Source organism: Cohnella xylanilytica (assembly GCF_014212175.1).
GTDB classification, from domain to species: domain Bacteria; phylum Bacillota; class Bacilli; order Paenibacillales; family Paenibacillaceae; genus Cohnella; species Cohnella xylanilytica.
In genome coordinates, this window is sequence record NZ_JACJVR010000086.1 from 1 (window position 1) to 57,671 (window position 57,671).

At 63.2% G+C, this 57,671-nt stretch carries 48 protein-coding genes (1 of these 48 running past the window's edge); 33 read left to right on the plus strand and 15 right to left on the minus strand.

All coding sequences use genetic code 11. The features are described from left to right. Positions 1–272: 272 nt before the first annotated feature. The 6 genes from H7B90_RS22240 to H7B90_RS22265 form a co-directional block, all read right to left on the minus strand. On the minus strand, positions 273–1,661 hold the full coding sequence (locus H7B90_RS22240; RefSeq protein WP_281421272.1) for a sugar porter family MFS transporter: 1,389 nt from the start codon (positions 1,659–1,661) through the stop codon (positions 273–275). Positions 1,662–2,080: 419 nt separating this feature from the next. Next, complete coding sequence (locus H7B90_RS22245) at positions 2,081–3,415, minus strand: response regulator transcription factor (RefSeq protein ID WP_185138102.1); 1,335 nt, start codon at positions 3,413–3,415, stop codon at positions 2,081–2,083. Next, entirely contained in the window at positions 3,390–4,856 is a 1,467-nt protein-coding gene (locus H7B90_RS22250; protein ID WP_185138103.1) for a sensor histidine kinase, read from the minus strand. Before H7B90_RS22250 ends, H7B90_RS22245 begins: the two co-directional genes overlap by 26 nt. Continuing rightward, the gene (locus H7B90_RS22255) at positions 4,853–5,971 is read right to left on the minus strand and encodes a substrate-binding domain-containing protein (protein ID WP_185138104.1); all 1,119 of its coding nucleotides are present in this window, start codon (positions 5,969–5,971) and stop codon (positions 4,853–4,855) included. The genes H7B90_RS22250 and H7B90_RS22255 overlap by 4 nt, the downstream gene beginning before the upstream one ends. 203 nt (positions 5,972–6,174) lie before the next feature. Then, entirely contained in the window at positions 6,175–7,497 is a 1,323-nt protein-coding gene (locus H7B90_RS22260; protein WP_185138105.1) for an aminotransferase class I/II-fold pyridoxal phosphate-dependent enzyme, read from the minus strand. A gap of 127 nt (positions 7,498–7,624) precedes the next feature. Beyond that, a complete protein-coding gene (locus H7B90_RS22265; RefSeq protein ID WP_185138106.1) occupies positions 7,625–8,260 on the minus strand; it encodes a pyridoxamine 5'-phosphate oxidase family protein in 636 nt (211 codons plus the stop codon). 113 nt (positions 8,261–8,373) lie between these two features. Here H7B90_RS22265 and H7B90_RS22270 point away from each other — a divergent pair, with 113 nt between their 5' ends. Together H7B90_RS22270 and H7B90_RS22275 are read left to right on the plus strand one after the other, a co-directional pair. Then, on the plus strand, positions 8,374–10,011 hold the full coding sequence (locus tag H7B90_RS22270; protein WP_185138107.1) for an aminotransferase-like domain-containing protein: 1,638 nt from the start codon (positions 8,374–8,376) through the stop codon (positions 10,009–10,011). Next, positions 10,004–10,789: a helix-turn-helix domain-containing protein gene (locus H7B90_RS22275; RefSeq protein ID WP_185138108.1), complete on the plus strand. Its 786-nt coding sequence runs from the start codon at positions 10,004–10,006 to the stop codon at positions 10,787–10,789. The genes H7B90_RS22270 and H7B90_RS22275 overlap by 8 nt, the downstream gene beginning before the upstream one ends. A gap of 618 nt (positions 10,790–11,407) precedes the next feature. On the opposite strand, the gene asd is transcribed toward H7B90_RS22275, so the two are convergent. Then, positions 11,408–12,208 (minus strand): archaetidylserine decarboxylase, encoded by an 801-nt coding sequence (asd, locus tag H7B90_RS22280; RefSeq protein WP_185138109.1) that lies wholly within the window; start codon positions 12,206–12,208, stop codon positions 11,408–11,410. A 192-nt stretch (positions 12,209–12,400) separates the two neighbouring features. Between asd and H7B90_RS22285 the strand changes: the two genes are divergently transcribed. Beyond that, the gene (locus H7B90_RS22285; protein ID WP_185138110.1) at positions 12,401–13,570 is read left to right on the plus strand and encodes a glycosyltransferase family 4 protein; all 1,170 of its coding nucleotides are present in this window, start codon (positions 12,401–12,403) and stop codon (positions 13,568–13,570) included. A gap of 156 nt (positions 13,571–13,726) precedes the next feature. Here H7B90_RS22285 and H7B90_RS22290 read toward each other — a convergent pair whose 3' ends face one another. Then, on the minus strand, positions 13,727–15,079 hold the full coding sequence (locus H7B90_RS22290; RefSeq protein ID WP_185138111.1) for an Nramp family divalent metal transporter: 1,353 nt from the start codon (positions 15,077–15,079) through the stop codon (positions 13,727–13,729). Positions 15,080–15,369: 290 nt separating this feature from the next. Here H7B90_RS22290 and H7B90_RS22295 point away from each other — a divergent pair, with 290 nt between their 5' ends. The 20 genes from H7B90_RS22295 to H7B90_RS22390 all read left to right on the plus strand — a co-directional run bounded on the left by H7B90_RS22295 (position 15,370) and on the right by H7B90_RS22390 (position 39,142). Continuing rightward, positions 15,370–22,320 carry a WIAG-tail domain gene (locus tag H7B90_RS22295; RefSeq protein ID WP_185138112.1) on the plus strand — a complete coding sequence of 2,317 codons (6,951 nt, stop codon included), beginning with the start codon at positions 15,370–15,372 and terminating at the stop codon, positions 22,318–22,320. Between the two features lie 161 nt (positions 22,321–22,481). After that, on the plus strand, positions 22,482–23,354 hold the full coding sequence (locus H7B90_RS22300; protein ID WP_260411159.1) for a glycosyltransferase family 2 protein: 873 nt from the start codon (positions 22,482–22,484) through the stop codon (positions 23,352–23,354). Positions 23,355–23,358: 4 nt separating this feature from the next. After that, complete coding sequence (locus tag H7B90_RS22305) at positions 23,359–24,576, plus strand: glycosyltransferase family protein (protein WP_185138114.1); 1,218 nt, start codon at positions 23,359–23,361, stop codon at positions 24,574–24,576. Further along, a complete protein-coding gene (locus tag H7B90_RS22310) occupies positions 24,545–25,279 on the plus strand; it encodes a glycosyltransferase family 2 protein (protein WP_185138115.1) in 735 nt (244 codons plus the stop codon). Before H7B90_RS22305 ends, H7B90_RS22310 begins: the two co-directional genes overlap by 32 nt. 38 nt (positions 25,280–25,317) lie before the next feature. Further along, positions 25,318–26,043 (plus strand): sugar phosphate nucleotidyltransferase, encoded by a 726-nt coding sequence (locus H7B90_RS22315; protein WP_185138116.1) that lies wholly within the window; start codon positions 25,318–25,320, stop codon positions 26,041–26,043. Further along, complete coding sequence (locus H7B90_RS22320; RefSeq protein WP_221482133.1) at positions 26,040–27,068, plus strand: GT-D fold domain-containing protein; 1,029 nt, start codon at positions 26,040–26,042, stop codon at positions 27,066–27,068. Before H7B90_RS22315 ends, H7B90_RS22320 begins: the two co-directional genes overlap by 4 nt. Before the next feature lie 29 nt (positions 27,069–27,097). Then, a complete protein-coding gene (locus tag H7B90_RS22325; protein ID WP_221482134.1) occupies positions 27,098–28,486 on the plus strand; it encodes a glycosyltransferase family 2 protein in 1,389 nt (462 codons plus the stop codon). 350 nt (positions 28,487–28,836) lie between these two features. Continuing rightward, positions 28,837–29,124 (plus strand): nucleoside-diphosphate sugar epimerase, encoded by a 288-nt coding sequence (locus tag H7B90_RS22330; protein WP_185138117.1) that lies wholly within the window; start codon positions 28,837–28,839, stop codon positions 29,122–29,124. A 65-nt stretch (positions 29,125–29,189) separates the two neighbouring features. Next, on the plus strand, positions 29,190–29,522 hold the full coding sequence (locus tag H7B90_RS22335) for an alpha-helical endospore appendage domain-containing protein (protein ID WP_185138118.1): 333 nt from the start codon (positions 29,190–29,192) through the stop codon (positions 29,520–29,522). Then, on the plus strand, positions 29,519–29,836 hold the full coding sequence (locus H7B90_RS22340) for a hypothetical protein (RefSeq protein WP_185138119.1): 318 nt from the start codon (positions 29,519–29,521) through the stop codon (positions 29,834–29,836). Before H7B90_RS22335 ends, H7B90_RS22340 begins: the two co-directional genes overlap by 4 nt. Then, positions 29,826–30,119 (plus strand): hypothetical protein, encoded by a 294-nt coding sequence (locus H7B90_RS22345; RefSeq protein WP_185138120.1) that lies wholly within the window; start codon positions 29,826–29,828, stop codon positions 30,117–30,119. The genes H7B90_RS22340 and H7B90_RS22345 overlap by 11 nt, the downstream gene beginning before the upstream one ends. Before the next feature lie 40 nt (positions 30,120–30,159). Further along, positions 30,160–30,471: a FliH/SctL family protein gene (locus H7B90_RS22350; RefSeq protein WP_185138121.1), complete on the plus strand. Its 312-nt coding sequence runs from the start codon at positions 30,160–30,162 to the stop codon at positions 30,469–30,471. 178 nt (positions 30,472–30,649) lie between these two features. Beyond that, positions 30,650–31,753 (plus strand): CgeB family protein, encoded by a 1,104-nt coding sequence (locus tag H7B90_RS22355; RefSeq protein WP_185138122.1) that lies wholly within the window; start codon positions 30,650–30,652, stop codon positions 31,751–31,753. 23 nt (positions 31,754–31,776) lie between these two features. After that, positions 31,777–32,955, plus strand: coding sequence for a CgeB family protein (locus H7B90_RS22360; protein WP_185138123.1), 1,179 nt, complete (start codon positions 31,777–31,779; stop codon positions 32,953–32,955). After that, complete coding sequence (locus H7B90_RS22365) at positions 32,952–34,496, plus strand: glycosyltransferase family 4 protein (RefSeq protein ID WP_185138124.1); 1,545 nt, start codon at positions 32,952–32,954, stop codon at positions 34,494–34,496. Before H7B90_RS22360 ends, H7B90_RS22365 begins: the two co-directional genes overlap by 4 nt. 4 nt (positions 34,497–34,500) lie before the next feature. After that, positions 34,501–35,586, plus strand: coding sequence for a non-hydrolyzing UDP-N-acetylglucosamine 2-epimerase (wecB, locus tag H7B90_RS22370; RefSeq protein ID WP_185138125.1), 1,086 nt, complete (start codon positions 34,501–34,503; stop codon positions 35,584–35,586). Next, the gene (locus tag H7B90_RS22375) at positions 35,579–36,562 is read left to right on the plus strand and encodes an SDR family NAD(P)-dependent oxidoreductase (protein WP_185138126.1); all 984 of its coding nucleotides are present in this window, start codon (positions 35,579–35,581) and stop codon (positions 36,560–36,562) included. The genes wecB and H7B90_RS22375 overlap by 8 nt, the downstream gene beginning before the upstream one ends. Next, a complete protein-coding gene (locus tag H7B90_RS22380; protein ID WP_185138127.1) occupies positions 36,559–37,431 on the plus strand; it encodes a dTDP-4-dehydrorhamnose reductase family protein in 873 nt (290 codons plus the stop codon). Before H7B90_RS22375 ends, H7B90_RS22380 begins: the two co-directional genes overlap by 4 nt. Beyond that, a complete protein-coding gene (locus H7B90_RS22385) occupies positions 37,422–38,381 on the plus strand; it encodes an SDR family oxidoreductase (RefSeq protein WP_246578424.1) in 960 nt (319 codons plus the stop codon). The genes H7B90_RS22380 and H7B90_RS22385 overlap by 10 nt, the downstream gene beginning before the upstream one ends. Further along, positions 38,378–39,142, plus strand: coding sequence for a glycosyltransferase (locus H7B90_RS22390; protein ID WP_185138128.1), 765 nt, complete (start codon positions 38,378–38,380; stop codon positions 39,140–39,142). The genes H7B90_RS22385 and H7B90_RS22390 overlap by 4 nt, the downstream gene beginning before the upstream one ends. Before the next feature lie 68 nt (positions 39,143–39,210). On the opposite strand, the gene H7B90_RS22395 is transcribed toward H7B90_RS22390, so the two are convergent. From H7B90_RS22395 to H7B90_RS22410, 4 genes are all read right to left on the minus strand, one after another. Continuing rightward, positions 39,211–40,599, minus strand: coding sequence for a glycosyltransferase family 2 protein (locus H7B90_RS22395; protein WP_185138129.1), 1,389 nt, complete (start codon positions 40,597–40,599; stop codon positions 39,211–39,213). Further along, positions 40,593–41,675 (minus strand): glycosyltransferase family 4 protein, encoded by a 1,083-nt coding sequence (locus H7B90_RS22400; RefSeq protein WP_185138130.1) that lies wholly within the window; start codon positions 41,673–41,675, stop codon positions 40,593–40,595. The genes H7B90_RS22395 and H7B90_RS22400 overlap by 7 nt, the downstream gene beginning before the upstream one ends. Before the next feature lie 18 nt (positions 41,676–41,693). Beyond that, positions 41,694–42,419 carry a glycosyltransferase family 2 protein gene (locus tag H7B90_RS22405; protein WP_185138131.1) on the minus strand — a complete coding sequence of 242 codons (726 nt, stop codon included), beginning with the start codon at positions 42,417–42,419 and terminating at the stop codon, positions 41,694–41,696. A 107-nt stretch (positions 42,420–42,526) separates the two neighbouring features. Beyond that, complete coding sequence (locus H7B90_RS22410) at positions 42,527–43,525, minus strand: ketoacyl-ACP synthase III (RefSeq protein ID WP_185138132.1); 999 nt, start codon at positions 43,523–43,525, stop codon at positions 42,527–42,529. Positions 43,526–43,699: 174 nt separating this feature from the next. On the opposite strand from H7B90_RS22410, the gene H7B90_RS22415 reads away from it, so the two are divergent. The 6 genes from H7B90_RS22415 to H7B90_RS22440 all read left to right on the plus strand — a co-directional run bounded on the left by H7B90_RS22415 (position 43,700) and on the right by H7B90_RS22440 (position 49,941). Further along, positions 43,700–44,860 (plus strand): YhcN/YlaJ family sporulation lipoprotein, encoded by a 1,161-nt coding sequence (locus tag H7B90_RS22415; protein ID WP_185138133.1) that lies wholly within the window; start codon positions 43,700–43,702, stop codon positions 44,858–44,860. Positions 44,861–45,028: 168 nt separating this feature from the next. After that, positions 45,029–46,465 (plus strand): spore germination protein, encoded by a 1,437-nt coding sequence (locus H7B90_RS22420; protein WP_185138134.1) that lies wholly within the window; start codon positions 45,029–45,031, stop codon positions 46,463–46,465. Between the two features lie 12 nt (positions 46,466–46,477). Continuing rightward, positions 46,478–47,569, plus strand: coding sequence for a GerAB/ArcD/ProY family transporter (locus H7B90_RS22425; RefSeq protein ID WP_185138135.1), 1,092 nt, complete (start codon positions 46,478–46,480; stop codon positions 47,567–47,569). Further along, positions 47,566–48,669, plus strand: coding sequence for a Ger(x)C family spore germination protein (locus H7B90_RS22430; RefSeq protein WP_185138136.1), 1,104 nt, complete (start codon positions 47,566–47,568; stop codon positions 48,667–48,669). The genes H7B90_RS22425 and H7B90_RS22430 overlap by 4 nt, the downstream gene beginning before the upstream one ends. Positions 48,670–48,954: 285 nt before the next feature. Then, positions 48,955–49,179, plus strand: a complete 225-nt coding sequence (locus H7B90_RS22435) for a helix-turn-helix domain-containing protein (RefSeq protein ID WP_136373465.1) — start codon at positions 48,955–48,957, stop codon at positions 49,177–49,179. Positions 49,180–49,710: 531 nt separating this feature from the next. Continuing rightward, the gene (locus H7B90_RS22440; RefSeq protein ID WP_185138137.1) at positions 49,711–49,941 is read left to right on the plus strand and encodes a helix-turn-helix transcriptional regulator; all 231 of its coding nucleotides are present in this window, start codon (positions 49,711–49,713) and stop codon (positions 49,939–49,941) included. Between the two features lie 74 nt (positions 49,942–50,015). Here the strand turns inward: H7B90_RS22440 and H7B90_RS22445 are convergent, their stop codons facing one another. After that, positions 50,016–51,368 carry an aminotransferase-like domain-containing protein gene (locus H7B90_RS22445; protein ID WP_185138138.1) on the minus strand — a complete coding sequence of 451 codons (1,353 nt, stop codon included), beginning with the start codon at positions 51,366–51,368 and terminating at the stop codon, positions 50,016–50,018. A gap of 124 nt (positions 51,369–51,492) precedes the next feature. On the opposite strand from H7B90_RS22445, the gene H7B90_RS22450 reads away from it, so the two are divergent. From H7B90_RS22450 to H7B90_RS22465, 4 genes are all read left to right on the plus strand, one after another. Next, complete coding sequence (locus H7B90_RS22450; RefSeq protein WP_260411160.1) at positions 51,493–52,443, plus strand: DMT family transporter; 951 nt, start codon at positions 51,493–51,495, stop codon at positions 52,441–52,443. A gap of 185 nt (positions 52,444–52,628) precedes the next feature. After that, complete coding sequence (locus H7B90_RS22455) at positions 52,629–54,440, plus strand: ABC transporter ATP-binding protein (protein WP_185138139.1); 1,812 nt, start codon at positions 52,629–52,631, stop codon at positions 54,438–54,440. 91 nt (positions 54,441–54,531) lie between these two features. Then, positions 54,532–55,251 (plus strand): SDR family NAD(P)-dependent oxidoreductase, encoded by a 720-nt coding sequence (locus H7B90_RS22460; RefSeq protein WP_185138140.1) that lies wholly within the window; start codon positions 54,532–54,534, stop codon positions 55,249–55,251. 63 nt (positions 55,252–55,314) lie between these two features. Further along, the gene (locus tag H7B90_RS22465; RefSeq protein WP_185138141.1) at positions 55,315–55,953 is read left to right on the plus strand and encodes a ThuA domain-containing protein; all 639 of its coding nucleotides are present in this window, start codon (positions 55,315–55,317) and stop codon (positions 55,951–55,953) included. Positions 55,954–56,009: 56 nt separating this feature from the next. Here H7B90_RS22465 and H7B90_RS22470 read toward each other — a convergent pair whose 3' ends face one another. After that, positions 56,010–56,147, minus strand: a complete 138-nt coding sequence (locus H7B90_RS22470; RefSeq protein WP_185138142.1) for a hypothetical protein — start codon at positions 56,145–56,147, stop codon at positions 56,010–56,012. 412 nt (positions 56,148–56,559) lie between these two features. Continuing rightward, positions 56,560–57,671: the 3' portion of a sensor histidine kinase gene (locus tag H7B90_RS22475; protein ID WP_185138143.1), read on the minus strand. It continues 253 nt past the right edge of the window; only the last 1,112 of its 1,365 coding nucleotides appear in the window; its start codon lies off the right edge, out of view — the gene reads right to left on this strand; the stop codon is at positions 56,560–56,562.

Below are 57,671 nucleotides of genomic sequence, written 5' to 3' on the forward strand. Positions count from 1 at the left end.
AACGAAGCAAAGTCCCCAACGATGCAAAGCGATAACGAAGCAAAGTCCCCAACGATGCAAAGCGATAACGAAGCAGAGTCCAGAACAATGCAGAGTCAAGAACAATGCAGAGTCAAGAACAATGCAGAGTCCAGAACAATGCAGAGTCAAGAACAATGCAGAGTCAAGAACAATGCAGAGTCAAGAACAATGCAGAGTCTGTAACGAAGAAAAGGACTTATTCAAGGCCGCACGGACTGCGCGGTCTTCGAATAAGTCCTTTTGCTATGCGCTTAGGCTTTTTTCCACAGCTTCTCGATCTCTTCCAGCGACTTGCCCTTCGTCTCCGGCACGAACTTCAGCGTGAAGAACACCGTGAACAGGGACAGCGCCCCGAAGATCCAATACGTCGCGGCGGGACCGGCCGACTTGAGCAGCGGCGGGAACGTCTGCGAGACGAGATAATCCGCGGCCCACAGCGCCATGGAGGCGACGGCCGTCGCCCGGCCGCGCACGCGGTTCGGGAAGATCTCGGACAGAAGCACCCAGACGACCGGTCCGAGCGAGATGGCGAACGCGGCGACGTAGACCAGAATGAGGATCAGCACGAGAGATCCCGAGCTGTGGCCCGTCCGGAACGCCAATCCGATCAAGGCGAGGCTGACGGTCATCACCGACGTGCCGATCAGCAGCAGCGCTTTGCGTCCGGCCTTGTCGATGAGCCAGATGGACAGGATCGTGAACGCGAAGTTGATGAAGCCGACGAGAATCGTCTGCACGAGGGCCGCGTTCGTTCCCGCCCCCGTCTCCTTCAGAATCTCGGGCGCATAGTACAGAATCGCGTTAATGCCGGTAATCTGCTGCAGAACGGCGATGCCGATGCCGACGAAGAGAGCGAAGCGCAGGCCCGGCTTGAACAGCTCGCGGAACGGGGCGCGTTCTTCCCGGAAGGACTCTTTGATCTCGAGCACTTCCTTCTTGGCGGCCTCTTCCCCGTGAATGCGCAGCAGGATCGGCAGCGCCTCTTCCGCGCGGCCTTGCTTGATGAGCCAACGAGGGCTCTCCGGCACGAGGAGCAGCAGAAGCATGTAGACGATTCCCGGAATCGCCCCGACTCCGAACATCCAGCGCCAGGCGGTCGAGATATCCCAGGCGTCGTCGCCGTAGCCCGCGATTCCCGAGTTGACGAAGTAAGTCAGGAAGATGCCGCTGACGATGGCGAACTGGTTCAGGGCGACCAGACGGCCGCGATACTTGGCCGGCGCGATCTCGGCGTTGTAGAGAGGGCTCAGCGTCGACGTAATGCCGATGCCGAGGCCGCCGATCATGCGGGCGATGACGTAGCCGGCGAACGTATCCGGGATCGCCGAGCCGATGGAGCCGACGACGAACAGGAGGGCTGCCGCGATCAGCACTTTCTTGCGGCCGAGTCCGTCGCTGAGCGTTCCGGACAGGGCGGCGCCGACGATACAGCCGATGATCAGACTGGAGACGGCCCAGCCGACTTGGAGATCGCTCAGGGCGAATCGGTCCTGCATGAAGCCGACGGCGCCGGAGACGACCGCCGTATCGAATCCGAACAGGAGGCCGCCGAGAGCGGCGGCGATCGACACGAGCGTCACGTATTTCATATTCGGACGCTGCGCCTGTTCGGCGGTAAGTCGTTTCGCATAGGTTGCCACGATGAATGATTCTCCTTTCCGAATCGGTCGTTTCGATTCTTCCGTCCGGGAGGTTCGGCCTCGGCCCGATCGAGGACGATCCGCCGCGTTAGCCGCCGTATTCCTTCCGGACAAGCGAATCCCAGTATAGCACCGGATCCGGGAGATGGCGGGGGCTGCGAGCAGCACTAATTTGCGTTATTCTCGTACATTTATTCCATGGAGGCGATCGGGAGCGGGAAGAGGGGCGGCACCCGCACGATCTTGCGCGCCGAACGCAAAAAAATCCATGCCATGGGGCATGGATCGGTTAGCCGAAATGGGAGAGGCGGAACACCGGAACGTCGGAATGCAGGAACACTGGAACGTCGGAACACCAGAACGCCGGAACGTCGGAACGTCGGAACGTCGGAACGCCGGAAGCCGGACAAGCCGTGCGCTTAGGACGGGGAGCCGGAGGAGCGGTATTCCGACGGAGCGACGCCGGTCACTTTTTTGAACACGCGGCTGAAATAATTGGGGTCCTTGTACCCGACCTCGTAACAGATCTCCTTCAGGCTGAGCCGGCCTTCCTCGATCAGCTCCTTCGCCCGGTCGATGCGAAGTCCGGTCAGGAAGTCGATGAACGTCTCGCCGACGTGCTGCTTGAACACTTTGCTGAAGTAGAACGGGTTCAGATGCACGTGCTCGGCGACGTCCTCGAGCGACAGCTCCTCGGCGAACCGGCGCCGGATATACGCCTTGGCCCGGTCGATGACCGAGAAGGTCTGCTCCTCGCGGATCTCGCGAATGCGCAGCAGGGCGGACATGACGTAGCTTCTCCGGTCGTCCCGTTCGAGATCGTAGCCCGGATAGCCGTCCGGCTTGGCTTGCTTCAGATCCTCGAACAGGCAGACGCCGCCGTCCCGGACGTCGAAGGTGGAGGCGAAGACGGCTTCGAAGTAGGAGCTGCGCAGCCCGTCCGCGCCGCTCCGCAGGGTGCCGATGCCGACCGACAGCCGGGTCCCCGTCTGGTCGAGCACGGCGTCGCGAAGCTTCTCTCCGAACCGGACGGCTTCTTCCTTCCATTCGTCGTCCGACGTCTGCGGCGGCCTTCGCCGGAACACGGCCAGGTGGCGCTCCAGAATCGAGCTGACGATGCAGGGACCGTGGGACTTGGCGATTCGGCGGACGGTCTCGTACAAGGCGGTTCGGTCGACGGCGGAATCGGGCCCGGGGACGGCGGCGACGAGGCAGCGGCAGTCGATGAGGGGGAACCCGAGCCATTCCGACAGCTCGGCCGGACTCGCCCCGCGAACGTGGTCGATCATCAGCATCAGGGCGAGCTCGTTCTCCACCAGCGGCTGAAGCGAAGACACCTTGCTGCGGAGCTCGAGCTCCTCCGAGCGCTTGTCCTTCTCCCGGTCGAGCTCGTCGACGAGCCTGCGGAGCAGGCCGGCCATCTGTTCCCGTCCCGCCGGCTTGACGACGTACTCCTTGACCCCGAGCGGCATCGCTTCCTGCGCGTAGGAAAAATAATCGTAAGCCGTCACCAGCACGAGCTTCGCGTCGGGAAGCAGGCGCCGGATCTCCCTCAGCGCCTCGATTCCTTGAATGCCGGGCATCTGCACGTCCATCAGCACGATGTGGGGACGCCTCTCCTCCGCCAGCTCGATCGCCCGTCTCCCGTTCTCGGCATGGATGACCTCGAAGACGTCGGGGAGCATGCGGCGGGCGATCCATTCGAGGCCTTGTCGTTCCAGTTCTTCGTCATCCGCGATCAACAGGCGGTACATCGGTTCGGTTCTCCTCCTTCCGGAGCGGAATGCGCACGGTGACCGTCGTCCCCCGTCCGGGCTCGCTGCGAATGTCGACGGCGTCGGCGCGCCCGCTGAACAGCTGAATTCGGCGAAATACGTTCCGGGTCCCGAGTCCGGCCGACCGAGGCCCTTCCGCTTCGGCGCCGTCCGTCTCGTAGTCCATGCGAAGCAAGGCTTGGCGGGTCTGCTCGTCCATGCCGGCGCCGTCGTCCCGGATCTCGACGACGGCGTCGGCGCCGTCCCGCCGTACGGTCAACCGGATCTCTCCGCTTCGCTCCAGCCGCTCCATCCCGTGGACGAACGCGTTCTCCACGAGCGGCTGGATCGTCAGCGAGGGGATCGGCGCGGACAGGGCTTCCTCGTCCGCGTCCGTCTCGAACCGGATGCGGCTCCCGAAGCGGGCGCGCTGGATGGCCGCGTAGGCGGCGACATGGCCGAGCTCCTCGCGCAGGGTGACCGGCTCGTCCGGGTTCCGCAGAACGTACCGGATCATCTTCGACAGGGAGACGATCAGGTCGGACGTCTTCTCCGCCCCCTCCAGAAGAGCCAGCTTCGCGAGCACGTTCAGCGAATTGAACAGGAAGTGCGGATGGATCTGGCTCTGCAGCGCCCGCAGCTCCAGCTCCTTCACGAGCCGGCTCTGCTCCAGCCGCTCCCGGTCGCGCTCGGCCGACGCCTTCAGATCGGCCAGCATCTGCAGGAACGCGCCGGAGAGGATGCCGAGCTCGTCCCGGGAATTCGCCGGAAGCGCGGGCAGCGCCTCCTGAGGGCGGCCTTCCGACACCCGCTTCGCGGCCGCCACGAGGCGGTCGACGGGGCCGGTGACGCTGCGCGAGATCCAGACGGCCAGGGCTCCGCCGAGCAGCGTCTGCACGGCGATGACGGCGGCGCCAAGCCGGTTCATCCTCTCGTTCTCCTCCTGGATGCGGCGGAAGATCGGCTGGTCGAATTCGAGCTCGAGATCGACCAGCCGCCCGCCTTCTTCCCGGATGAAGCCGAGCGTCCGCTCCGCCGTCTCGTACCTCGTCAGCGCTTCTCCCGGCGAAGAAGCGGCGGACATCGCGGCGTTCTCTTGTTCCTGCAGCTTGTCCAGCAGGCGGACGAATCCGGCGGTCGCCGAAGAGAGGGAGGAGGGCCGGCCGGTCCGTTCCAGGCTCTCCCGCAGACGAAGCCGCTCTTCGCGTCTCCGTTCGATCTCGCCCCGCGTCTCGGGACCGGGATCGAGCAGGTAGCCGTAGACGGCCTGAAGCGACCGCTCGGCGCTCTGGACCGTCAGCTTGTACGTAAGCAGCCGGTCCATCATCCGGTCGTAGCCGCCCTGCACGACCGTCGTGCTCTGGAACAGGAAGAAGGCGACCGAGTCCGCCAGCAGGACGAGCAGCGGAATGACGAGAAGCAGCTTCGCCCGAATCGTCATCGGCCTGTCCCCCCGGCTTCCGCATCCTCGTGCCCGTCAGTATTCGAATTCTCGCCAGCATCCGAGTTCCCGCCAGTATCCGAATTCCCGCCAGCATCCGAATTCCCGCCGACATCCGAGCTAACGCCGCCTTCAGCGTTCCCGGCCTCGAGGGAGGCCTTGTCCAGCACGGCGGTATCGGTCAGCCGCAGCTCGGGCGGCTTCTCGCCGGCAAGATAGGACCGAACGACGTCGACCGCTTCCCAGCCCATCGAGTAAGGCTTCTGGACGATCGTCGCCTCGATCCGGGATTGCCGGATCGCCTGGCGCGTATTCTCCAGGTCGTCGAACGCGAACACGCTCACGGTCGAAGAGGCTTGCTCCCGCTGCACGGCTTCGGCGATGCCGAGGCCGTCCAGGGAGCTGAAGCCGACGATGGCGCGCAGGCCGGGGTTCTCGCGCAGCATCGCTTCCGCCTGCTGGGCCGCCTGCAGGCGCGAGATGTTGGAGATTCTCACGTCCGCGACCGACAGCTTCGGATAGCGTTCCAGCACGCCGCGGAACCCTTCCAGACGGAGACGCTGGTTGATCGCCTCGCTGCCGAGCAGAACGCCGATGCCGCCGGATTCGCCGACCGTCCGGACGACGAGCCGCCCCATCTCTTCGCCTGCCCGCTTATTGTCGGTTCCGACGTAGGCGATCCGCCGGCTGTCCGGCTCGTCCGCGTCGATCGTGACGACGGGGATCCCCTCGTCCGCGGCCTTGTCGATCAGCGCGGCGTAAGCCGGGTCGTCCACGCCCTGCACGAGCAGGGCGTCGAAGCCTTCCGCGATCGACTTGGCCAGGAGGCGGGTCTGTTCGCCCGCGTCGATCCGGAGCGGACCCGAATATTCGATCTCCATTCCGTATCGGGCGGCCGAAGCGCGCGCGCCTTCTTCCACGGAGCGCCAGAACGGGTTGTCCAGCTCCTGGGAGATGAGCGCGATCCGAAGAGGCGACGGCCCGGCGGCCTTCGGGGCTTCGAGCCGACCCGCCAGCTCGCGCGTGCGCAGCACCGAGGACGCGAAGCCGGCGAGCAGGGCGAGGAACGCGACGGCGAGCAGAAGGAGGCTAACGTTCCAGATGCGATTCGACATTCGGTTCTCCTTCGCTAAGGTGGATGGGTCTATCAGACATTATTCGAATTATTCGCGATCCCATACGAGGGGACGAGGGGCGCCGTTCAGCCGTTCGGCCGGTTCGGTCCGGGCCGGCGGGTCAGACCGGTCCGACCGAAGGCGAATAAAAAGCCCGCAGCAAAGCCGAAGCTTCGATGCGGGCCGTTATGAGAAGGATCCACTTATTTTCCCGCTTGCACGGCTCCCGAAGCCTTCACGTCCAGCACCGCTTGATGGATCCGGTCGAACAGGTCCTCAAGCAGCGGCTCCTCGATGCAGGAGAACGCGACGCGCAGGTCGGTCGGGCCGAGGGCGATCGCCCCGACTCCGTACTTCTCGTCCAGCAGGCGCTGGCGAACCGCCTCGGCGTCCACGGTCTTCAGCTTGAGACACATGAAGTAGCCGGAGTTGAACGGGTAGTACTCCCAATCGTCGCCGTACTTGCCGCTGTCGAGCAGCTGCTTCACCTTGTTGGCGCGTGCCTTCATGACGGCGAACTTCTCCGCCTTCTGGGTCTCGAAGTCCGGAGACTTCAGGGCGTCCAGCACGAACGTCTGCGACGGGTGCGGGCCGCTGGAGATCGTCGCGCGGATGATGCCGAGCGTCTTCTGCTCGAGGGCGGCGAGCGTCGCTTCCGTCCCCCCGCCGTAGGTGATGAAGCCGACGCGGAAGCCCCAGACGTACTCTTCCTTCGTCGCGCCGTCGATCTTGATCGGCAGAATTCTCTCGTGCAGGCCGCACAATTGTCCGAACAGGGATTCATGAAGCGAGTCTTCGAAAAACAGTCCGAAATAAGCGTCGTCCGTCACGACGACGACGTTGATTCCCGCATCGGCCGCATCCTTGATGGCGGCGACGATGGAGCGGCCTTCCTCGGCTCCCGGGGTGTACCCGGTCGGGTTGTTCGGGAAGTTGAGGACGACGATCGCCTTGCCCTTCTCCTTCTGCGCGAGCAGCGCGTCCCGCAGGGCGGCGGCGTTGAACTTGCCCTCCGAATCGTAGAGAGGGTACTCGACCATGACGGCTCCGCGGCGGATGCCGAACGTCAGCTCGTAGTTCTCCCAATTCTTCTCGGGCAGCACGACCGCGTCTCCGGCGTCGGCGAACAGGTCGGCTACGATGGACAGCCCGTGCGTGAGCGCGTTCGTCACGATCGGCAGGCTGATCGGATGCCCCTGGATCGACGGATTCTCCTTCAGCATCTTGTCGCGCCATACGGTGCGAAGCTCCGGCTTGCCCGCTGGAGGGGCATATTCGTACAGGTCCTTCGGATCGTAGGCGCTCAATTTATCCTGAATGACCTTCAGGTGCATCGGTTTGCCGTTCTCCGTGGCGATGCCGATGGTCGCGTTGTACGTCTTCGCCTTCTGCTTCGCTTCGGCGGACTGGCTCAGAATGCCGACCTTGGGGAAGTAAATCGCTCTGCCCAGGCCGGAGAGCATCTCCAGGACGCGCGGGCTCTCCCGCGAGATCGTGTCGTTCAACTGCTGCGCGAGGGGGTTCATTGCCTTCTCTTCCTTCCACGTGATCATGTTACGGCGAGTTCAACGGCTTCGCCGATCGTTCGCAGTTATTATACACTATTGGAATAGGTGCGTCACCGTAACCGAAGTCACAGGAAGGGAAAAAAAGTCAAGCCGAAGGTCCGGAAGACGGCTTCGGACCCGGAGCTCTCGCGCGGATCTCCTCGATCGTCCGCGCGTCGCCGGGACGGTCCCGCCCGGCCAGCGATTCGATGAGCTTCTCCCGCTTCGGCTCGGACAGGTTCTGCCCGAACTTGAACTTGCCCGCCATCTCGGCGATATCGAGCCGCATCACGGCGACTCCCCGCAGCGACGGCCCGTACTTGGGATCCTCGGGGTCGATGGGGGCGTGGCCGCCCTCCGGCTGCATGCTCGCCAGCAGCGCGGCGAGCGCTCTCGCCTTCTCGGCCGGATCCTCGACCTGCTCCACCGTTCCCCGCATCCGGACCGAGCGGAAGTATTGGGTGGCCGGGCACGCCAAGTATGGATCCGAGAAATAGGAAGGAATGAACGCATGGGCTTCGTAGACGACGAATTCCGCCCTGGAGTCGAGGGAGAGCCCTCTCATTTTCTCCCCCTTCTTGCTGCCGTGGAAATACGCCTTGCCGTCCGCGTACACGTAGTTGAGAGGAACGGCCTTGGGCCAGCCGTCTTCCCCCGCGAACGTCAGCACGCCGTCGCTGCGCTCTCGCAGAAATTCCTCGCATTCCGACCGGTCCGTCACTTCGAATTCTTGTCTTCTCATGTCTCTTCGTCTCCTATCCGCATCAAGTATGGGAACAGTCTAGTGCTTGGATTGACAAACGAAAAGATCCAATTATGATTAAAATGAATAGACCAATCGAACGGAGGATCGCGATGACGCTCCAGCTGCCCTACGACAGATATTTGGCCGAATGCGGCAGCAAGCATCTGGCCTTGTACCGGGCGCTTCGCGACGCCATCGCGACGGGCGCGCTGCCGCCGGGGGACCGCCTGCCGTCCTCGAGGCAGCTGGCCGCGGCATACGGCGTGTCGCGGGGGAGCGTGAGCCTCGCGTACGACATGCTGTCGGCGGAAGGCTACGTCCGGGCCGGCGTCGGCAAGGGGACGTTCGTCACCGGCGAGGCGGGCGCGCGCGCGGCAGGGGCGCCGGATTCGGCGGCCGGGACGAGCGGGGCGGCCGGGGAATCGACGGGCGCTCGTGGGGCGGCCGGGGATTGGCCCGGGGCGGCCGGCACCGGCGCGGGGAACGCTTCAGGCGGCGCGGAAGGTCGGGCGTCGGCTCCGGAGCTGTCGGCCTGGGGCCGCCGGGTAGCGGAGATGGAGGTCCGGAGGCGGCTCGGGAACGGACGGCGGGACGAGAGCCGGCCGGACGCCGTCTCCTTCGCGCCGAGGGGCCTGGGAGAGAGATGGTTCCCCTGGATGGAGTGGAAGTCTTCGGTGGCGGCGCAGTGGAGGAAGCTTGCCGACCGGCCGGACGACGCTTCCGAGACGGAAGGCAGCCTGGAGCTGCGCCGGCAGATCGCGGGCCGGCTGCGCCGGGAGCGCGGCATCGTCTGCCGGCCGGAAGAGGTGGTGGTGACCGGCGGCTCGATGCAGGCGATCGCGATTCTGGCGCAATTGCTGCTGGAGGAAGGCCGGTCCGCCGTCGTCGAGAACCCTTGCTATCCCGGCACGCGCGACGCGGTGACGGCGACGGGGGCGACGCTCGTGCCCGCACCGGTCGACGCCGAAGGGATCGTGCCGCGCGACTGGGACGCCGGGATGCTGTTCGTCACGCCGACGCGGCAGTTCCCGACGGGCGCCGTACTGAAGCTGGAGCGGCGGCTGGAGCTGCTGGCCTGGGCTTCGCGGCGGCAGGCCTGGATCGTCGAAGACGACTACGACAGCGACTTCCGCTGGGGAGGCCGGCCGATCGAGCCGCTCAAGTCGCTGGACCGCGAAGGCCGGGTCGCCTACGTCGGCAGCTTCTCCCGCTCGATGCGGGCGGAGGTGCGGATCGGCTACGCGGTGCTGCCCGCTTCGCTGCGGGAGCCGTTCGTCCGGGCGAAGAGCCTGTACGACCCTTACCCCGAAGGAATCGCCGAGCAGCGCGCGCTGGCGGAGTGGATGGCCGAAGGGGGCTACGACCGGCATATGCGGCGGTCGAGAAGGATTTTTCACAAGTTGCAGTCGAAGCTTCGAGAAGGGCTTGAAGTCGGCATGGGAGAGCTGTTCGAGGTCGTTCCGTCGGACGCGGGCCTGCTCCTGTTCGCCTACTGGAGAGGGAAGCCGTCCGACTATAGGCGGTTGACGGACCGGTGCCGGGAATACGGCGTCGGCTGGGGCGACGGGCGGAAGTATTCGGCGACTCCGGACGAGAAGGACGCCGGGAGGCCGTCCGCGCTGTTCGGGTTCGCCCACCTGGACGAGGCGGAGGTCGAAGAGGGCCTCTCCCGGATCCGGCGCGCCGCCGAGTCTCTCGGCTTGCTCGAATCGGCTCAATCTAATCAAGGAGGACGCGCCCATGCTTAATTTGTCGCCCGATTCCTTCGTGCTGCTTCCCTACTTCGCCAAGACCGTGTGCGAGCCCGGCTGGAAGTGGCAGAAGCGGGAGAAGCCCCTGGTCAACTACGACCTGTTCTACGTCTGGAGCGGGGAAGGGGAGGTCGTACTGAACGACGTGGCGTACCCGGTCGGCAAGGGAAGCTGCTTCCTGTTCCGTCCGGGCGACCATACGAGCGCGACCCACAATCCGCAGAAGCCGCTCGTGCTGACCTACATCCACTTCGACGTGAACGGGCCGGTCTCGCACGTACCCGAGCCTTACCGCAAGCTCGAGGACGTGTTCGAATTCGAGAACCTGCTGGCCCGCTACGTGCGGCTGTTCCTCGTGGAGACGTACGCGGCCGAGGAGGAGGCGCGGCTGATCCTGAAGCAGCTCATGATCCAGCTGCTTCGCTTCGACCGGGTCGAGCCCGTGGAGCGGAAGGCGAGCAACCAGCTGACCGAGAGCATTCACGAGGTCGCCAACTACATTCGCCAGCACCCGAGCATCCAGCACCGGGTGGACGACCTCGCCGCCCGGGCGGGCTTGTCGCCGCGCTACTTCTCGATCAAGTTCAAGGAGCTGATCGGCACTTCGGTGCAGACGTACATGATCCGGACCCGCATCGAGCGGGCCCAGCACCTGCTGCTGCACGCCGGCATGAACGTCACGGAGGTGGCGGACACGCTCGGGTACCGGGACATCTTCTTTTTCAGCCGCCAATTCAAACAATACACCGGCAAGAGCCCTTCGGAGATCCGATAGGGCTTCTTGTCCGGTTCGATACGCTTCGGCAACCCGCCGTTGCTCGGCTGCTATCGCGACACGCTGCCCAATTATTCGCAAACCCGAATCGCAAACCTGAACACAAACCTGAATCACAAACCTGAATCGTATACTTGTATCACACAATTACAATATTTACTCGTCCTCCGTACTCGCACGACGCATTTCCCCAGCACACTCCCCAACAACCTCAACATCCTGCACACAGACTACGTAACTTTCCATTTCAGAGAACTAATAATGGTAGCCATAAACAGTGATTACCGGAACAGCTATTTTGGAGGTTACAGAGGGCAGAGTGGCGGAGCGGGCTGCTGTAAGGTCCATTTTGGAGGTTACAGAGGGCGGAGTGGCGGAGGGTGCTGCTGTAAGGTCCATTTTGGAGGTTACAGAGGGCAGAGTGGCGGGGCGGGCTGCTGTAAGGTCCATTTTGGAGATTACAGAGGGCGGAGTGGCGGAGAGTGCTGCTGTAAAGTCCATTTTGGAGGTTACAGGAGGTGAAATGGCCGCATTCCCTAAGACGAGCGGAAGGCCCCATCCCCGTCAATTGGAGAAGGAGCCAGCCTTCCGCCGGAAGCCCGCTACACTCGAATCCTTTCAGCCCGGATCGCGCTTCGGCGCCAGAAGGCCGAGCTTGTCGCCCATCTTCACCTTGTCGCCGATCTTCAGATCGGAGCGCGGCCGGAACGTGCCGTTCTCCGTGAGCAGCACGACCGTCGAGCCGAACTCGAAGTAGGCCAGCTCCTGCCCGCGTTCGAGCTTCTTCGGCATCGGTTCCACGTACTGGATGCTGCTGACGTTCAAGGCGCCGACCTTGACGACGGCAATCTCGCCTTCCTCGTGCACAATGTAGGTGACGAGCCTCTCGTTGCGGGAGAGCACCCGGCGCATGGACGTGAGCCCGAATTCGTTGACGGGATACACGCGGCCCGCGATATGCTCGCTCTCGACCACCGTCCCCGAGCAGGGGGAGTGGATGCGGTGATAATCGGTCGGACTTAAGTACAACACCCAGAAGAAGCCGTCGCGATACTGGGCGATGCGAGGCGAGCCGTTCAGCAGCTCCTCGAGCGTATAGTCCTGGCCCTTGATCTGCAGCAGCAGGCCGTCCTTGATTACCCCGCAGGCGGTGATCAAGGCGTCCACGGGGCTGACGAGAGCGTCCGGCGTCTCGTCCACGGGACGGGAACCGGGCTTCAGCCGACGGGTGAAAAAGTCGTTCAACGAGGCGTACTCGCCGATCGCCTTCTCCGCTTCTTCGACGGGAATCCGGTAGAGAGCCGCGAAGCGGGGAATCCAGCGCCGGCTGATCGGCGATTTGGCCAATCGTCCCGTCAGGCGGGACACGAATTTGCGGGATGTGAGCTCCGTCATGGAGCGCAGCAGCCAACGGTTCATGCGGTCGGCCACTCCTTTGGTCGTATTCGTGATAGGGCCGAATGACGCGCGCGGGCGCCAAAAGCCAATTGCCTTTTAGTGTGACATAACGGCTATGAAAGTTCAATAAGAAGGAGAGGACAACCGCCGTGCTCGTTCGCCCCGAACGCGTGTATGCTATGACCGAAGCCCGTCGGCGAGGAGGGGGTTCATATGGTCAAAGCGGTCTTCGTTACGCCCGGAGCGTATCCGGTGCCGTCTCCGAATGGCGGGTCGGTCGAGCGAGTGGTCGAGAAGTTCGTTCCGCTGCTGACGCCTTACGTCGAAGCGTCGATCTACGGGAGAACCGCGCCGCGCCTTCCGGCCCGGGGGTATCTAAGCGGCGCCGCGTGCGAGCGGATCCCCGCGAAGGACAAGACGGAATACTGGCGTCGAGTGGCCAAGCGCCTGGCCGTCCGGCGTCCCCAACTGATCGAGATCGAGAACCGTCCCCGCATGGTCGGCACGTTCCGCAGGCGGTTCCCCGGCGCGCAAATCTGGCTTCACCTGCACTCCAACACGTTCATCAACAAGCCGTATTTGTCCCCGAAGCGGCTGCCGGCCTGCCTGGCCGCGGCGGACCGGATTATCGTCAACAGCCAGTATCTCAAAAATTACGTAACCGAACGGGCGCCCCAAGCCGCCCATAAGATCGGCGTCGTCTACCCGGGCGTGGACGCCGAGCGATTCGCGGGCTATTCCCCGGAAGCCGAGAGGGCCGCGAGAGGCTGGCAGAACCGCCGCATCGTGCTGTTCGTCGGCCGGCTCATCCCGCTGAAGGGAGTCCATCTGCTGCTCGAAGCGATGCCGGAGCTGATCCGCCAAGTTCCCGACGTTCTTCTCGTCGTCGTCGGGGGAGCGTTCTACGGCTCCGGGAAGTCCACCGCCTACGTCCGCAGGCTTCACCGGATGGCGAGGCCGCTGCGGAAGCACGTGGTTTTCCAGCCGTACGTCTCCCATCACGACATTCCCCGCTGGTTCGCGCTCGCTCACGTCGCCGCGGTTCCGTCCGTGCGCCGCGAAGCGTTCGGACTCGTCAACGCGGAAGCGATGGCCGCCGGCCTGCCGGTCGTGGCGAACCGGGTGGGCGGGATCGCGGAGATCGTGCAGGATGGCGCGACCGGCTTCCTGATCGATCCGGCGAACGCCCGGGCCGAGCTCGTCCAACGGCTCTCCCTGCTGCTGCTGAACGAAGAGCTGCGACTCGAGATGGGACGGCGGGGACGGGAGCGGGTGCAGGCCCACTTCACTTGGCAGCGAACGGCCGAACGATGGCTGAACGAGCTGCGGGCGACGATGCCCCATTCCGGACTGGGGCCGCCGCTCCCGCTGGAAGGACCGTAGCTCGAATCGGCCGAACGAAGGCTCCGTCCCTGTCCCCGTCTCAAGCGACCGGCATGAGATAGGAAATACCAAAATAAAACGGCTCCGATCGGCTTTTATCGAGCGAATCGGAGCCGTTTTTCTTGGCAAGCGGCGTGCCGGGTCCCTTTATTCGCGTTACTTGAAGAACGTCGAGTACAGCAGATACGCGTTCAGCACGACGATGACGGCCGTGATGACCCAAGCGGTGATGTTCAGCCACGGACGGTTGGCGAACTCGCCCATCTTTTTCTTGCTCGACGTGAACTTCACGAGCGGAATGACCGCGAACGACAGCTGCATGGACAGAATGACCTGGCTTAAGATCAGCAGATCCGTCGTGCCCTTCTCGCCGTACAGGGCGGTGACAATGACGGCCGGGATAATCGCGATCAACCGGGTGATAAGCCGGCGAAGCCACCCGGGCATCCGCATGTTCAGGAAGCCTTCCATGACGATCTGTCCGGCCAGCGTTCCGGTCAAGGTGGAATTCTGGCCCGAGGCGAGCAGCGCGACCCCGAAGAAGATCGAAGCCATCGTCGTGCCGAGAAGCGGAGCGAGCAGATGGTACGCCTCGCCAATGTCCGCCACCTCCGAGTGGCCGGTCGTATGGAACGCGGCGCCCGCGATGATCAGAATGGCGGCGTTGATGAACAGGGCGAAGAACAGGGCGATCGTCGAATCCCACGTCGCGTACTTGATCGCTTGGCGCTTGCCGAGCGTCGTCTGCTCGTATTGGCGCGTCTGAACGATGGAGGAGTGCAGGTACAGATTGTGCGGCATAACCGTCGCGCCCAGAATGCCGATCGCGATGTACAGCTGGGCGGAGTCGGTGACGATGCCCGTCGTCGGGATGAAGCCCTTCATCACGTCCCCGAAGGCCGGATGCGACAGGAACAGCTCCGCGGCGAAGCAGAGACCGATAATGGCGATCAGCGCGATGACGAACGCTTCGAGGTAACGGAACCCCTTGTTCTGCAGGAAAAGAATAAGGAGAACGTCCAGCGCCGTCAGTAGGACGCCGTAAACGAGCGGAATGCCGAACAGCAGGTTCAGGGCGATGGCGGCCCCGATCACCTCGGCCAGATCGCAAGCGGCGATCGCCAGCTCGCACAGAATCCACAGCCCGAACGAGACCGGCTTGCTGTAATGGTCCCGGCACGCTTGCGCGAGGTCCCGGCCGGTCACGATGCCGAGCTTGCCCGCGAGCGCCTGCAGGACAATGGCCATCAGGTTGGAGATCAGAATGACGGAGAGCAGCGCGTACCCGAACTGGGAGCCCCCCGCGATATCGGTCGCCCAGTTGCCGGGGTCCATATAGCCGACGGCTACCATATAGCCGGGGCCGACGAAAGCGAGGAACTTGCGGAAGCCGGAGCCGCTCTTGGGGATCTTCAAGGAACGGTGCGCTTCCGGAAGGGAAGGCTGGTTGGCGTTCCTCCTCCATCCGCGGCCGGACTTGGATGTCGTGACGGCGAGTTCATCTTGCATGGCGAATCACCTCTTCGCGTATAGTCAAAGTTGTTCTTGGCAACCTTTGTGGCGCTTAAGACATAATGTTTCCTCAGGGCAAAAAATCTTGTTGGTTCTAATATACGCCCGGGGCCATGAATTGTAAACTGTTATTTTCGAGCCGCCATTCCCGTGTCGCGCCTATGGGTGAATGCATATGATACGTTAGATTGCATGCTGGGAAGGAGATGGACATGAAGAAGAGCGGCAAAGGCAAAAAAAATCAAAACGCGCGCCGGCCTTTATATTATGTAGATAATCCGAACAAGATGGAGCTAGCCTGGCTGGACGACATAAAAAAGCCAAGCTCCAGCTCCAAGCCGGTGAGCGTTCACGGAACGGCAATGGCCGAGCGGGCCGCGGGCCAAGGAACGAGCCAAACGCGCGGCTCGACCTCGGACGAAGCGTACCAAGCCGCGGACCTCGCAGCCCAAGCCGAAGCCGACCGCGTCGAGGAAGCCGTCTCCGCAACGGAGCCTGCCGCGGAGATCGTCCAAGCGGTCGAAGAGATCGTGGCGGTCGTCGAGGCGGCGGACAGGCAAAAGGCGGAGGAAGCCGTTGCGTTAACGGAGAAGCTGCTGCAGGATGAAGCGCCTGCGGAGGAGTCCGCCCAAGCGGAAGCGCCGTCCGCGCCGAACCTCCCGGAGGAAGCGGGGGAGGAGGAAGAGCCGGAGCTCGATCCCCGCGAGCACCGGAACTGGCGCCATCAGAAGCTGGCCGAGAAGCGTATTCCGGACCGTCCGGCTCCGATCGTCTACACCGACGATCTGGCGGACGAATCGGTTACGTCCGACAAGCTGGCCCCGTTCGCCGTCGGCCCCAACAATCTGGCGGCCGAAGCGGTAAAGACGGAGGCGCTGGCGGACTTCTCGGTTACCTCGATCAAGCTCGCGGATGGCTCCATCACTTCCTCCAAATACGCCCCGGAATCGATTACGGGCGAGCATCTGACCAAGAACTCCATCTCCGGCCAGAAGATCCGCGACCGTTCCATTACAAGCGAGAAGCTCAAAGACGGAAGCGTCTCTTCGGAGAAGCTGGCCGACCGCACGATCAGCGCCGACAAAATCGCCGAGGGCTCCATCCAATCGAAGCATTTAAGCTTGTCGATCATTACCTCCGATCTGCTCAAGGACCAATCCGTCACTTCCGAGAAAATTCGCAGCGGCACGATCCGCAGCGAGAATTTATCCAACGAGTGCATCGATACCTCCAAGCTGGCCGACGGCGCGGTGACGTATTCCAAGCTGCGGGACGAAGCCGTCACCGAGAGCAAGATCGCGCCGTCTTCGATCGATTCCCGCCATCTGAAGCCTGGCTTAATCTTGGCGGAACACGTGGCCGCGGGTACTCTGCAGGGAAAGCATCTGGCTCCGCAAGCCGTCAACGCCGACAATCTCGCCGAAGGAGCCGTGGGAACGGAACAATTGGCGGATCAGTCGGTAACGGGAAACAAGCTAGGGAAGGAGTCCGTTCAAAGCGACCATCTGGCGGAAAAGTCCGTCCTAAGCGGCCACCTGGCGGAAGGGGCCGTCGATAGCGCCCACCTCGCCGACGGTTCGGTAACGGCTCCCAAGCTTGCGGAGCGTTCGGTCACGACCGTCAATCTGGTCGAGCACGCGGTCACTTCCACCAAGATCGCCGACCAGAGCATCGTGTCGGGGAAGCTGGCGGACGAAGCCGTTCAGACGCGCCATCTGGCGAAGGGAAGCGTCCAAGCCGACAAGCTGGCCGACCACCTGATTGGCCGTCGCCACCTGACCGAAGGAGCGATCGAAGGACGGCACCTGACGAACAAGTCGATCTCGCGGGACCATCTGCAGGACGGCGCCGTTCATACGAGCCAGCTCGCTCCCGAAGCCGTGACCCGCAAGCAGATCGCGGACGGCGCGGTCGGCACCGGGCAGCTCGCCCCGGGAGCGGTGAAGGCCGCGCAGATTGCGGACGGCTCGGTGGAAGCGCGGCATCTGGCCGCAGGCTCCGTCCGGACGCCGCATCTGGCGGAGAACAGCGTGACCAGCGACAAGCTGGTATCGGGAAGCCTGCGGCCGATCCACTTCGGGGAGGAGTCGGTCAAGGGCGAGGCGATCGCGAAGCAGACGATCGAAGGCAAGCACCTGCGCCCGGGCTTGATCGGGCCGGCCCACCTGGCCGCCGATTCGGTCGGCACTTCCGCGATGCAAGCCGAATCCGTCACGTCGGAGATTCTGGCTCCCGGTTCGGTCGGCGAACGGCAGCTGGGGGTCCGCTCGATTTTCTCGCACCATCTGACCGATCACTTGATCACTTCCTTGAAGCTGTCGCCGGAGAGCGTCTCGACCGATAAGCTGGCGGATATGTCGGTGACGACCTCGAAGCTGGCCGATCAGAGCGTGACCGCCGCGAAGCTGTCCGAAGGCTCGGTCGGCAGGAACGCGATCGCGAAGGGAGCCGTCGGCAAGGAGGCTATCGACCAGGCGGCGGTCGGACCGAAGCAGCTTCAGCGGGGAGCGGTGCATGCCGAACATCTGGCCGAAGGCAGCGTCGGGCATTCCGCGCTCGCCGATAAATCGGTTCATTCGGACGCGATCCAGGACGGCGCGGTCACGCAGCGGCATCTGGACGTGGAAGCCGTCGCCAGCCGGCATTTGGCGGCCCAGTCGGTGCTCGGCTATCACCTGGCCGACGACAGCGTGAGGGAGGTTCATCTGACCGAAGGCTCGGTCAGCTTCTCGAAGCTCGCGGATAACAGCGTCGGGGACCGTCATATACAGAACGGCTCCGTTCAGTCAAGACATCTGGTCTCCGAGTCGGTGGCTTCCCATCATTTGCAGCGGGAGATCGTGGGGGCCGAGCATCTTCGCGAAGCTTCCGTGCAAGCCGATCATCTCTCGGAAGAGAGCGTCGGGGAAGAAGCTCTCGCCGAAGGCGCCGTGACGACCTCGAAGCTGGCGGACGGCAGCGTGACGCTGCAGAAGCTGGCCGCGGGCAGCGTAGGGAGCGAGCATCTGCTGCTCGAATCGGTGGGGGGCAAGCATCTGAAGCCGGATGCGGTTCAAGGCTACCACCTTCGCAAAGGCTCCGTCTCGATCTCCCATCTCGCCCCGGATATGTTCGCCCTGGCGAAGCTGGCGGAGAGAAGAATCGATTCGGAGAGATTGGAGCCTTCCGCCGTCGCTAGCGTCCATCTTCGGGCCGAATCCGTCACGGAGGATAAGCTGGCCGCCGGCAGCGTCACGGAGGATCGCTTGGCGAACGGTGCGGTCGTGACGGAGAAGCTGGCCGATCGCGGAGTTACGGAGGCGAAGCTTCGCGAAGGCAGCGTAAGCGCCGAGAAGCTGGCGAACGGCAGCGTGACGGCGGAGAAGCTGGCCGACGGCGCGGTCGCCGCCAGAGCGATCGCCGATGCCGGCATATCGGGCGACAAGTTGGCGGACGGCGCGGTCTCGGGCGTGAAGCTGGCGGACGGGAGCATCGACGGTTCGAAGCTGGCGTATGGCAGCGTCGGATCGGAGCATCTGGCCTACGGGAGCGTTCGCGAAGAGGCATTGGCGGACGGCAGCGTGACGGCGGAGAAGCTGGCGGACGGCCAAGTGCCCGAGAGGAAGCTGGCGGAGGGGGCGGTGACGGAGAGCCGTCTCGCAGACGACTCGGTGACGGAGCGGAAGCTCGCCGAAGGAAGCGTGACGGAGAGCAAGCTGGCGTTCGGGGCGGTCGCTTCCGGAGCGCTGGCCGACGGGGCGGTGACGGAATGGAAGCTCGCCGCCGGATCGGTCACGGAGACGAAGCTGGCCGACGGGGCGGTGACGGGCGTCAAACTCGCGGACGGCAGTATCTCCGGCGCGAAGCTGGCGTACGGCAGCGTAACGGAGAACGCGCTCGCGTACGGTTCCGTGACCGGGGCCCAGTTGGCCGATGCCGCCGTATCCGAGTCGAAGCTGGAGGACGGCAGCGTGACAGCCGCCAAGCTAGCGGACGAGGCGGTCGTCGCGGCGAAGCTGGCGGACGGCGGAGTGACCGAGTCGAAGCTGGCGGACGGGAACGTCACGACGCCCAAGCTGGCGAACGAGTCGGTCACGACGGAGAAGCTGGCGCTCGGCGCCGTAGGGGAGAACCAGATCGACGACGGCAGCGTCACGGTGCGCAAGCTGGCGGCGAACGTGGTGGAGTTTCTCATGATGTCCGGCAAGCCCGTGACGGAGGATCGACTTACGAACGGGAGCGTGACGGCCGCGAAGCTGGCCGCGGACAGCGTGGGTACCGATAAGCTGGCCAGCCGGGCGGTGACGTCGGAGAAGCTGGCCGAGGCCAGCGTCGAATCGGCTCATCTCGCACCAGGGGCGGTCACGTCGGAGAAGCTGGGCATTCGCAGCGTCGGCTCCTCGCATTTGATCGCCGGAACGGTTCTGTCCCATCATCTCGGCGAGCAGTCGGTGCTGACGGCCCATCTGGCGGCGGGTTCGGTGATGAGGGATCAGCTGGCCGACGGCAGCGTGAATGCGGCGAAGTTGGCGAATGGAAGCGTGGACGCGGCGAAGTTGGTCGACGGAAGCGTGAATACGGGGAAATTGGCCGATGGCAGCGTGAACGGCTCGAAGCTGGCGGAAGGCAGCGTGGGGCCGGCGCATTTGGCCCAGGCTATCGTCGGTTATGATCATCTGACGGATGAATTGAAGGAAGAGCTGAAGCTCTCGTCAGGCAGCGTAGGGACGGAACATCTGGCCGACGGCAGCGTGAATGCGGCGAAGTTGGCGGACGGCAGCGTGGACGCGGCGAAGTTGGCGGACGGCAGCGTGGGCGCGGCGAAGTTAGCCGACGGCAGCGTGGACGGCTCGAAGCTTGCGGAAGGCAGCATAGGCTCGGCGCATTTGACTGAGGGCATTGTCGGCTACGACCATCTGACGGATGAGCTGAAGGAAGGACTGAAGCTCTCGTCAGGCGGCGTAGGGACGGAACATTTGGCCGACGGCAGCGTGAATGCGGCGAAGTTGGCGGACGGCAGCGTGGACGGCTCGAAGCTTGCGGAAGGCAGCGTCGGCTCGGCGCATTTGGCACAAAGTGTCGTTGGCTACGACCATCTGACGGATGAGCTGAAGGAAGGACTGAAGCTCTCGGCAGGCGGCGTAGGGACGGAACATCTGGCCGACGGCAGCGTGAATGCGGCGAAGTTGGCCGACGGCAGCGTGGACGGCTCGAAGCTTGCGGAAGGCAGCGTCGGCTCGGCGCATTTGGCACAAAGTGTCGTTGGCTACGACCATCTGACGGATGAGCTGAAGGAAGGACTGAAGCTCTCGGCAGGCAGCGTAGGGACGGAACATCTGGCCGACGGCAGCGTGAGTGCAGAGAAGTTGGCGAATGGTAGCGTGAACGGCTCGAAGCTTGTGGAAGGCAGCGTCGGCTCGGCGCATTTGGCACGGAGTGTCGTTGGCTACGACCATCTGACGGATGAGCTGAAGGAAGAGCTCAAGCTGTCGTCAGGCAGCGTAGGGACGGAACACCTGGCCGACGGCAGCGTGGACGGTTCGAAGCTTGCGGAAGGCAGCATAGGCTCGGCGCATTTGGCACGGAGTGTCGTTGGCTACGACCATCTGACGGATGAGTTGAAGGAAGAGCTGAAGCTCTCGGCAGGAAGCGTAGGGACGGAACACCTGGCCGACGGCAGCGTGGATGGCTCGAAGCTGGCGGAAGGCAGCATAGGCTCGGCGCATTTGGCACGGAGTGTCGTTGGCTACGACCATCTGACGGATGAGCTGAAGGAAGAGCTCAAGCTGTCGTCAGGCAGCGTAGGGACGGAACACCTGGCCGACGGCAGCGTGAACGGCTCGAAGCTCGCGGAAGGCAGCGTAAGCGCGGAACATGTGGCCCAAGGAGCCATCACTTCAGACAAATTGGCGATCGGGTCCGTAACGGCCGAACAACTTGGCGACGGCAGCGTGACGAAGCAAAAGCTGTCCGCCGAGCTGCTGGAGTGGATATCGACCTCCGTCCAATCCGACGAGCGCAACGTGCAGTCGGATAATGATCCTATTTTGTCGGATAGGTTGGCCCCGAACTCCATTCAAAGTCAGCATATCGAACCGGGCAGCATACAAACTTCGCATTTGGCGGCAGGAAGCGTTCGAACGGATCTGTTGGCCGACGGAACGATTACGGGGGATAAACTGGCTAACGACTCCGTGAGCGCGGAGCACCTGGTTAACGGCAGCGTATCCATTCAAAAGCTGTCGGGCGATCTGGTCGCTTATCTGTCTCTCGCAGGCAAACCCATCACTGGCGATCGTTTATCCAATGGAATCGTTACGACGGAGAAGCTGGCTCTGAAAAGCGTTGGAACCGACCAGTTGGCGAACCGATCGATTACGCCGGAGAAACTGGCCGAATCCAGCGTAAGGGCCGAGCATCTGGACGCAGGGGCCGTGACGGCAGAGAAAGTCGCCGTTCGCAGCATCAGTTCGTCGCACATTATCCCGGGTTCCATCCTGCCTTACCATCTTGGCGAGGGAGCGATCAAGGAGAGTCATCTGACTGACGGCATCGTGAGCGGCTCCAAGCTGGCTCCAGGCAGCGTGGCTTCGGAGCATCTGGCCGAACAGCTGAAGGAAGAGCTGAAGGAAGAGCTTAAGGATGGACTGAAGCTGGCGGCGGGCAGCGTAGGCGCCGAGAATCTGGCGGAAGGCAGCGTCGGAACGGCACACCTGGCGGACCGCAGCGTGAACGGCTCGAAGCTGGCCAACGGAAGCGTTGGGCCGGAGCATCTGGCCGACGGCAGCGTCAACGGAGATAAGCTATCCGGTCAATTGGTCGATTTTCTGTTGGAAATTCAAGGCAACGTCGTTCAACAACAGCACGAGATCGCGCAGTTAAAGCCGGCTCCGGGGGGCATAACGACGGACCTCTTGGCGGACGGCAGCGTGAACGGAACGAAGCTGGCCGCCGGCAGCGTGACGAGCTCGCATTTGGCCTTCCTGCCGCTGGCGGCGTCGCTCCCCAACGTCTCGCTGACGTTCGGCAACGAAGCTTACGAGTTCAGCGGCTCGATGGAGAGCATGGAGCTGACCGTCGCTTTCGCGGAACCGTTCAAGGATAATGCTTACGCAATCATCGCCATGACCGATCATCTCTCCTGCTCGTGCTACCTCAAGAGGAAAACTCCGGGAGCGGCCGTGCTCGAGGTCGTGCGCACGCGGTTGGCTCCCGAGCCCCGCGGATGGATCCAGTGGATCGCCGTAGGAACGAAATAAATAGCCGATTGGCCAGAGGATCCGGCGACATCGCCGGGTCCTCTTGGCGTCTCGGCCTGCCGAAGGCTATCGCCACGCCGTACAGATGCCGTTGCGCATGGACACGTTACACATACAATGTCATGTACGCCGATGCCCGAGCCGGAGGGGGTGGGAGAAGATTGGCAAGCAAAATCGGCAAGGGAAGAAGGCGTTCCCCCGTCGCCGCGACCCGTAAACGAAGGAGCAGACGGCGGCCGGTCCCGGTCAGGGGAGGAGCCGAATCGCCGTTAAGAGGGGAGCCGGCGGCTTACGTTCCGTGGACGGCTCCTTACGTATCCGTCATTGTGCCCGTCATGAACGAGAAGAGGACGCTGGCCCGGGTTCTCCGGGAAGCGAGCGCCGTTCATCCGAGCACGGAAGTGATCGTCGTCGCCAACGGGTCGACGGACGGTTCCCTGAAGATCGCCCGGGACAGCGGCGCCAGGGTTCTCGTCTTCGACCGGCCGCTCGGGCACGACGTGGGGCGCGCGATCGGAGCGAGGGAAGCCCAAGGTCAAATTCTGCTGTTCATCGACGCCGATATGGTGATCCCCGCCTCCGCTCTGAGGGACTTCGTCCAAGCGGTCGCGAACGGCACCGACGTGGCGTTGAACGATTATTCCGGCCCGACGCGGCGCGAGGCCGTTCATAGCGTCGTGCTGGCGAAGCACGCGCTGAACGCGCTGCTGGAGCGGCCGGACCTGGAGGGCGCGTCGATGACCGCCGTTCCTCACGCCGTCAGCCGGAGAGCGCTCGAGACGATCGGCCCCGCGGCGCTCGCGGTTCCGCCTCTCGCCCATACGATGGCGATTCACTCCAAGCTGGCGGTCCGGCGGGTCCGGCACGTCGACGTCGGGCAATTGAACCCCCTCAGGGTGAAGCGGGAACGGCACAATTCGCTCGAACCGCTCATCGTCGGCGATCATCTGGAGGCCATACAATGGCTCGTGCGCCAAACCGACGACCGGGGAGGCCGCGACGACGGAACCCGCAAGAGATGGATGGTGAGGTGAGCCGATGGAACGCTTGAAGCGCCGCGCGAGAGCGAGTCGGAAGGTCGGCGGCGTCTCCCGCGCCGCCGCGGCTTCGAAGCGGCGATACCGGACGCAGCGCGGACGCAGGTCCGCGGCGAAGGGGACCCGTTATCGAAGACGAAGAGCGGGAGCCGCCCCATCCGCTCCCATCGTCCCCTCCGCCCGTCCCGCAGCCTCCGCGGCTTCGCTCGCGGCATGGCGCAGGGAGGGAATGACGCTGGGGGCGGCCTGGAGGTCGGAGCATCCATCCGGCACTCCGGAGGAGCTGAAGTCGTTCGTTCAGGAGCGGTGGACCCGGATGGCGCGGGACGGAAGCGGGAAGCCGGGGACCGCTCCGGGCGCCGGCTGGGCCGAGATCTGGGAGCGAGGCAGGGCGTTCGGGGAAGGAGCGATGGAGGGAGCGGGACTCCCTTCGGGCTTCGTGCCCGTGCCGCTGCAGGGCAGCGCCGCGGCTGTCCTCTACGCCGAACCGATGTCCGCCCGGAGCCTGACGTCCGTCCTGTCCGTGCTGGACCTCTTGCCTCTGACCGAGATCGTCATCGTCTCCGGGAACGCGCCGGAGTCTTGGCTGACGGCCGCGAGGAGCCATCCGAAGGCGACGATCGCCCACGATCCCGATGCCGTCCATGCCGACGTCGGACGGGCTCTGGGCGCCAAGCTGACGGGGGCGGACATCGTCCTGTTCGTGGACGGGGAACAACCGGCCCCGGCGGAAGAGCTGGCCCGCTTCCTGTGGGAATGCGACGGCAGGCTCGACGTCGCCTTGAACGACGTCTCGCCGGAGCATCGGATGTTTAACGAACGCAATGCCGTTCTCCGGCTCCATGAATTTCTCAACGTTACGCTCGGTCGCGCCGACCTGAAGATGAACACGATGGCCTCCTTGCCGTTCGCGTTGTCCCGCAACGCCCTGGATTCGCTCGGCAGCGCCCTGCTGGCGGTTCCGGTCAAAGCCCATGCCGCGGCCGTCCTGAGAGGCCTGCGCATCGGAACGGCCGGAGAGGTCCGCGGGCCTTCCCCGTTCGGGGCGGAGGCTCCTCCGCCTCTCTTGCGGGTAGCGGCGGGCGATCATATCGAAGCGTGGAGGGAAGCGATGACGGCGAGAGGCTCTCGCCTTCACTTCGTCGACCGGGCAAGGAACCGGGGGGCCGTAGGAGGAGTGACAGCCGATGCGGGCATCCATCATAATCCCGACGAATGACAGATTGGACTTGTTGATCCGGTGCGTCGAATCCGTTCGCCGGTACTCTCCGGAGGACATTGAGATAATCGTCGTCGACAACGGATCGGCCGACGGGACGATCTCCTGGTGTCTGCGCGAGCGAATCCGATTCGTCTCGCTGGCTCGCAACGAGGGCTACCCGGCGGCTTGCAACAAAGGCCTGCGGGTCGCGGCGGGAGACGCGCTGGTGCTGCTTAACAACGACACGGTCGTCTCCTCCCGCTGGCTCGACAATCTGCTGGCCGCCTTGTACAGCGCCCCGGATATCGGCATGGTCGGTCCGGTCACGAATTACGCCAGCGGCAGGCAGCAGGTCCGCTACCCGTACGCCGACCTCGAGGAGTTCCAGCGGATCGCGGCCGAGGTCAACGTCTCCGATCCGGCCAAGTGGATCCGGACGGAGCGCATCGTAGGCGTCTGCCTGGCCTTCCGCAGGGAGCTGATGGAACGAATCGGCCTGCTGGACGAACGCTTCTCGCCCGGCCATTACGAAGACGACGATTACTGCCTGCGCGCCCGTCTGCACGGCTTCGGGCTGCTGATCTGCCCGGACGCGCTCATTCACCACGAAGGAAGCGCCAGCTTCGCGCGGGACGGCGCGGAGGCGCAGCAACGGCTCGTCGAACGGAACTACCGTTTGTTCCTGGACAAATGGCAGGTCGATCCGCGGGCCTTCATCTGATATTGCTGTCCGACAGCATGAATCGAGGAGGGTGTTCGTTGAAGGCAGTCATACTGGCTGGGGGGACGGGAACTCGCCTTAAGCCGTTAACCTTCTGGACCAACAAGCATTTGCTTCCCGTCGGCCACTACCCCATGATCTGCTACGGCGTCGCCAAGCTGAGGGAAGCGGGAATCCGGGATATCGTAATCGTAACGACGAGATTGGCGTTGGGAGCCTTCGCGGAGGTGCTCGGCAGCGGAAGGGACTGGGGGGTATCGATCGTCTACCGGGTGCAGGAGGAGGCCGGCGGAATCGCCCAAGCGCTGGAGCTGGCCCGCCCGGTCATGGCAGAGGGAGAGAAGTTCGTCGTCCTGCTGGGCGACAATCTCTTCGAGCAGTCCCTCCGTCCCTTCGTCGAAGACTTCGAACGGCAGACAAGCGGGGCGATGGTTCTTCTCAAGGAAGTGGACGATCCGAGGCGATACGGCGTTCCGAAGCTGGAAGAAGGAAGCGGCCGAATCGCCTTCATCGAAGAGAAGCCGGAGAATCCGTTGTCGCCGTATTGCGTGACGGGCATGTATTTCTATCCTTCCGACGTCTTCGAGATCATCGACAAGGTGCATCCGTCCGATCGGGGAGAGCTGGAGATCACGGACGTCAACAACGTGTACGCTCGCGAAGGGAGACTGGGCTACCAGGTGCTTGACGGCTGGTGGACGGATGCCGGAACGTTCGACTCGCTCGAGGAGGCTGGCCGGAGACTGAAGGGGACGTTGCCATGAACAAATCGACAGCCGCCTCCGTCCCGAACGTTCGGCGAGGCAAACCGAAAGGCCGCAAGGGCGGCTTGAGACGAAGGGCGGGACCGACTCGCCGAACGGCTGCCTCCTACCGGCGCGCCGACGGGCGCCGGAGCCGAAGGAACCGGTTCGCGGAGACCGTTCCCGCCGAGATCGTTCTCCCGGAAGGACCGGCCGCAAGAGGCTACGAGGAAGGGTACCGGGACGGAGTGTACGCCGGGGGCGAAGGGCTGCTGGAAGCCCATCTGCCGCCGGACCTTCTGATCCCGAACCTGACGCTGGACGAGGTGTTGGCCGCCGGCGTCGAAGCGCTCCGTCCGAGAGCCATTCCGCTCCTTAGCACGGCGGCCGTCTACGAGGAAGCGGAGCGGATGCTGAAGGAGAAGCAGCCGTACGCGCTCGTCCGGCTGGGCGACGGGGAGCTGTTGACGATGGCGCAGGACACCGTCCTTCCTCCCGACGAAGTGCGGAGGCAAGGGTATTTTCTGGCCTACGCGGGAGTGGACGCGCCGGATTTGCGCGCGAGAGACGAGCTGGCGGCGTCTATGAGGCTGGCTTCGCTCGTCGGCGTGCCTCAGTCCCGCCAGCCTTTTTTCCAACCGCTGCTGTTCGCCATATGGAACGCTTACGGGATTCGGCCGGAGACGCTGAGGCTGACTTCTTCTACCATTAACTATTCCTTGCATGAGCAAGGCTATCTGCACCGTCTCATGCAGGACCGGCGCGTTCTCGTGATCGGCAACGTCGCGCGGGAGCTGGCTCAGGCGTTGGCCTCCCAAGGCGTCTCGATCGCGGGAGCGGTCAGTCCCGTCCGGGGAATGAACGATCTGCACCGCGTCGTCGAGGAGGCCGCGTCGTACGATTTCGATCTGGCCCTGGTGTCCGCGGGCATCGCGGCCGTGCCGATCTGCGTCCATCTGGTCGGGAGAACCGGCAAGGCGGCGATCGACTTCGGCCATATGGCGAACCGGATCGCGGGCGTCGGTCCGAGCGGACGAAGGGGATAGCGGACATTCGACCAGAAGAGGTGAACGACATGAAGGTCATTAAGGCTTCGAGCCCCCGTACCCGCCGGGCGTCCGCCCGCCCTCCGGCATCCCGGCGAGCCCGCGCGCGCGGCCGCGGGAAGACGCGAACGGCGACCGTCGCGAAGCGGTTCGAGGAAGGCTTCGGAGAGGGCTATCGGGAAGGCGTGCAGGCCGGGCTGCACAGCTTCGCGACGGGCTTCGAAGGAACGAGCATCGTCATCCCGACGTACAATCAGCTCGATATGCTCCGGCAATGCATCGCCAGCATCATGGACAACACCGACCTTCCTTACGAGATCATCGTCGTGGACAACGCCTCCACCGACGGGACGGCTTCGTACCTGCAGATGCTCGGAGGGCAGGTGAGATACCGGACGCTCGAAGCCAACAAGGGCTTCTCCGGCGCGGTCAATGTCGGGCTCATGATGGCGAAGGGCAGCACGATCGTCCTCCTGAACAACGACACGGTCGTCGCCGAGAGGTGGCTCGACAACCTGCTGGCCTGCCTGAACAGCGACCCGCGAATCGGCATGGTCGGACCGGTCACCAACTATATCAGCGGGGAACAGCAGATCGAGGTGCCGTACGCCGACATCCGGGATATGCCCGCCTTCGCGAGGGAGTTCAACCGGTCGAACCCTGCCCTCTGGCGGCGCACCGACCGGTTGGTCGGCTTCTGCGTACTGTTCCGCAGGGAGCTGTTTCGCCAGGTCGGCTACTTCGACGAAGGCTTCGAGCTCGGGAACTTCGAGGACGACGACTTCTGCATCCGCGTCCGGATGCTGGGCAGAAGCCTCGTTATCGCCCGGGACACGTTTATCCATCATTACGGCAGCGTAAGCATGAAGGCGCTCGGAGACCGGTTCATGCTGGTGAACGACCGGAATCAGCATTACTTCCTGGACAAATGGCTGAATCCTTACGAATGGATACACCGGATTTTGCAGTTGACGGACGAATCCGGACGATCGGGCTACGACATGGCCGCGCTCTTCCCGTCCGGAGTCGCCGTCAAAGGTCTCGGGGCGACCGTCTACTGGATCGACGGCGGAGTCCGCCGCCCGGTGGAGGGCGTGCTCTCGATTCCGATCGCGCGGCTCTCGATGGTGGATATTCAGCGTTGGCCCGCGGCCGAACCGATCTCCGCCGTCGAGGCGGAGCGCCGCTGGCTCGCGACGGAGGGGCCGAACCGGGAGCCGCAGGGGCTCGTTCGCCTGCCCGGCGGGGCTATCTTCCTGATCCGGGGAAGAACGGCGCGGCGGGTCATCAGCCCTTCGGCCCTGGAGGGGTGGCATCTGCACGAGAAGCCCTTCCGCGAGATCGAGCCGGAGGAGCTAGCCGAATTCGAGGAAGGATTGCCGGTCATCGCTCCGCCGCAGCTTCGGCAAGCCTTGTAAAAGCCGCCGTGCTCCGTGCGTCCTTCTCCGCGCGACTGTTCGGATCGGCCGTTCCCGCAGAGAAGGTCCGGCCGCTGCTTCGCCCGCCGGACCTTCTTCGTTGCGGCGGCCGGCGGGCGGCCGGGCGCTCGCCTGGCGGCCGAGGTTCCGATGCGAGAATGCGGAACCGTTTACATAATCGATTAGGAGCGAGAACGACGATCCGCCTTCCGGATTCCCCCCTCCAAGCGCCCGGGAGAAGGGTTCCGCCGCCGAGACAGTGGCAAGCGCCGCCGGGCGGCATATGTTGTAGAAGACATGACGGCGCGAGCCCTTGGCGCCGACTTCGCGAAGAATGGGGGGACGGGCGCATGCAGGAATTAATGACGGAGATCGTCGTCCATCTGTCGCACTCTCATCAGCAGATGGCCAGAATCTTGGACGCCAAGCGCCAGGTAGCCGTGCGAATGGCGCAGATGGTGCACATTTTACCGGATGAGCACCCCCAGCTGGACGGGTTGGAGGGGCTGTTGGACGGATCCTCGCAGGTGACCAAGAGCGTCATCGCTTACGTCAACAGCCTCGCGGACCTTCAAGAGGCGATGGCGGACAGCCTCACGCAGCTCGTTAAAGCCGTCGCCGACACGGACGAGGAATAACACCGGGCTCCAATCGCTAAGCCGGGCTTCTCGCGCGAACTCGAAGGGAAAGGAGGGGGCGGAAGATGAACCGCGAGCAAGCTTATCATCTGACGTTGGATGCTCTTGCCAAATTGCAGTGGAACACGGCCATGATTCTCGAAGCCAAGGCGACCGAGGCGGAGAAGGTGAGGAACTGGCTGCTTACGCACATTACGGGAGATACCTATGTCGCCCATTCCGACCAGCTGTCGACCTCTCTCAAGATCCACGAGCAGAACGTGGAACTGATCGACGGCCTGACGAAGCTGTGCCACGGCCTGAATCGGAACATGAAGGCGATTCTGGAGCCGGAGGGCGACGACGCCGGCATGGGTTCCTTGATGGAAGGGCTGAATACGGGCGATAGCGAATTATGAGCCGGCTTGGAAAAGAGTGGGAAGTGAAGCTCGATCTGCTCCAATCGATCGCGCGCAGCCAGGCAGCGCTGGCCCGGATGCTCGAGAGCGTCGCCGACGTCGCGGAAGGCAGCGAGTCCGCCGCCGCCGCTCTGCGCGAGCACGCGAGAGTGCTGACCAATCTGCAGGGAGCGCTGCTCGGGGCCGTCGCGGGAACGTCCTGGCGTCCTCCCGTCGCCGGGAAGCCGGCACGGCCCTGGCTGGCGCGGAGCGTCAGCCCTCTCTGGGCGGCGACCATGACGGAGGAGCGGGAGGTGATTCCCGTTGAAGCTTAATCGGACGAGGCGAACGGCAGGTTCCCGGAAGCGCTCGGCGGGCCGCGCCGGCGCGCGGAAGGGCGGGAAGACGTCGGCGGCCGGGGGAAGGGCGGGACGGATCCGCGGGAGAGCCGCCGGCCGTCCGTCCCGAAGGCGGACCGGAGCCCGCGCTCCCGCTCAAGGGCCGGCGCCGGCCGGCTACGCCGAAGCCGCCCGCCAGGCCTACAACGACGGCTATAACGCGGGCTTAGCCAAGGGCTTCGAGGACGGCCACCAGCTGGCCTACGAGCAGCAATTCTAGCGCCGCGGCGCCTAGCAGAATCGAAAGGTTGGGATCGGGAATGCAGAGACGCAAGAGCGTCAAACGCCGTGGAGGAAGCCGCGTTGGCGCGAAGACGAGTCCCTCGAAGCGCAAGCGCGCCGCGCCGAAGAGGACCGCAGGCGGAATCAGGGGCAAAGGCAGGAGCAGAGCCGCGGGTTCCGCCCTTCGCCGCAAGGCGTCCGGGCGAAGCCGGGTCTCCCTTGCCAAGAGGAGCGTCCGGCCGCCCGCCGGAACGTACAGCCAGGGCTTCGACGACGCTTACAACGAGGGATTCAACGCCGGGTTCGCGAAGGGGCTCGAGGAAGGCCGCGAATTCGCCTTGCAGGGATGACGAACGACCGTTACGAATCGACAGGTTCCATGGCCGAACGCCCGCCGACATACGTCGGCCGGGCGTTCGTTCGCGTTGGCGGCGGCTCGGCAACCCGCCCTATTATACGCTCTTGCGGACGGGTAAGTATCCATGTCCATAAGACCAGGGGCGCATATATTGAATCTGGGTGATGACGATGCGGTACAAACGCAGGGAGAATCCGGCGAACGGCGAACGGCGGGCCGGCTACCGCCTGGGATGGTTCGACGGCTGGCGGGTAGGTGCCTGCCAGGGAATAACGGAACGCACCGTTCTCCCGATCCAGCGCAGCAAACTGAGGCTTATGTACGTGCCCCAAGGCTTCGACGCGATCGACCAAGGAATGATATGGGCGCTTGAGCAGAACGTCGAACAGCTTATCGTCGCCCCGGCCGACCGGATGCGACAGACGGCGGAGACGGCCCGGCCGGACGCGGTGCTGGTCATGAACGGCCTTCATGTGTTCCCGCCGGATCATCTCGAGCAGATTCAAGGGATCCGCGGCCTCGGTATCAAGACGGCGATCTGGTTCGTCGACGACCCTTACGTCACCGACGAGACGCCGTCCATCGCTCTGAATTACGATCTGGTGTTTACCCACGAGAGAACCTGCGTGGAATTGTACCGCTCGGCGGGCTGCCGGCAAGTGCATCATCTTCCGCTCGCGGTCCATCCTCAGCTGTTCCATCCGATGTACGTTCCGACCGAATACCGGACCGATATCTGCTTCATCGGCATCGCCTTCTGGAATCGGGTGAAGCTGTTCGACGAGCTGGCGGATTACCTGCAGGACAAAAGGGTGATGATCGCCGGCAAGCTGTGGGACCGCATGCCGCGGTACGCGGAGCTTGCGAAGTTCGTGCGGGAAGGCTGGATTCCGGTTCCCGAGACCGCCAAGTACTACAACGGAGCCAAGATCGTCATCAACGTCCACCGGACGACGGAGGCGGGTTCGGACAATCGGAACTCCCTCAACTGGCCGGCCGAGTCCATCAATCCGAGAACATACGAGATCGCGGCGTGCGGAGCGCTGCAATTGACCGATTACCGAAGCGAGCTGCCCGAGCAGTACAGCATCGGGAGCGAGATCGAGACGTTCGAATCGTCCGAGCAGCTGATCGCGCTCATCGATCGCTATCTTGGCAACGAAGAAGAGAGGCTGCATATGGCCGCCCGGAGCTTCAGGCGCACGTACCGGAACCATACGTTCCTGCACCGGATCGGTACGCTGCTTGAGGCGATGGAGAGCGGCAACGGATAACCATCCAGAGCGGAGGTGCGACAATGCCGACCAACAAGAAGTATCCCAAGATCGAACCGCTTCGTGCGATCGCCAAGGCGAAGAAAGCGGCCCGGAAGCCGATTCCGACGGAGAGGTCCGACTATCTTCTCGGAAGAAGAGACGGCGCCGCTCTGGGGTGGAAGCACGGACATTGGCACGGACGCTGCGAAGCGATCGTGCAGGCGGCGACAGCGCCGGCCATGCGCCGTCCGATTCACGTCCTGTACGTCACTTCGGGCAAGAGCTACCCGTACAGTCCGTTGGACGAAGGTATTCATACGACCTTGCTGGGCCTCGCGGAGAGGGTGACGATCGCGTCCCCGAGAGACGACGTCGCCGCCATGGCCAGAGCGGATAGACCGGACCTCGTTCTCGTCCTGGACGGCATGGAATTCCCGGCGGAGCAAGTGCAGCAGCTGCGCTTGCAGGGCGTTCGGACCGCCATCTGGTTCACGGACGATCCCTACTACACCGACGTCACCGCAACGATCGCCCCCCTATACGACCACATATTCACCTTGGAACGCAACTGCCTTCCCTTCTATCAACAGCTAGGCTGCCAGCGAGTATACAATCTGCCTCTCGGCGTTCATCCCGCTTATTACCGTCCGCGCAATCCGCGGCTGGCGCTGAGGGGGGATCTCTGCTTCATCGGCACGGCTTATTGGAACCGGGTATCGATCTTCCACGAGCTCTTGCCCCGCATCGAGTCTCTTAATTTCCGCCTATCCGGTCTGTGGTGGGACCGGCTGCCGGAGTACGGCAAGTGGAAGGAGCGGATCGAGCTAGGGAAGTGGATGACTCCGCTCGAGACGGCCGAATATTACAACGCCCACCGGATCGTCGTCAACGTTCATCGGGCCCATGACGACGAGACGTTCAACAAGAACGGCGCCGGAATCACGGCGGTATCCCCGAACCCGCGCACGTTCGAGATCTCGGCCTGCGGAACCCTTCAGATCGTCGACCATCGGGACGATCTGACGCAGTTCTACGAGCCGGGCACGGAGATCGTCACCTATCAGTCGATCGAGGAGCTTGCGGGTAAGGTCGAATATTATCTCGCCCACGAGGAGGAGAGGGAGAGAATCGCCCTTCGCGCGTTGTACCGAACGTTGAGAGATCACTCCTATACGAGCCGGCTGTCGCAGCTGCTCGATCTGGCGCTGGTTCCCGCATGAACGTTCACCGGCCGAAGTTGATGCTGTTCTCCCATATCTGCAGCCCGGTCTATTACACGGGCGCGGAGAAGCTGCTGCTGTCGCTAGCGAAGGAGATGCACCGGCTGTTCCACTGCGTGCTGGTCGTGCCGAAGGAAGGCGCCATCGCGAACGCCGCCCGGCAGCACGGGATCGAGGTCCGGGTGCTCGACATTCCGCTCAGCATCGCGATGTACGTCGCGATGCCCCATCTTCATAGCGAGCTTCAAGACCTTCGCATGTCCTCCGCGTGGGAGAGGCTGGTCTCCCTGCTTAGGAGCGAGCGGCCGTCGTACGTGTGGGTGAACACTTGCGTGCATCCGCTGCCCGCCATCGCGGCGAAGGCTCTCGGCATTCCGACGATATGGGCGCTGATGGAGACGATCATGGACGGCTCTCACCGGCATGAAGCGGCCCGCGTGGTGGATTTGCACAGCGACCGGATCGTCGGCATCTCCCGCACGGTGCTGTCGCCGTTCAACGACCCCGACTTGTCGCACAAGACGACGGTGCTGTCGCCGTTCTTGAACCGCGACGAGCTGCTCCCGGACAGCTGGGCCTTCAACCGGCTGCGGCACCGCCGCAGCCACGGCTGGGGGGAGCAGCACCGGGTCGCCGGTTATATCGCGTCCACCATCTACCCGAACAAAGGGCTGAAGGAGTTCCTGCAAGCCCTTCTGCCGACGGCCGCCTCCGATTCCCGGGTCCGGCTGCTGGTCGTCGGCAATCCGACGGATGACGACTACATGCTGGAATGCAAGGAGCTCGTCCGCAAGGCCGGCTTGTCCGACCGGGTCGCCTGGGTGCGGTTCGCCGAGCGGATCGAATACGTCTATCCGGCGATGGATCTCGTGGTCGTTCCGAGCCTGGTCGCGGAAGGGTTCGGCATGGCCGCGCTGGAAGGCATGATGTTCGGCAAGGCCGTCGTCTCCTTCGCGTCCGGGGGACTGGCCGAGATTCACGAAGCGACGAACAACGGCGATTATCTGGTCGAGCGGGGTGACGTCGAGGGCCTGTCGAAGGTCGCGGCGGCCTTGCTCCAGGACGACGAGAAGCGGGAGGCCGTCGGCCGGCGCAGCGCCAAGAAGGCGAATGAGCTGTTCGGCGTCGAGGCGTTCCGGCATGAGCTGGAAGCCTTCGCGGCTTCGCTGCCTCTGGCCGGAGAGGAGCTTCCGTCGCTCGTCAAGGGCAGCGGCCCCGCCGTGTATTGGGTCGAGCACGGCCGCAAGCGGCCCTTCCCTTCGGCGGAAGCGTTCCTGGCCCACGGCTTCCGATTCGAAGACGTGACGGAGCTCTCGGACGAGAGGCTGGCCATGCTCCCTTACGGGGAGCCGATGCCGCATCCCGGCGCGGAGCGGGAATCGAAGGGCAAGGGCGCGTCCCGATCCCGAAGGCGGCGGGTCCGCCGCCGGGCCGGAACCCGCGCCGGCGCCCGGCGCCGATCCGGAGGCTCGAAGCGCAAAGGCAAGGCGAGACGGCGGGGACGCGGCCGCAGACGAACCCGACGAAGCGACAGGAGGTGAGACCGTGCGTATCGTAACCATTCTCGGCACGAGGCCGGAAGTGATCCGCCTCAGCTTGCTGACCCGGATCTTGGACGAACGGGCCGCGAAGCACGTCATCGTGCATACCGGCCAGAACTTCGCCTGGAGCTTGAACGGGGTGTTCTACGAGGAGCTCGGCCTCCGTCCGCCGGACGTGAAGCTGGACGTCCGCAAGACGACGCTGGCCGGACAGCTCGCCGCTTCCTTCGAGGCCGTGGAGGACGTGCTGCTGCGCGAACGGCCGGACCGGGTGCTCGTCCTCGGCGACACGAACAGCGCCCTGTGCGCGCTGATCGCCGAGCGGATGGGCATCCCGGTCGTTCACATGGAGGCGGGCAATCGCTGCTTCGACCTGAGCGTTCCGGAAGAGAAGAACCGCCGGGTCATCGACGCCGTCTCGACCTTCAACCTCCCTTATACGGAGAACAGCAAGACGAACCTGCTTCGGGAAGGCTTCCCCGTGCAGCGTATTTTCCGATCCGGCAACCCGATCTACGAAGTGCTCCAGCACTACCGGAGCCGGATCGAGGGCAGCGACGTTCTCGAGAGGCTGAAGCTGACGCCCGGCCAATATCTGCTGGCGACGATACATCGGGCGGAGAACGTCGACGTCCCTTCCCATCTGGCCCAGATCCTGGAGGGGCTGCGCCTGACCGCCCAGAGGGAGGGCCTTCGGATCGTCTGCAGCGTTCATCCCCGGACCCGCTCCCGCCTGCAGGGCTCGGAGGCACCCCATCCGCTGCTGGAATTCCACGAGCCGTTCGGGTTCTTCGACTTCGTCCAACTGGAGAGACACGCGAAGTGCGTGCTGACGGACAGCGGCACGGTGCAGGAGGAATGCTGCATCTTCCAGGTGCCGACGGTGACGGTGCGGCGCACGACGGAGCGGCCGGAGACGGTCGATTGCGGGAGCAACGTCGTAACCGGCCTGAAGGCCGAGCGGATCGCCGACGCCGTCCGGGTTATGTCATCTCTGTCGGGCGGGTGGACGCCCCCGGAAGGGTACCTGGACGCGGACGTCTCCCGCAAGGTAGCCAAATTTCTGCTTGGAGGGAATACGGATGTTTGAAGGACGGCGAATTCTGGTGACCGGAGGCACCGGGTCGTGGGGCTATGAGCTCGTGCGGCAGCTGCTTCCTCTTAATCCCGCTGAGATCATCGTCTATTCGCGCAACGAATCCAGCCAGGTGGCGATGAACCGGACTTTCGAGGATTCTCGCATCAGCTTCTGCATCGGCGACATCCGCGACAAGGAGGCCTTGTCGAAGGCGTGCGCCGGAGTCGATCTCATCTTCCATCTGGCGGCCCTCAAGCATGTGCCCGTCTGCGAGGACCAACCGTACGAAGCGCTGAAGACGAACGTGATCGGCACGCAGAACGTGATCGAGGCCGCCATCGAGAACAAGGTGGGGCGGGTCATCAACATCTCGACGGACAAAGCGGCCAACCCTTCCAACTTCTACGGCATGACGAAGGCGATCGGCGAGAAGCTTATCGTCTACGCCAATCTGCTCAAGAGCGACACGAAGTTCGTCTGCGTGCGGGGCGGCAACGTTCTCGGGACGAACGGCAGCGTCATCCACCTGTTCATGAACCAGATCGCCCACAAGAACCAGATCAGTCTGACGCACCGCAATATGACCCGGTTCTTCCTGACGCTGGAGGATGCCATCAAGCTCTTGTTCAAAGCGACCGTCGAGAGCGTCGGAGGCGAGATCTTCGTCATGACGATGCCGACCTGCCGAATCGTCGATCTGGCCGACGTGCTGATGGAAGCGATGGGCAAGCACGTCGAGATGGTCGAGACCGGCGTGCGCCCGGGGGAGAAAATCCACGAGATACTGCTCACCGAATACGAGAGTCTCAATACGGTCGTCTACGACGATCAATATCTCGTCATTCTTCCGACGCTCGACATCCCGGGGCTGCGCGAATGGTACTCGTCCTATCCGCCCGTTCACTTCGACAGCTTCAGCTCCAGCCAATCGCTCATGTCGAAGGAAGAGATTCGCCAGATGCTCGTTCGCGGAGGCTTCCTGCCATGAGAATCCTGGTTCTGGGAGGCTATGGGATGGCGGGGCACCTCGCGGCCGTTTACCTGCGGAAGATCGGCCACGAGGTGACGGTCGCGGTGCGGCCGGGAACCGCCTCGCGGCCGGCATCCGGGAAGCGGGGATGGCCGCCGGACATCCCGGTTCGGGAGCTGGACGCGAGAGACATGCGCGCGGCCGAAGAGCTGATCGAGCGGGAGAAGCCGGAAGTCCTCGTCAACGCGGTCGGCGTACTGAACAGCCAGGCGGAAGACCGGCCCCTCGACGCATACGTCGTCAACGGGCTGCTTCCCCATTGGCTGGCGCACGTCGGCGAACGCTTAGGGGCCCGGCTCGTGCACATCAGCTCGGACTGCGTGTTCTCGGGCGATCGGGGCGGCTACGGGGAGACCGAGCGCCCCGACGGGCGCACCGTCTACGCCCGCTCCAAGGCGATGGGAGAGGTGAAGGACCCGCGGCACCTGACGATCCGAACCTCGATCATCGGTCCGGAGATCCGGGACGGCGGCATCGGGCTCATGAAGTGGTTCCTCGGCCAGACGGGAATCGTCCGAGGCTACGCGAAGGTTCCCTGGAACGGAGTGACGACGCTGGAGCTCGCGAAGGCGATCGCTTGGGCGATCGACCGGCCCGGGATCGGCGGCCTCGTTCATTTGACCGCGCCGGAGCCGGTCAGCAAGCACGAGCTTCTGACGCTGATCCGCTCCGTCTACGACAAGAACGACGTGACGATCGAGCCCTCCGACGAGCCGGCGATCGACCGGACGCTGCTGCCGACGGCCAGCGGATTCGGCTACCGGCCGCCGGACTATCCGACGATGCTGAGAGAATTGAGGGAATGGGAGCGTTCGGCATGGGAATGAAGAGGGTGCTCATCACCGGGGCGACGGGATTCACCGGCCGGCATGCGTGCAGGAGATTCGCCGACGCCGGCTGGGAGGTCGTCGCCGTCGCTTCCGGAAGGGGCTTGCTGCCGGAGGAGACGGCCGCTCCCCGCGGCGCGAAGACGATCCGCTGGACCGGCTGCGACTTGACCGACCGGGAGGCGGTCCGCGGCTTGATTCGGGAGACCTCTCCCGACGCCTTGCTGCACCTGGCCGGGCAGAACGCGGTGGACCGTTCTTGGAGGGAGCCGGACTTGACGCTGGCCGTCAACGCCTTGTCCACCGTCTACCTGCTGGAGGCGATGCGCGAGCGCCGGAAGGACGGCCGCTCGCTCGTCGTCGGCTCCATGCTGCGCGAACCGCCGGAATCGTGTCCCCATCCGTATTCGTACAGCAAGTTCGTTCAAGTCTCGTCCGCTCTGGCCTGGCATCGGTGGTACGGAATGGAGGTCGTCGTGGCCGAGCCTTCCAATCTGATCGGTCCCGGGGGCAGCGGCGGCATCTGCGGCAAGATCGCCCGCTGGGCGGCCCAGGCGGAACGGGGCGGATCCTCTACGGCTTCGGAGGTTCCGCCCTTTCGCTTGTCCTCCCTGACGGAGCGGAGGGACTATCTGGACGTCCGCGACGCCGTGAACGCCTACGAGATTCTGCTTCGGGAGGGCCAGGCCGGAATGCCGTACGCCGTCGAGTCGGGAACGATGCGGTCGCTGGAGGAGATCCGCGCCGAATTCGGAAGAATCGCCAGCGTGCCCCTTCACTGGGAGGTCGGTTCGGCGGCCGCGGCCGGAGAGTCGCCAAGGCCGCGGGATTGCTCGCCCGTCCGTTCGCTCGGCTGGTCTCCGGCGATCCCGTTCTCCGAATCGGTGCGCGACGCGCTGGAAGAGGAACGCGGGCGATATCGCGAACGAAGAGAGGAGAGAGCCGAATGAATAGAGCCGGGCCGCGCGTGACCGTCGTTATTCCGTTCTATAACGATCCTTATATCGGGGAGGCCGTCGACAGCGTTCTGGCCCAGACGCATCCGGAAGTGGAGCTGATCGTCGTCGACGACGGCTCGACGATGCATTCGGAGAGGCTTCTGCCCTATCGGAACCGGATACACCTGCTGGGCAAGGCCAACGGAGGCACGGCCAGCGCGCTGAATCACGGAATGAGGCACGCGTCGGGCGAGTACGTGGCTTGGCTGAGCTCCGACGATCGGTTCGCGAAGGAGAAGGTCGCGAAGCAGGTCAAGTTCATGGAAGAGACGGGGGCCTGGATCAGCCATACGGCCTTCCGCCATATCGACGAGCGGGGAGCGCCCGACGGGAAGGCCGTGCAATTGGCATTCGGGAGCATGTACCGGTTCTATGAATCCTTCTTGAAGGGCAACGTGGTCAACGGCTGCACGGTCATGCTGAGGAAGGAGCTGTTCGATCGCCTCGGAGGGTTCGACGAGCGGCTGCCGTATACCCACGATTACGACTTCTGGCTGCGCTGCATTCTGTCCGGGTATCCGCTCGTTTACCTGAATGAGCCGTTGACGGAATACAGGAGGCATCCGGCCATGGGAACGATCCGTCACGGCGGCGAGATCGAGCGGGAATTCCGGCGGGTGCGCGAAGGGTACCGGGAACGGGTCCGGATGCTGCTGGACGCGCTGGAGCCCCGGACGGCCACCGCCCGGCGAACCGGTTCGAAGCCGCGTTGATCCGCCATTCGTAAGAAGGCTTCCGGCCCGGCGAAGCTTCCCCCGGGCCGGCAGCCTTCTTGGCGGATCTAGGCGATATCCGCGCCCCGGGGACTCCGGTGCAACACGTGCGGAGGCAGCGGGACGGCCTTCTCGGGCCGCCAGCCGTAACGCCCGAACGCGCCGGAGCTGACGATCCTCCTCAGACGCTGGCCTTCGCCGTAATAGAAGGCGCCGTCCGGACCGGCGTACAGAACATGATCCATCAGCTCGTGTTCCTCCCAGGCGTCCCCCTGGATCGGCCATCCTTCGGGCAAGGAATGAATCTGCTCCAAGCCGAGAGGCACCGCGTCCTCGTAACGGAGGCCCAAGGCGCGGATCGAGCCCATATCCCGGAAGGGATACCGGATTCCGTAGGCGATCGAATGGAAGCCGCCGTAAGGATCGGATGCGATGAAGACGTCGGGGTAGTCCTTCAGCATGCCGCTCAGCGGACGGATCGGGATTCCTTCCGGCAGTCCGGCGAGCAGATCGTGCGCCCCGAGGGCGACCCGGTCCATGGACAGGTTCAGGCGGAGCAGATCGTCGTACGACGCGATCGGCCGCTTGACGCCGCGTTCGACCCGGTAGACGCAGCCGTTCGCGGCGGTGCCGTACCAGCCGCTCGGGATCGCGAAGGGATCGGGCTCGTGATGCGGGTGGGCCTGCATGCGAATGCCGGGAAGGAAGCCGGGATCCAGCTGAAGGATAAGCCGCTCCGGGTTGTAGCCCCACTTGCGGATATACTTCCTACGGTTGACTCCGGCGATCGCGTACATATCGTAATGGTTGGCGTTGAAGCTGCGGTTCCCTTCGTGATGGATAAAGGTGTCGCCCGCGATGCGCAAGGACAAGCCGGCCTTCATCGCCCGGTACCCGTAATCGATGTCTTCGTAACCGCCGACGTTGAACTGTTCGTCCAGGTTCCCGAGTCTCTCCCAGGTCGAGCGGCGGAACATCATGCAGAAGCCGGAGAGGGCGGTGGCGACGCGCCACCGGGACGGGTCGTGCCGGTTGAACCCATCGGCGAACCGGAAGAACTGCTCGGGACTTCCGTAGCTCTCGGGCAGCTTCTGCATCGGCAGGACGAAGTTGGACACGGGGCCGACGATGCCGACCGACGGATCGGAGAGCAGGGCGGCCAGCAGCTGCGAGAGCCATCGGGGGGAGACCAGGGTATCGTTGTTCAGAAGCAGGAAGACGTCCCCCCGGGCGACGGCCATTCCCTGATTGCAAGCGGCGGCGAATCCGACGTTGGTCCCGTTGCGGATCAGGCGGACGTCCGGCTGCTCGTACAGCCAACCGACCGTCCCGTCCGTCGAGCCGTTATCGACGACGATGAGCTCGTACGGGGAATCGGAGAAGGCGCGGATGCTGTGAATGCAGGCGACCGTCTGGTCCATGTTGTTCAGCGTAAGCATGACGATGCTCGTCAGCATGCGGACACCCCCAAGGCGCCGAGCATCCGGACGAAATGATCCGCGTACTGCTCCAGCGTGAAATTTTCGCGAACGTGCTTCTCCCCGTCCCGGACCAGAGCGGAGCGAAGCTGGCGGTCCCGCATGAGGCGAAGCGCCTTCGCGGCCGCCCCGTCGATATCGCCGTGGTCGTAATAAAGAGCCGTAACGCCATCCAGAAGCGAAGAGCGAACGCCGTCCGAATCCGTCGTGAGGACCGGACAGCGGCAGCTAAGCGCCTCCAGCGCGGCGTAGGGGGCTCCTTCGGTTTGCGAAGTCATGCACAGCACTCCTCCCGAATCGCCGATTTGCGAATAGAGCCCCGCCATTCGGTTATGGGGAACGTTGTGAAGCTGGCGAACCTTCCCCTCGATGCCGAGCGCCCGGATCCGTTCCGCCAGCTTCTCGTGCTCTCCGTGCTCCGCGAGCCAAGGGTCGCTGAACATCCAGGCTTCCGCGTCCGGCCGGTCGTCCATCACCTTCGCGGCGATCGCAAGGAAGTCCCGCCAGTTCTTGTTCGCTTCGAGTCTTCCGATCCACGCCAGAACCGGACGGGGATACCCGTCGTTCTTCCGGTATCGGAACGAATCGGCATCGAACGGATTGTTGAACGCGAACATCGGCTTGTGCGGATAGCCTTCCCGAAGAATCCGGCCGATGTGGGGCGTGTGCGGGTACAGGAAGGCGTCGGCGTAGGGACCCAGGAACGGGGCGGCGGCCAGAAGCGTGTCGCGGGCGACGTTCTCGGGCCCGAACCCTTGAATCTCGAAGATAATCGGACCCTGGAACCCCAGTTGGCGGAACAGGCTGAGCTGCATAAAAAAAGACAGGACCACGATCGCCGAATAGCGCCCCTCGCTCAGAATCCGTCCGATCTGCGCGGGTTCCCCGGTGTAGAACACCTTGTTGCCCGCGTTATTCTGCAACCCGCTGCCCGATTGGAAGTAGAGTAGATGAGCCTCGATGTTCCGACCCGCCAGCGCTTGAATCCGCATCCGGTTGAGCGTGTCGACTCCCCCGCTGGGGAGCACGAATACGAACAGCACGCGCGTCGGCATGATGTCCAACCCCATTCGTCACAAGGTTTGAAGCAGCGCGTTCAGATGCGGCGAATACCGGTCCCGGACCATCGCGAACTCGCGGTCGACCTGATCCTTGCGGGTTCGCGTTCCCATGTTCTCGTGCCATCGATAGGCGGTGAGCGTCTCGTTGATGAAGTGGAAGTCGATATTCGCCAGGAAGACGCGCAGCCAATACTCGTAATCCTGCGTGCAAGCCAGCTGCTCGTTGAAGAAGCCGAGACGCTCGGGCACCGACCGGTGCATCATAATGGTGCATCCGTTGATCGGGCAGAACGTGAACAGGGCGCTGACAAGGTCTCTGACGGACGGGAATTTGACGGCGAGCGAGCGCATCAGAACTTCGTTGTGAACGCCGATCAAGTCGAAGTCCGTGCAGCTGATCAAGGCGTTATGCCGCCTCATGTACGCCACCTGGCGGGCGATCTTGTCCGGATAGAAGCGATCGTCCGAGCTGAGCCAGGCGATATATTCGCCGGAAGACATCCGGATGCCGTGATTGAGGGCGCTCGCGGTTCCCCCGTTCTGCTTGCCCAGGTAGTGGATGCGGCCGAAATACGGGGCGAGCTTCTCCTGATGCATCGTCGATCCGTCGTCGACGACGAGAACTTCGATCGGCGAGTAGGTCTGCCCCAAGGCGCTAGCGACGGCCTGATCGACGAAGGGGCAGTTGTAGAAGGGAATGACGATGCTGACCAACGGATTGGATCTGTCGAACGTCATGGCTGGCCTCCTGCAGTGGGATGATACCAGTGTACGTGGACAGGATAAAGGCCGACACGACGGTTGAACCTCGTCATCGGCCTGATTTTGGTTCCTAACGGAACCGGTTATATCGTCCAGCGAAGCAGGAGGCCGGCTTGCGAGAGGCCCGACCCGAATCCATAGAGGGCCGCCAGCTGACCGGGGACCAGTCTTCCGTCCTTCACCGCCAGATCGAGCGCCAGCGGAATGGAAGCGGCCGACGTGTTGCCGAAGGCGGTTACGCTGTGCAGCGCCTTCTCCGGCGGCAGCCCGAGCCGTTCGCACATCGCCTCGATCATGCGCAGGTTCGCGCTGTGGGGAACGAACCAGTCCAGCTCGTCTGCGGTCAGTCCCGCCTTCCCGAGCATGCGGCGAATTCCTTCGGGAACGCGGGTGACGGCCCACTTGTATACTTCCTGTCCGTTCTGGACGATCTTGCCGTCGCCTTCCAGAGGCAGCCCGTTCCATTCCTTGGACAGGCCGGACGCGTAGACGAACCCTCCTCCCGAACCGTCCGTCGCGGCATCCGACGCCAGGAACGTCCCCTGCTCCGCCTTCTCGACGAGGACGGCGCCCGCTCCGTCCCCGAACAGGATGCAGGTGGAGCGGTCGGTATAATCGGTTATCCGGGTCAGCGTCTCGACTCCGACGACGAGAATCTTGCGGTACGCCCCGGTCAGCAGAAGGCCGTTCGCGATCTGCAGGCCGGAGACGAAGCCGGCGCAGGCGGCGTTCATATCGAACGCCAGGCAGGAACGGATCCCGAAGGCGTTCTGGATGCGAGCGGCCACGGAGGGGAAGGGAGTGTCCGGCGTCGTGGTGGCGACGATAACGGCGTCGATATCGGCGGTCTCCGTCGGGTAGCGCCGGAGCAAGTCCTCGACCGCCTTCGCGGCCAGATGGCTGGAGAATTCGCCTTCGGCCGCCACGCGCCGCTCCCGGATTCCCGTCCGGCGCACGATCCATTCGTCGTTCGTCTCCACCATGGCGGACAGGTCTTCGTTGGTCAGCCTTCGTTCGGGAACGTAGCTGCCGATCGCCGTGATAGCTCCGTTGGACATGAATTCTTGAATGGGAAAATCCATAAGGATCGAGCTCCTTTATTATTAGGTTCTAGTATCAGGTACTAAATTGGAATTGATCTCATCATAGTTGTAAACCCCGCGGCTGTCAATACTCTCCCTCGCGGATATTCGGATATCGGCGGGGCATCTTAAGCATGGCGGGCAACGCCGAGTCTATTGCCAAGGAGGGTTACGATGCGTAAAAGCGTGGCCGTATCTACGATTGTCCTCTCGACCGCGTTGGCATTATCGGGCTGTATGTCCAAACAAGGCGACGTGGGCAACAAAAATATACGGCCGAACAGCTACGGAATGCAGGGGCAAGGGCTAAACGGCACCCGGTTCGCGAACGACGGGGCGAACGAGCGGAACCGGATCCATGGCACCCAGCAGATGAACAATAACGTGACCGGGCGGCACGGAGCCTCGAATCTGGAGCTGAGCCAGACGATCGCGAACAAGCTGGCGGAGCTGCCGGAGATCAAATCCGCGTACGTCGCGCTGACGAACAACAACGCCTATGTGGCGATCGTCGAAAGACGCGACGCCGCCGGAGCTCGCCCGAACGCGGCCCATCGTCCGAACGCGGCGGTTCGGCCGAATTCGACGGATCCGGGCACGACGATTCATCCGAACGCCGCCCATCGGACGGACGGAACCGTTCATCCGGGCGCCCGTGCCAGAGGGGGAGTATCCGGCGTGAATCCGTACAGCGTCGCAGGAACCGAATTCCTGGCGACTCCGGGAACCCGGCATCATGGGGCGGGCTACCGTTCCCAGAGCGTGGGCAGCGCGGTTCCGAGAACGGGAATGCGCGACGGTTCGCGTTATACGGTCAACAATTCCGGTGCCTACGGCGGCTATTCCGCTCTGGGAACCGGGACGGGCACGACAGGAACGACGGGAACGGCGGGCGCTGGCGGTACGCGCCATGGAACGGGAACGACCGGATTTACTCCTCCTGGCGCAGGAACGACCGGGACGACCGGTACTCATCATGGAGCCGGGACGGCCGGCACCGGCACTTATGGCACCGGAACGGCGGGAGCCTCCAGCGTGGAAGTATCGGACGCGCTGAAGAACAAAGTGGCCGACGTCGTCAAAGGCATGGCTCCCGGCGTCAACAACGTATTCGTCTCGGCGAACGCCGACTTCTACGGCCGGCTGCAGAGCATGGCGGCCGACTTCGGACGGGGACACCCGATTCAAGGAATGATTACGGAGTTCAATGCTCTCGTCGAGAGAATATTCCCGCAGGCGGCCGGCACCGGCACCGGTCTGCATACGAAGACCGCACCGTCCTATTACCCGTCGACGACCCCTTCCCGCCATCCGGGATTCGGCACGACCCGCTGACCGGAAGACGGCAGGCCCGACAAGCGGCCCCCGAACGGACGAAGCCCGTTCGAGGGCTTTTTTTGGCGACGTTCGCGAACGAATCCCCGCGGGTGCGTGGGGTATGCCCGCCATCCGGAATGGGAAGGCTGAGCCGTATCATCGAGGATTCCCGTTAGGAGCGAGATCATGGACATCCGGCCGACGCCCGAGGAAGCCAAGGCGGAGCTTACGCTTGCTTACATCCTGGACCAGTTCAAGGATTGCGCGGACTTCACCCATCGTTCCTTCCCGAATAACGGCGCCAGCGTCGTCTATTTATCCTATCTGGTCGGCAACGACGAGCTGCTGCGAGAGATCGTGAAGCCTCTCTCCGGAGCGAACGACGAGGAGGCCGCCGCCCTTCTGGAATGCGATCCCTACTCCGCCACGCAGGACGCGACGGCTTGTCTGAACGGCATTCTGGACGGAAGCGCCGCCATCTTCTTCCGAGGGAGGGCTTGGCTCGTCGGCATCGGCCGCCCGATCGGCCGCACTATCGAGCAATCGGAGACGGAGTCGGTCATCGCCGGTCCTCATGACGGCTTCGTCGAGGACCTGTACGAGAATCTCGCGGTTCTTCGCAAAAGAATCAAAAGCCCGAAGCTCAAAACCGTCTTCTTGTCCGTCGGAGAGATTACGAGAACGACCGTCGCCCTCGTCTATCTCGAGGGCATCGCCAACCGCGAATTCCTCGGCAAGCTGATCGGCCGGATCGAGGGCGCCGAGATCGACGGCGTATTCGAGAGCAATATGTTCATCCAATTGATCGACGACAATCCGAATTCCGTCTTCCCCCAATATATGACGACCGAGCGGCCCGATTCGATCGCCTCCAAGATTCTCGGAGGGCGGATCGCGGCGCTCGTCGACGGAAGCCCGTCCGTGTTCAGCTGCCCGACGTCCTTCTTCGACTTCTTCTCTTCCCCGGACGATTATTACCAGAGATGGATGCTCGGCACCGCCCTGAGGCTGCTGCGGATTATCGGGTTCATCGTCACGATCGGCTTCACCGCGTTCTACGTGTCCGTGACGACCTACCATTACGAGATGATCCCCCATACGATGCTGCTCAACCTGACCGAGTCCCGCAGCAAGGTGCCCTTCCCTCCGCTAATCGAGGCGCTGCTGATGGAGACGACGATCGAGCTGCTCCGGGAGGCCGGGGCGAGGCTCCCGACGAAGATCGGCCAGACGATCGGCATCGTCGGCGGGATCGTCATCGGCCAAGCCGCCGTCCAGGCCGGCTTCACGAGCAACATTCTCATCATCGCCGTCGCCACTTCGGCGATCGCGTCCTTCGTCATTCCCAGCTACGTGATGAGCGCCTCGCTGCGATTGATTCGATTCGGACTCATCATCATGGCGGGAGTGCTGGGCAATCTGGGCTTGTTCATGGGAATCGGGCTCGTCGTCATTCAGCTCGCGGGAATTACGAATCTCGGAGCCTCCTATCTGACTCCCATCGCGCCGGTCAACTTCAGAGATATGCTCGACACGTTCATCCGCGGCCCGTTCTGGGCGTTGACGAAGCGACCGTCCATCACCCGGACTCCGAACAAGATCAAGAACAAAATGAAGAAGTAGCGGAGCAAGCTCATGAGGGAAAAGCTGAATTGGTTCCATGTCGCGGTTCTCGTCTATATGATCGAATTCGACGTAACGGCGTTCAGTCTGGCCCGCGTCACCGCGGAGAATATCGGCACGAACGGCTGGTTCGCGCTGGTTCTGACGTCGATGGCGGCTTCGATCAACATTTTTCTCTATTGGGCGGTATATCGGATAGGCAAGGGTCAGTCCTTTTTTCAGATTATGGAGTCCTTCGTTCCCAGAGGGCCGCTCGTGCCCGCGTATCTCGGGTTGGCCGCGTTCTGGGTGCTTCTGGGCTCCCTTATCGGGAAGAACTTCGTGATCGTCTCCCAAATGCTGTCGTTCCAGTCGACGCATCCGATGTATATTTTCCTCCTCTACTGCCTGCTGGTTTACGCCATGCTGGTCAAGGATCTCTACAGCATCGTGAAGGCGACGACCGTTTTCTTCCTGCTGTCGTTCTGGATGAACGCGCTGGTTCCGTATTTCCTTAGCGATTGGAAGGCGGTCCGGCTTACCCCGTTTCTCTTCCAAGGATCGGAACGCGCACACAGCCTGCAAGGTTGGGCGGAAGTATTCACGGCGTTCGTCGGCTACGAGCTGTGCCTGTTCCTGTTCCCTCACTCCGACCGGAAGACCAAGCTGTTCCGGGGCGTCCTGCTCGGCCATCTGCTGATCTCGGCGGCATACGTGACGACCGTGTTTGTTACCTACGGCTTCTTCAGCTTCCAGCAGTTGAAGGAGCTTCAGTTCCCGCTTATCAACATTCTGGAATATCTCGAGCTTCCGTTCCTGAACCGGCTGGAGAACCTGGTGTTCATGTTCTTCCTGTTCTCCAATCTCGTCACGACGGTTATGTTCTGCTTCGCGTCGCTGTCGACTCTGAGGCATGTCTTCCCGCGGGCGAAGGGCAAGACGCTCGAGACGGTTATCGTCTGTCTCGTGTTCGCCTCCGGCTTCCTGACGAAGACGGTCCGCGAGTCCGACGAGATGCTGCGCGCCCTGTATTTCACGGAGATGGCGATCGCCTTCGGACTTCCCTTGCTGCTGATTCCGATGGCCTACTTCGCGAACCGGAAGGGGAGGGGGATCGAGGCATGAAGAAGCTGCCGCTGCTTCTCGCCGCGATCGTCCTGTCCGGCTGCTCGGACCAGAAGATCATCGAGAAGGTAGGCTTCACCCGGACGATCTCGTTCGAGAAGGCCGAAGACGCCGAGGACGGACGGATCAAAGTGTCCTTCAGCCTGCCGAAGACCACCCAGAAGGAATCGATCTTCTATTCGACGGAAGCCAGGTCGATGCGCCAGGCGAGGCTGATCTTCGATCGCCAGAACGACCGAAGGATCGTCAACGGGCAGCTCCGCCAGGTGCTGTTCGGCGCCAGCCTGGCCCAGGAAGGCATCTGGAAGCACTTCGATTCCCTTCTGCGCGACCCTTCCGTCGGCAATCGCGTCCACGTGCTCATAGCGGAAGGAGACGTCGCCCAGCTGTTGAACAAGAAATATCCTCAAGGATCCACGGCGGGCGAATATATCGATAATCTGATCCGCACCGAGACCAAGGTCATGGACGTGCCGGATACGAACCTGTATACCTTCGCGCGGGATTATTACGACGACGGAATCGAGCCCGTGGCGACGATTCTCAAGGAGACGCCGAACAGCATCATCATCGACGGCATCGCGCTGTTCCGCGGAGACCGGTACGTCGCGCGGATCCCGCCGGAGGACAAGATGTATTTCGGTCTGCTGCTCGGAGGGGTCCGGGCCGGCGATTTGTTCCTCGATTTTCCGGACGAACGGTATTCGAGCGAATTGTCGACGCTTCTATACTTCGCCAGCCGCAGGAATGTGAAGGTGACGAGGACGGGTCCGATCATGGACGGGCTGGGGTTGAAGGTGGATCTGCGGTTGACGCTCAGAGGTTCCATGCTGGAGTACAACGGCGACTTGCATCTGGAGCGGCCGGAGGATCAGAAGAAGCTGGAAGCGGAGGCCGCCCGCTATGTCCAGGGCAAGTGCGAGTCGATCATCGCGACGATGCAGGAAGCGAAGGCGGACGGGATCGGGGTCGGCCAGTACGTGCGCAATACGATGTCCTACCGGGAATGGAAGAAGCTCGATTGGCCGGAGGCGTTCTCGCGCGCGAAGATCGACGTTCATGTCGAGATCAGCATCAAGGACTTCGGCAAGATTCAATAAAACCGGGCTCGTCTCCGGGCGTCCTCGCTTGCAAATCGGGCGTCCGCCCGGGAGCCCGCGCGATTGCCGCTTGCATATATTATCGTGAGTCCCGGAAGTTCGACACCTGCCGGCGATGCTGCAAAACCATGGCGTCGTCTGCGACGGAGTAAGATCCGTTTATGGCTGTACGCCCAAAATTACCGGGTTATCGCACCAGCGTCCGAAGCCTTTCATATGATAAAGTTGACTGTATCCCTTAACCTTGTAATCATTCCATTCCCGGGCAAGGAGGGGTGACACACGTTGAAAGGCAACGACCACAAAAGCAAATTCCTTCTGACCAATCGGGAACGCGAAGTTTTCGAACTGCTTGTGCAGGACAAAACGACTCGCGATATCGCTCAGCAATTGTTCATAAGCGAGAAAACGGTCCGGAACCATATCTCGAATGTGATGCAAAAGCTCAATGTCAAAGGTCGTTCGCAAGCGGTTGTCGAGCTGATCAAGCTCGGGGAGCTCAAGATCTGATTCAACGGGCGAAGCATGAGCGAGATGCAGCCGACCTTCTTTTTCGCTGCTTGCCACGAGCGGCGAGAGAGGAGGTTTTTTGACGTGATCCTTCTTCCGGGCAGCGCGCGAGCCCCGGCCTACGGCGTCCTAACGCCGCAAGCCGGGGCTTGCTCGCGTTCTCAAGAGGATGCGAGGAATCCGTTCGGGTCGATGAAGGCGACGGCATGGACGGGCGGCTTTTTCTCATCCGTCTCGCGCCTTAAGCCCTATGGCTCCCGTCCCATCATTCGACTCCGTTCGTTACGCGATCGGCGCGAATCGACTTCGTTCCGACGGTTCGGCGCGGGGAATTTGTCGCTTCGGGCGGCGCTTACGGCGGCTAGATTACGCTATATTCAGCGTTAGACGGGCGTCTTAAGTCTTCGGAAGCAAATATTTGGCGAAAATCCGATCCGACACGACAAACCGACAGCATCCGCGGAAAACGCTGTCTATACTTAAAGAAAACAGGCATCATCCAATTCATTTTCGAGTCATGGAGGGGTTGCAATGAACGAAATTATGTCCGAAGCCGCATTCGAGCAAGTGACGCAGAAGTACCGCCTGACGCAGCGGGAGAAGGAGATCCTGCATTATTGGATGAAGGACTACGACTACAAGCATATCGGGCTTCTTCTCGGCATCAGCCGCCATACGGTCAAGGTCCATATCTCCCGGATCAATCTCAAGCTGCAGGTCAACTCCAAAGCCTCCCTCATCCTCAAATTGATCGGAGCCTGACGCCGAACCCGGCGCCGGCACGCACGCCGGACGGCCCTCTCCCCGACGCCGGGGGAGGGCCGCCGGCCGTTCCGTCACCTCGCGGCGTAACGGATCGCCGACGCGAGCCGCTCGACCCCCCGCTCGATGTCTTCCTCCTTCACCCGGGTCACGCTGAGGTTGAGCAGCGCTTGACGGGGATAGTCCTTCAGATAGTGGCGTTCGATCCGGTCCAGCTCCACGGAATCGCGCCGGATCCGTTCCCGCAGCTTCGACGGGGAGACCGGACGGTGCAGGACGAGGTGCGAATGGAACGCGGGACGCTGCCCTCCGCCGGGATACGAGAACAAGCCGGCGCTCTCTTCCGCCGCCGCGCGCAGCGCGTCTTGAAGCCGGCGGGACCGGCGCGCGTACAGGTCGCGAAGCTTCCTGCGGTGACGCTCGAACATGCCGCTGCGGAAGTAGATCTCGAGCGCCGCCTGCGAGAGAAGCGAGCTGTCGATGTCGTTCAGCTTCTTGTGCCGGTTGAACGCGGCGGCCATCGTCGACGGAAGAACGGCGAGACCGACTCGGAGTCCCGGGAAAATGATTTTGCTATAGCTCTTCAAGTAGATGACCCTCTCGTCCCGATCGTACGCGTAGATCGGATCCTCCTTCGAGTCCGTCTCGAAATCCGCCAAATAATCGTCTTCGACGACGTAGACGTCGTACCGCCGGGCGAGCTCGAGAATGTCCAGCTTCCGCCGCCTGTCGTACGAGCTTCCGAGCGGATTGTGGAAGCGGGGCATCGTGTAGAAGAACTTGATCTCCCCCGTCCGGAAGATCGCTTCCAGCTCGTCCATGTCGATTCCGTCCGCCGTCCGGCGGATTCCCGCCGCGGGGATTCCGTGCGTCTCCAAGTATTCGATAAAAAGATGGTAGCCCGGCTGCTCGACGAGCACTCTCGTCCTCCCGTTCGGGAACGGGAAGGCGGCGAGCAGGGACAGCGCCTGCTGCACGCCGGAGACGACGACAAGCCTGCTCGCGTCCGCGAACACCTGATACTCGGCGAGCTGCTTGCGGAACGCGGGCATAAGCGTCTCGAGACCGGAGGGAGTTCCGTAGATGAACAGGTCGTTCTTGTACGTATCGATCGCCTTGTTGATGCAGTGCCGGAAGTCCAGATAAGGGAACATGGCGGGATCGGGAGACGACGAGGCGAAGTCGACGAGACCGGCGGAATCCGACGGCTCCGGCCGGGCCGCGCCGACCGCGTAATACCCGCTGCCGGGGACGGAATAGACGAGATGCCGCCGCTCCAATTCCGCGAGAGCGCGGATGGCCGTGGCCATGCTGCAGCCATGGCGGCGGGCCAGCTCGCGAATGGACGGCAGCTTCTCTCCCTGCCGGAAAGGAGCGCGGCCGAGCAGTCCCTCCAGCTCGGTCAGGACTTCCAAGTACTTGTGCATGGCGGGATTCCTCCGCGGCTTGTTTTACCGATCGCTGAACCGTACCGGTACAGTCGGCCGTTTTTCATATTGTAGCACGGAACTTCTCCTTATAGGATCTAGGTATCGTAGAAGGAGGAGATTCATGATGAGTACCCGGAAGTTCGATTCGCCTCGTTACGCTTATATCGCCATCGTCGTCTACGCGACGATCGTCGGCTTGTCCTTCTTGTTCGTGAAGCTGGCCTTGCAGGCCGCCGATCCGCTGGACACGCTGGCGCACCGCTTCACGGTGGCCGCCGCGGCCGCGTCGGCGCCGCTGCTGTTCGGCTGGAGACCGCGAATCCGCGCGAAGGATCTGCCGGGCCTGCTGCCGCTGGCTTGCTTCTACCCGGCGCTGTTTTTCGCTTTTCAAGCGTACGGCTTGCAGACGACGACGTCCTCCGAGGCGGGCATCGTGCACGCGACCGTCCCGATCTTCACGATGCTGGCGGCGGCCGTCTATCTGAAGGAGCGCGCGACGTTGTCCCGAGTGTTGTTCACTCTGCTGTCCGTCGCGGGGGTCGTCTACATCTTCGCGATGAAGGGCGCGAGCTTCGCCGCGGCGGACGGCCGGGGATTGCTGCTTATCCTGCTGTCCGCGTTATCCGCCGCCGCCTACAACGCGGGAGCCCGGAAGAAGTCGCGCCAGATCCCGCTGGCCGACATGACCTACGTCATGACCGTTATCGGATTCCTCGCGTTCAACGCCATCGCGATCGTCCGCCACGGTTCCGAGGGAACGCTCGGCGAGTACTTCAAGCCGTTCGGCAACGTTGAATTCGCGCTGGCGATGGCGTACCTGGGCATTCTGTCGTCGCTCGTCACGAGCTTCTTGAGCAACTTCGCGTTGTCGAAGCTGGAAGCGGCCAAGGTCGGGGTGTTCAACCACCTGTCGACGCTCGTCTCCATCGCGGGAGGGGTCGTCTTCATGGGGGATCGACTTCATGACTACCATTGGATCGGAGCGGCTCTTATCGTTCTCGGCATTCTCGGAGCCAACCGGAGGAAGCCGTTGGTTGCCAAGAGGGCGAAGGAGCAAGCGACCGAAGGCTGAGACGGAGGACGGCGGACGATTCGGGAGATATCCTTAGATTCGCGCGCCGCGCAGGTCCGACAGACGCGTTCAGTGCCGCTGGAAGCCGCTTCTCGCCGAATTCCCCGGTTTACACGATGCGGGTTATCCTTGAAAATGGGGTAGTCAGCTTTTGTGAACGCGCGTTTAGAAAGGGGAATTCCAACATGACGACCGCCGCGGCCGCCGCATCCGGACAGATGGAGACGCCATCGTACGGCATGGAGCATCTGTTCGAGAACGAGGCGCTGACGGACCGCCGTCCGCTTCGCATCCTGTCCTTGCTTTACCGGGACCATTGGCGGAAGCTTCTGCTGTCCACGTTTTTCTTCCTGATCAAGCACTCTCCGGTCTACGTTCTTCCGATCGTGACGGCCAATCTGATCAACATGGCTTCGCACCCCGGGAAGGTCGGGTCGGCCGCCCTGTGGTGGAACTTCATCCTTCTGTTCGTCGTCATCGTCCAGAACATCCCGACCCAGGTGCTTCATATCAGCTACATGAGCAAGGCGATCCGGTACGTCGAGGCGGGCCTCAGAAGCACGCTCGTGCGCAAGCTCCAGCGGCTGTCGATGGCGGCGCACGGGGAGCTGGCGGCGGGCAAGCTGCAGGCGAAGGTGCTGCGGGATGTCGAAGCGATCGAGTTCCTGTCCCGCCAGATGATGATGTCCGTCATGCCGGCGATCGTCAGCGTCATCGTCGCGGTGTGCATCACGGCGTCGCGCAGCCTGCTCGTGACGGGCTTCTTCGTTCTGACGATTCCGACGGCGCTCGTCGTCGTCTCGTTCTTCCGCAAGAAGATCCGCCGGACGAACAGCGAATTCCGCAAGCAGATCGAATCGATGTCCGGCCAGGTGTCGGAGATGGTCGGCATGATGCCGGTCACCCGCGCGCACGGCCTGGAGCAGACGGAGATCACGAAGATCGACCAGACGCTGAGCAAGCTTCGCAACAAGGGCTACAAGCTCGATATCGTGGAAGCGTACTTCGGCTCCTCGGCTTGGGTCACGTTCCAGGTGTTCCAGGTGCTGTGCCTGGCGTTCACCATCCTGCTCGCGTACCGAGGCACGATCCCCGTCGGCGACGTCGTGCTGTACCAGTCGTTTTTCACCATGATCCTGAACTCGATCTCCCAGCTGCTGAACGTGTACCCGAACATCGCGAAGGGGTTCGAGTCCATCTACTCCGTGACGGAGATTCTGCTGTCCAAGGACGTCGAAGAGTACCAGGGCAAGCGGAAGCCGGACGAAGTGAAGGGGCGCTTCTCCTTCGAATCCGTCCACTTCGGGTACCCGAACTCGGACCGGCACGTGCTGAGCGACTTCCGGCTCGACGTGAAGGCGGGCGAATGCATCGCTCTCGTCGGCGCGTCGGGAGCCGGCAAGTCCACCGTCCTCAACCTCGTCATCGGCTTCAGCAAGCCGACGAAGGGACGGGTGAAGGTGGACGGCGTGCCGATGGAGGAGCTGGATATGGGCGCCTATCGCCAGCATCTGGCGGTCGTGCACCAGAGCACCGTCCTGTTCTCGGGCACGATCCGGGAGAACATCACGTACGGCCTGCCTTCCGTCGGCGAGGAGAAGCTCGCGGAAGTCGTGCGCATGACGCATCTGCAGGACGTGATCGCGCAGCTGCCGCAAGGGCTGGACACCCCGGTCGGCGAGCACGGCGGCAAGCTGTCCGGCGGCCAGCGGCAGCGGATCGCCATCGCGCGGGCGCTCATCCGCGACCCGTCCATCATTCTGCTGGACGAGGCGACCTCCGCTCTGGACAACGAGTCGGAGTATTACGTGCAGCAGGCGATGCAGGAGCTGATCAAGGGCCGCACGACGTTCATCGTCGCCCACCGGCTGTCCACGATCCGCGACGCCGACCGCATCGTCGTCATGAAGCAGGGGCGCTGCGTCGAGGTCGGCACGTACGACGAGCTGATGGAGAAGCGCGGCGAGTTCTATCAATTGAAGCAATTGCAGGCGTAGCCTGGGGCGTTGTATGGTTAGGAAGGGAGATGCGCGGGTCCGGCCGACGGGCCCGCTCGTCCTCTATCGGGCGAAGGGACGGGGAGAGGGAATGAGAACGGCATGCGTGACGGGAGCGGACAGAGGCGTCGGCTTCGAATTGGTTAAGCGGCTGCTGGAAAAGGGGTACCGCGTATTCGCCGGCCTGTACGAGTCCGGGCCGGGGGCTTTGCAATCGCTGCGCGAACGGTATCCGGACCGGCTCGAGCCCGTCGCTCTCGACGTGGGCGATGATGGAAGCGTTCGCAAGGCGGCGGAGACGATTCGCGAGCGGACGGAGACGATCGACCTGCTGATCAACAACGCGGGCATTCTCGGCGACATCCGGCGCACCGTGAAGGACGACGAGCTCGACTTCGACGAGATGCTTCGCGTCATCAACGTGAACGCGCTCGGCGCGCTGAGGGTCGTTCACGCCTTGCTCGGGCCCGTCATGCGCTCGGAGGGCAAGCTGATCGCGAACATCTCTTCCGAGGCGGGCAGTATCGGCGATTGCTGGCGCACGAATTGGTACGGCTACTGCATGTCGAAGGCGGCGCTCAACATGCAGTCCGCGCTCGTGCACAACCAGCTGCGCGAAGAGGGCGGCCAGCTGCTGCTCATTCACCCGGGCTGGGTCCAGACGCATATGCAAGGCCGCTTGGACGCCGAGGCGACCTATACGCCGGAGCAGGCTTCCGGGCACATTCTGGACGTGATCGAGGATCATAAGAGATTCGCGGGGGAGCGTCCGGCCTTCGTCGACCTGCTGGGCAATCCGTTGCCGTGGTGACGATCGAGGCTGGGACTGGAGACTGGGCATAAGAATCCGGGAGAAGCAGGGAGGAAGACTAGCATGGATAGGGCCAAAAGAAAAGCGCTCGTGCTCGGAGATTACGAGGACGCTCCGTACCATCCGCTGTCGGCGGTGGAAGAGGAGTTCGTCTCCGTCCTGGGGGACGAATGGGAGCTGACGTTCACGGACGACTACCGCGTGCTGGAAGCGGGCGGAGCCGCCGGCTTCGATCTGTTCGTCTCCTACGCCGATTGCTGGTTCAAGGAGCTGGAGCCTTCCGCCGCCGGGCTGCTGTCGTTCGTCGCCGGGGGAGGCGGCCTGCTCGTCGTGCATACCGGGGTGGCGCTTCAGAAGAGGCGCGAACTGTCGCCGATGATGGGCGCCTTCTACGAGGGCCACGGTCCTTACGGGCGGCTCGAGTACAAGGCGACCGACGTCCCCCATCCGATTACGGAGGGCATCGCCCCGTTCGCGATGGACGAGGAGCCTTACCGGTTCGAGCTGTATCCGATCGCGGGATCGACCGTTCTGATGGAGTACCGGGACGAGGAGGGGACTTGGCCCGCGGTCTGGGCGCACGAATTCGGCTTGGGGCGGGTCGCCTATCTGCAGCCGGGACACCACCGTCCGAGCTTCGACGCGCCTCAGGTCCGGCGCCTGCTCGCGAACGCCGCCCGCTGGTGCGGGGGCCGGGCATAAGCAGCATCTAAAAGGCAGCACGAGGCCGGTTATCCTTGTGCTGCCTTTGCTTTGCGCTATTGTCCGGCGTGCTCCGGCTCGTCTGGCGCTCGTCTGGCGCTCGTCCGCGCGGGATCGGACTTCATCCGCTCGGTGCGGAACCGCCGGATGCCGCGGAAGCTCGGCGGCTGCCTGTCGGCAATCCGCAAGAACATGAATGCTCTCCCGGACGGCTTGGGGATAGCCGCAGGCGAGGAGGCTCTGAATGCCGAATATTTCNNTGCCGAATATTTCGGCATTGGAGGCCTCGCTCGCTGGCGCGGCAGCTTTGAATGCCGAATATTTCGGCATTGGAGGCCTCGCCCGCAGGCGCGGCAGCTTTGAATGCCGAATATTTCGGCATTGGAGGCCTCGCCCGCAAGCGCGGCAGCTCTGGATGCCGAATATTTCGGCATTGGCGGGCGCTCCGAGAGGATGGGGGAGGGATAGCCTCCTCGCGGCCCCATTGAATTTCGGAGCTTAACGTCGCTATGCAAGGGAGAGCGGCAATCCGGAAGGAAGGAGGCCGTCTCCGTCCCCCTTGCGGATTGCCGCCGTCGACTTTTGAGCCGGCCCGGCCCTTCCCGTTTATCCCGCCTGGCTGGAGAGACCCGAACCCGAGCGCGGCAGAACGACGTGGAACGCGATCGTATCGGTCCCCACGGTCCGCACCTCGATCGTCCCCCGGTAATGCTTGACGCGCTCCTGCACGATCGGGAGCCCGAGCCCGGAATGGCGATCCGACTTCGTCGTGTAGCCCGGCGCGAAGAGGAGCTCGGGATCGATGCCCTCGAGCGATCGGACGCGGTTGGTCACGACCAGTTCCACCCGGTCGGAGCCGCAGCGCATCGAGGCGTGAACGAGCCGATCGGCGGGCGGCAGCAGCTCGCTCTCGTCGAAGGCGTTGTTGACCAGATTGCCGACGATCTTGACGATGTCGATCATGCGGATCGTCGAGAGGGATTGCCATTCGTCCGACAGCTCGCAGGTGAAGGGAATGCCCCGGCTGACGGCGACGGCGGTCTTCGCCTGGACGAACGCGGCGAGCGCGGGGGAGCCATGCTGGACGACCGCGTTCACCGCGTGCGTCTCCTTGACGACCTCGGCCATATAGGCCTTGAGCTCGGCCGTCTTGCCCATCTGAAGCATCGTATGCATCACCTGCACGTGATTGAGGAAGTCGTGCCTCTGGCCGCGGATGGACGTGAACATCCGGTTGATCTCCTCCACGTACACGTCCTGGGCCATGCGGGCCGTCTCCTCCCGCGTCCGCCCGAACAGCCAAAGGATGAGGACCAGGGAGACGAGGCCGAGGACGATCGCTCCTCCGATGAGGCCCGGTACCATCGCCCCGCGGCTCCCGATCCTGTCCAGGAAGTACAGGATCTCGATAGTAGCCAGGAGGCCGAATTGCAAGATGATGAACAGGACGAGAGGCGAGATGCCGGCGCCGGAATGGTCCACGACCCGATCGAGCAAGCTTCGGATCCGCTTCAAGCCCCGCCGACGAACGTACCAGGCGGCCAGCCACTCGACGGCCAGAACCGGATACAGGGCGAGCAGCATGTACGCGAGGGAGCCGTCCTCCATGAATGAACCGGGCGGCTGCTTCCACCCGAACACGAACGCCGACGAGGTCGCGAGATCCGTCGCGATTCCGATCAGATACGCGGTGACGAAGATGCCGATCTTGCGCTTCA

Coding starts and splice junctions, on each gene's coding strand:
- H7B90_RS22285 (WP_185138110.1), top strand. CDS start 12,401: ATGGTCAAAGCGGTCTTCGTTACGCCCGGAGCGTATCCGGTGCCGTCT.
- H7B90_RS22340 (WP_185138119.1), top strand. CDS start 29,519: ATGAGCCGGCTTGGAAAAGAGTGGGAAGTGAAGCTCGATCTGCTCCAA.
- H7B90_RS22375 (WP_185138126.1), top strand. CDS start 35,579: ATGTTTGAAGGACGGCGAATTCTGGTGACCGGAGGCACCGGGTCGTGG.
- H7B90_RS22325 (WP_221482134.1), top strand. CDS start 27,098: ATGAAGGTCATTAAGGCTTCGAGCCCCCGTACCCGCCGGGCGTCCGCC.
- H7B90_RS22420 (WP_185138134.1), top strand. CDS start 45,029: ATGGACATCCGGCCGACGCCCGAGGAAGCCAAGGCGGAGCTTACGCTT.
- H7B90_RS22310 (WP_185138115.1), top strand. CDS start 24,545: ATGCGGGCATCCATCATAATCCCGACGAATGACAGATTGGACTTGTTG.
- H7B90_RS22260 (WP_185138105.1), bottom strand. CDS start 7,497: ATGAACCCCCTCGCGCAGCAGTTGAACGACACGATCTCGCGGGAGAGC.
- H7B90_RS22355 (WP_185138122.1), top strand. CDS start 30,650: ATGCGGTACAAACGCAGGGAGAATCCGGCGAACGGCGAACGGCGGGCC.
- H7B90_RS22350 (WP_185138121.1), top strand. CDS start 30,160: ATGCAGAGACGCAAGAGCGTCAAACGCCGTGGAGGAAGCCGCGTTGGC.
- H7B90_RS22385 (WP_246578424.1), top strand. CDS start 37,422: ATGGGAATGAAGAGGGTGCTCATCACCGGGGCGACGGGATTCACCGGC.
- H7B90_RS22450 (WP_260411160.1), top strand. CDS start 51,493: ATGATGAGTACCCGGAAGTTCGATTCGCCTCGTTACGCTTATATCGCC.
- H7B90_RS22470 (WP_185138142.1), bottom strand. CDS start 56,147: ATGTTCTTGCGGATTGCCGACAGGCAGCCGCCGAGCTTCCGCGGCATC.
- H7B90_RS22410 (WP_185138132.1), bottom strand. CDS start 43,525: ATGGATTTTCCCATTCAAGAATTCATGTCCAACGGAGCTATCACGGCG.
- H7B90_RS22360 (WP_185138123.1), top strand. CDS start 31,777: ATGCCGACCAACAAGAAGTATCCCAAGATCGAACCGCTTCGTGCGATC.
- H7B90_RS22295 (WP_185138112.1), top strand. CDS start 15,370: ATGGAGCTAGCCTGGCTGGACGACATAAAAAAGCCAAGCTCCAGCTCC.
- H7B90_RS22460 (WP_185138140.1), top strand. CDS start 54,532: ATGAGAACGGCATGCGTGACGGGAGCGGACAGAGGCGTCGGCTTCGAA.
- H7B90_RS22430 (WP_185138136.1), top strand. CDS start 47,566: ATGAAGAAGCTGCCGCTGCTTCTCGCCGCGATCGTCCTGTCCGGCTGC.
- H7B90_RS22270 (WP_185138107.1), top strand. CDS start 8,374: ATGACGCTCCAGCTGCCCTACGACAGATATTTGGCCGAATGCGGCAGC.
- H7B90_RS22275 (WP_185138108.1), top strand. CDS start 10,004: ATGCTTAATTTGTCGCCCGATTCCTTCGTGCTGCTTCCCTACTTCGCC.
- H7B90_RS22330 (WP_185138117.1), top strand. CDS start 28,837: ATGCAGGAATTAATGACGGAGATCGTCGTCCATCTGTCGCACTCTCAT.
- H7B90_RS22440 (WP_185138137.1), top strand. CDS start 49,711: ATGAACGAAATTATGTCCGAAGCCGCATTCGAGCAAGTGACGCAGAAG.
- H7B90_RS22290 (WP_185138111.1), bottom strand. CDS start 15,079: ATGCAAGATGAACTCGCCGTCACGACATCCAAGTCCGGCCGCGGATGG.
- H7B90_RS22455 (WP_185138139.1), top strand. CDS start 52,629: ATGACGACCGCCGCGGCCGCCGCATCCGGACAGATGGAGACGCCATCG.
- asd (WP_185138109.1), bottom strand. CDS start 12,208: ATGAACCGTTGGCTGCTGCGCTCCATGACGGAGCTCACATCCCGCAAA.
- H7B90_RS22390 (WP_185138128.1), top strand. CDS start 38,378: ATGAATAGAGCCGGGCCGCGCGTGACCGTCGTTATTCCGTTCTATAAC.
- H7B90_RS22425 (WP_185138135.1), top strand. CDS start 46,478: ATGAGGGAAAAGCTGAATTGGTTCCATGTCGCGGTTCTCGTCTATATG.
- H7B90_RS22255 (WP_185138104.1), bottom strand. CDS start 5,971: ATGTCGAATCGCATCTGGAACGTTAGCCTCCTTCTGCTCGCCGTCGCG.
- H7B90_RS22265 (WP_185138106.1), bottom strand. CDS start 8,260: ATGAGAAGACAAGAATTCGAAGTGACGGACCGGTCGGAATGCGAGGAA.
- H7B90_RS22415 (WP_185138133.1), top strand. CDS start 43,700: ATGCGTAAAAGCGTGGCCGTATCTACGATTGTCCTCTCGACCGCGTTG.
- H7B90_RS22245 (WP_185138102.1), bottom strand. CDS start 3,415: ATGTACCGCCTGTTGATCGCGGATGACGAAGAACTGGAACGACAAGGC.
- H7B90_RS22365 (WP_185138124.1), top strand. CDS start 32,952: ATGAACGTTCACCGGCCGAAGTTGATGCTGTTCTCCCATATCTGCAGC.
- H7B90_RS22380 (WP_185138127.1), top strand. CDS start 36,559: ATGAGAATCCTGGTTCTGGGAGGCTATGGGATGGCGGGGCACCTCGCG.
- H7B90_RS22445 (WP_185138138.1), bottom strand. CDS start 51,368: ATGCACAAGTACTTGGAAGTCCTGACCGAGCTGGAGGGACTGCTCGGC.
- H7B90_RS22250 (WP_185138103.1), bottom strand. CDS start 4,856: ATGACGATTCGGGCGAAGCTGCTTCTCGTCATTCCGCTGCTCGTCCTG.
- H7B90_RS22465 (WP_185138141.1), top strand. CDS start 55,315: ATGGATAGGGCCAAAAGAAAAGCGCTCGTGCTCGGAGATTACGAGGAC.
- H7B90_RS22320 (WP_221482133.1), top strand. CDS start 26,040: ATGAACAAATCGACAGCCGCCTCCGTCCCGAACGTTCGGCGAGGCAAA.
- H7B90_RS22405 (WP_185138131.1), bottom strand. CDS start 42,419: ATGACGTTCGACAGATCCAATCCGTTGGTCAGCATCGTCATTCCCTTC.
- H7B90_RS22305 (WP_185138114.1), top strand. CDS start 23,359: ATGGAACGCTTGAAGCGCCGCGCGAGAGCGAGTCGGAAGGTCGGCGGC.
- H7B90_RS22395 (WP_185138129.1), bottom strand. CDS start 40,599: ATGCTGACGAGCATCGTCATGCTTACGCTGAACAACATGGACCAGACG.
- H7B90_RS22400 (WP_185138130.1), bottom strand. CDS start 41,675: ATGCCGACGCGCGTGCTGTTCGTATTCGTGCTCCCCAGCGGGGGAGTC.
- H7B90_RS22335 (WP_185138118.1), top strand. CDS start 29,190: ATGAACCGCGAGCAAGCTTATCATCTGACGTTGGATGCTCTTGCCAAA.